This window comes from Streptococcus sp. oral taxon 431 (assembly GCF_023115445.1).
Lineage (GTDB): Bacteria > Bacillota > Bacilli > Lactobacillales > Streptococcaceae > Streptococcus.
In genome coordinates, this window is sequence record NZ_JALDUI010000006.1 from 1 (window position 1) to 57,671 (window position 57,671).

General features: G+C 40.2%; 54 protein-coding genes, 1 tRNA gene and 3 pseudogenes (1 of these 58 running past the window's edge). 45 read left to right on the plus strand and 13 right to left on the minus strand.

Annotated elements, in window-relative coordinates; all coding sequences use genetic code 11:
* Positions 1–80: 80 nt before the first annotated feature.
* From M1R56_RS04820 to nrdI, 16 genes and pseudogenes are all read left to right on the plus strand, one after another.
* A pseudogene (locus M1R56_RS04820) lies at positions 81–1,607 on the plus strand (ABC transporter ATP-binding protein); the annotation flags it as partial.
* A gap of 288 nt (positions 1,608–1,895) precedes the next feature.
* Positions 1,896–2,585, plus strand: a complete 690-nt coding sequence (locus M1R56_RS04825; RefSeq protein WP_248034794.1) for a gamma-glutamyl-gamma-aminobutyrate hydrolase family protein — start codon at positions 1,896–1,898, stop codon at positions 2,583–2,585.
* 169 nt (positions 2,586–2,754) lie between these two features.
* Positions 2,755–4,104, plus strand: coding sequence for a glucose-6-phosphate isomerase (locus tag M1R56_RS04830; RefSeq protein ID WP_248034795.1), 1,350 nt, complete (start codon positions 2,755–2,757; stop codon positions 4,102–4,104).
* Positions 4,105–4,235: 131 nt separating this feature from the next.
* Positions 4,236–5,696 (plus strand): glutamate--tRNA ligase, encoded by a 1,461-nt coding sequence (gene gltX / locus M1R56_RS04835; RefSeq protein WP_248034796.1) that lies wholly within the window; start codon positions 4,236–4,238, stop codon positions 5,694–5,696.
* A gap of 694 nt (positions 5,697–6,390) precedes the next feature.
* A complete protein-coding gene (locus M1R56_RS04840) occupies positions 6,391–7,605 on the plus strand; it encodes a pyridoxal phosphate-dependent aminotransferase (RefSeq protein ID WP_045762715.1) in 1,215 nt (404 codons plus the stop codon).
* Between the two features lie 253 nt (positions 7,606–7,858).
* Positions 7,859–8,137 carry a hypothetical protein gene (locus tag M1R56_RS04845; protein ID WP_248034797.1) on the plus strand — a complete coding sequence of 93 codons (279 nt, stop codon included), beginning with the start codon at positions 7,859–7,861 and terminating at the stop codon, positions 8,135–8,137.
* A gap of 939 nt (positions 8,138–9,076) precedes the next feature.
* The gene (locus M1R56_RS04850) at positions 9,077–9,316 is read left to right on the plus strand and encodes a GlsB/YeaQ/YmgE family stress response membrane protein (RefSeq protein ID WP_248034798.1); all 240 of its coding nucleotides are present in this window, start codon (positions 9,077–9,079) and stop codon (positions 9,314–9,316) included.
* A gap of 86 nt (positions 9,317–9,402) precedes the next feature.
* The gene (gene amaP, locus M1R56_RS04855; RefSeq protein ID WP_248034799.1) at positions 9,403–9,966 is read left to right on the plus strand and encodes an alkaline shock response membrane anchor protein AmaP; all 564 of its coding nucleotides are present in this window, start codon (positions 9,403–9,405) and stop codon (positions 9,964–9,966) included.
* 11 nt (positions 9,967–9,977) lie between these two features.
* On the plus strand, positions 9,978–10,148 hold the full coding sequence (locus tag M1R56_RS04860; protein WP_060955197.1) for a DUF2273 domain-containing protein: 171 nt from the start codon (positions 9,978–9,980) through the stop codon (positions 10,146–10,148).
* 11 nt (positions 10,149–10,159) lie between these two features.
* Entirely contained in the window at positions 10,160–10,780 is a 621-nt protein-coding gene (locus M1R56_RS04865) for an Asp23/Gls24 family envelope stress response protein (protein WP_248034800.1), read from the plus strand.
* Between the two features lie 37 nt (positions 10,781–10,817).
* A complete protein-coding gene (locus M1R56_RS04870; protein WP_248034801.1) occupies positions 10,818–11,024 on the plus strand; it encodes a CsbD family protein in 207 nt (68 codons plus the stop codon).
* Positions 11,025–11,647: 623 nt separating this feature from the next.
* Positions 11,648–12,262, plus strand: a complete 615-nt coding sequence (locus M1R56_RS04875; protein ID WP_248034802.1) for a DUF624 domain-containing protein — start codon at positions 11,648–11,650, stop codon at positions 12,260–12,262.
* Positions 12,240–13,913, plus strand: a complete 1,674-nt coding sequence (locus tag M1R56_RS04880) for a sensor histidine kinase (RefSeq protein WP_248034803.1) — start codon at positions 12,240–12,242, stop codon at positions 13,911–13,913. The genes M1R56_RS04875 and M1R56_RS04880 overlap by 23 nt, the downstream gene beginning before the upstream one ends.
* A gap of 2 nt (positions 13,914–13,915) precedes the next feature.
* On the plus strand, positions 13,916–15,202 hold the full coding sequence (locus M1R56_RS04885) for a response regulator transcription factor (protein WP_248034804.1): 1,287 nt from the start codon (positions 13,916–13,918) through the stop codon (positions 15,200–15,202).
* A gap of 62 nt (positions 15,203–15,264) precedes the next feature.
* A complete protein-coding gene (locus tag M1R56_RS04890; protein ID WP_248034805.1) occupies positions 15,265–15,798 on the plus strand; it encodes an ABC transporter permease in 534 nt (177 codons plus the stop codon).
* Positions 15,799–15,870: 72 nt separating this feature from the next.
* Complete coding sequence (nrdI, locus tag M1R56_RS04895) at positions 15,871–16,338, plus strand: class Ib ribonucleoside-diphosphate reductase assembly flavoprotein NrdI (RefSeq protein WP_075231883.1); 468 nt, start codon at positions 15,871–15,873, stop codon at positions 16,336–16,338.
* 316 nt (positions 16,339–16,654) lie between these two features.
* Here nrdI and M1R56_RS04900 read toward each other — a convergent pair whose 3' ends face one another.
* Together M1R56_RS04900 and argS are read right to left on the minus strand one after the other, a co-directional pair.
* Positions 16,655–16,903 carry a hypothetical protein gene (locus M1R56_RS04900; protein WP_006146258.1) on the minus strand — a complete coding sequence of 83 codons (249 nt, stop codon included), beginning with the start codon at positions 16,901–16,903 and terminating at the stop codon, positions 16,655–16,657.
* Positions 16,904–17,306: 403 nt separating this feature from the next.
* Positions 17,307–18,998 carry an arginine--tRNA ligase gene (gene argS, locus M1R56_RS04905; RefSeq protein ID WP_248034806.1) on the minus strand — a complete coding sequence of 564 codons (1,692 nt, stop codon included), beginning with the start codon at positions 18,996–18,998 and terminating at the stop codon, positions 17,307–17,309.
* Positions 18,999–19,141: 143 nt separating this feature from the next.
* On the opposite strand from argS, the gene argR reads away from it, so the two are divergent.
* Complete coding sequence (gene argR, locus M1R56_RS04910) at positions 19,142–19,588, plus strand: arginine repressor (protein WP_001231485.1); 447 nt, start codon at positions 19,142–19,144, stop codon at positions 19,586–19,588.
* Between the two features lie 199 nt (positions 19,589–19,787).
* The gene (gene mutS, locus M1R56_RS04915; protein WP_248034807.1) at positions 19,788–22,319 is read left to right on the plus strand and encodes a DNA mismatch repair protein MutS; all 2,532 of its coding nucleotides are present in this window, start codon (positions 19,788–19,790) and stop codon (positions 22,317–22,319) included.
* Between the two features lie 40 nt (positions 22,320–22,359).
* Here mutS and M1R56_RS04920 read toward each other — a convergent pair whose 3' ends face one another.
* Positions 22,360–22,818 (minus strand): DUF3021 domain-containing protein, encoded by a 459-nt coding sequence (locus M1R56_RS04920; protein ID WP_248034808.1) that lies wholly within the window; start codon positions 22,816–22,818, stop codon positions 22,360–22,362.
* Positions 22,815–23,255, minus strand: coding sequence for a LytTR family DNA-binding domain-containing protein (locus M1R56_RS04925; RefSeq protein ID WP_248034809.1), 441 nt, complete (start codon positions 23,253–23,255; stop codon positions 22,815–22,817). The genes M1R56_RS04920 and M1R56_RS04925 overlap by 4 nt, the downstream gene beginning before the upstream one ends.
* 343 nt (positions 23,256–23,598) lie before the next feature.
* Between M1R56_RS04925 and rpsL the strand changes: the two genes are divergently transcribed.
* From rpsL to M1R56_RS04995, 15 genes and pseudogenes are all read left to right on the plus strand, one after another.
* On the plus strand, positions 23,599–24,015 hold the full coding sequence (rpsL, locus tag M1R56_RS04930) for a 30S ribosomal protein S12 (RefSeq protein ID WP_001142333.1): 417 nt from the start codon (positions 23,599–23,601) through the stop codon (positions 24,013–24,015).
* 19 nt (positions 24,016–24,034) lie between these two features.
* Positions 24,035–24,505 (plus strand): 30S ribosomal protein S7, encoded by a 471-nt coding sequence (gene rpsG, locus M1R56_RS04935; protein ID WP_000087876.1) that lies wholly within the window; start codon positions 24,035–24,037, stop codon positions 24,503–24,505.
* Between the two features lie 303 nt (positions 24,506–24,808).
* Complete coding sequence (fusA, locus tag M1R56_RS04940) at positions 24,809–26,890, plus strand: elongation factor G (protein WP_223338321.1); 2,082 nt, start codon at positions 24,809–24,811, stop codon at positions 26,888–26,890.
* Positions 26,891–27,003: 113 nt separating this feature from the next.
* Positions 27,004–31,398 (plus strand): PolC-type DNA polymerase III, encoded by a 4,395-nt coding sequence (locus tag M1R56_RS04945; protein WP_248034810.1) that lies wholly within the window; start codon positions 27,004–27,006, stop codon positions 31,396–31,398.
* Between the two features lie 74 nt (positions 31,399–31,472).
* Entirely contained in the window at positions 31,473–31,973 is a 501-nt protein-coding gene (locus tag M1R56_RS04950) for a DnaA/Hda family protein (protein ID WP_248034811.1), read from the plus strand.
* Between the two features lie 15 nt (positions 31,974–31,988).
* Positions 31,989–32,939 (plus strand): WYL domain-containing protein, encoded by a 951-nt coding sequence (locus M1R56_RS04955; RefSeq protein ID WP_248034812.1) that lies wholly within the window; start codon positions 31,989–31,991, stop codon positions 32,937–32,939.
* A gap of 394 nt (positions 32,940–33,333) precedes the next feature.
* A complete protein-coding gene (locus M1R56_RS10055; RefSeq protein WP_257375148.1) occupies positions 33,334–33,456 on the plus strand; it encodes a hypothetical protein in 123 nt (40 codons plus the stop codon).
* A gap of 64 nt (positions 33,457–33,520) precedes the next feature.
* Positions 33,521–34,831 carry a DUF262 domain-containing protein gene (locus M1R56_RS04960; RefSeq protein WP_248034813.1) on the plus strand — a complete coding sequence of 437 codons (1,311 nt, stop codon included), beginning with the start codon at positions 33,521–33,523 and terminating at the stop codon, positions 34,829–34,831.
* The gene (locus tag M1R56_RS04965; RefSeq protein ID WP_248034814.1) at positions 34,825–36,687 is read left to right on the plus strand and encodes a DUF262 domain-containing protein; all 1,863 of its coding nucleotides are present in this window, start codon (positions 34,825–34,827) and stop codon (positions 36,685–36,687) included. Before M1R56_RS04960 ends, M1R56_RS04965 begins: the two co-directional genes overlap by 7 nt.
* Positions 36,688–36,813: 126 nt before the next feature.
* Positions 36,814–38,055 (plus strand): aminopeptidase, encoded by a 1,242-nt coding sequence (locus tag M1R56_RS04970; RefSeq protein ID WP_248034815.1) that lies wholly within the window; start codon positions 36,814–36,816, stop codon positions 38,053–38,055.
* 9 nt (positions 38,056–38,064) lie between these two features.
* Positions 38,065–38,295: a GlsB/YeaQ/YmgE family stress response membrane protein gene (locus M1R56_RS04975; RefSeq protein WP_049504434.1), complete on the plus strand. Its 231-nt coding sequence runs from the start codon at positions 38,065–38,067 to the stop codon at positions 38,293–38,295.
* Positions 38,296–38,466: 171 nt separating this feature from the next.
* The gene (locus M1R56_RS04980; RefSeq protein ID WP_248034816.1) at positions 38,467–39,375 is read left to right on the plus strand and encodes a LysR family transcriptional regulator; all 909 of its coding nucleotides are present in this window, start codon (positions 38,467–38,469) and stop codon (positions 39,373–39,375) included.
* A gap of 39 nt (positions 39,376–39,414) precedes the next feature.
* Complete coding sequence (queA, locus tag M1R56_RS04985) at positions 39,415–40,443, plus strand: tRNA preQ1(34) S-adenosylmethionine ribosyltransferase-isomerase QueA (RefSeq protein WP_248034857.1); 1,029 nt, start codon at positions 39,415–39,417, stop codon at positions 40,441–40,443.
* Positions 40,444–40,622: 179 nt separating this feature from the next.
* Positions 40,623–41,168: a DUF6287 domain-containing protein gene (locus tag M1R56_RS04990; RefSeq protein WP_248034817.1), complete on the plus strand. Its 546-nt coding sequence runs from the start codon at positions 40,623–40,625 to the stop codon at positions 41,166–41,168.
* Positions 41,169–41,289: 121 nt separating this feature from the next.
* Positions 41,290–42,580: pseudogene (locus M1R56_RS04995) on the plus strand (IS4 family transposase).
* A gap of 232 nt (positions 42,581–42,812) precedes the next feature.
* Here M1R56_RS04995 and M1R56_RS05000 read toward each other — a convergent pair.
* A tRNA-Lys gene (locus M1R56_RS05000) sits at positions 42,813–42,885 on the minus strand.
* 264 nt (positions 42,886–43,149) lie between these two features.
* Positions 43,150–44,421: a replication-associated recombination protein A gene (locus M1R56_RS05005; protein WP_248034818.1), complete on the minus strand. Its 1,272-nt coding sequence runs from the start codon at positions 44,419–44,421 to the stop codon at positions 43,150–43,152.
* A gap of 115 nt (positions 44,422–44,536) precedes the next feature.
* Between M1R56_RS05005 and M1R56_RS05010 the strand changes: the two genes are divergently transcribed.
* From M1R56_RS05010 to M1R56_RS05050, 9 genes and pseudogenes are all read left to right on the plus strand, one after another.
* Positions 44,537–45,007, plus strand: a complete 471-nt coding sequence (locus tag M1R56_RS05010) for a DUF3013 family protein (RefSeq protein WP_248034819.1) — start codon at positions 44,537–44,539, stop codon at positions 45,005–45,007.
* A gap of 18 nt (positions 45,008–45,025) precedes the next feature.
* A complete protein-coding gene (locus M1R56_RS05015) occupies positions 45,026–46,093 on the plus strand; it encodes a M50 family metallopeptidase (protein WP_248034820.1) in 1,068 nt (355 codons plus the stop codon).
* Between the two features lies 1 nt (position 46,094).
* The gene (locus tag M1R56_RS05020; RefSeq protein WP_248034821.1) at positions 46,095–46,523 is read left to right on the plus strand and encodes an NUDIX hydrolase; all 429 of its coding nucleotides are present in this window, start codon (positions 46,095–46,097) and stop codon (positions 46,521–46,523) included.
* Positions 46,520–46,994 (plus strand): annotated as a pseudogene (locus M1R56_RS05025) (GNAT family N-acetyltransferase). Before M1R56_RS05020 ends, M1R56_RS05025 begins: the two are co-directional and overlap by 4 nt.
* Positions 46,995–47,131: 137 nt before the next feature.
* Positions 47,132–48,082 carry a 50S ribosomal protein L11 methyltransferase gene (gene prmA, locus M1R56_RS05030; protein ID WP_248034822.1) on the plus strand — a complete coding sequence of 317 codons (951 nt, stop codon included), beginning with the start codon at positions 47,132–47,134 and terminating at the stop codon, positions 48,080–48,082.
* Between the two features lies 1 nt (position 48,083).
* The gene (locus M1R56_RS05035) at positions 48,084–48,827 is read left to right on the plus strand and encodes a 16S rRNA (uracil(1498)-N(3))-methyltransferase (RefSeq protein WP_248034823.1); all 744 of its coding nucleotides are present in this window, start codon (positions 48,084–48,086) and stop codon (positions 48,825–48,827) included.
* Positions 48,828–48,837: 10 nt separating this feature from the next.
* On the plus strand, positions 48,838–50,634 hold the full coding sequence (gene pepF, locus M1R56_RS05040; protein ID WP_248034824.1) for an oligoendopeptidase F: 1,797 nt from the start codon (positions 48,838–48,840) through the stop codon (positions 50,632–50,634).
* 235 nt (positions 50,635–50,869) lie between these two features.
* Positions 50,870–51,661 carry a DUF2785 domain-containing protein gene (locus M1R56_RS05045; protein WP_248034825.1) on the plus strand — a complete coding sequence of 264 codons (792 nt, stop codon included), beginning with the start codon at positions 50,870–50,872 and terminating at the stop codon, positions 51,659–51,661.
* Between the two features lie 109 nt (positions 51,662–51,770).
* Positions 51,771–52,439: an aquaporin gene (locus M1R56_RS05050; RefSeq protein ID WP_075231899.1), complete on the plus strand. Its 669-nt coding sequence runs from the start codon at positions 51,771–51,773 to the stop codon at positions 52,437–52,439.
* 217 nt (positions 52,440–52,656) lie between these two features.
* Here the strand turns inward: M1R56_RS05050 and queF are convergent, their stop codons facing one another.
* From queF to M1R56_RS05085, 7 genes are all read right to left on the minus strand, one after another.
* Positions 52,657–53,148, minus strand: coding sequence for a preQ(1) synthase (queF, locus tag M1R56_RS05055; RefSeq protein WP_248034826.1), 492 nt, complete (start codon positions 53,146–53,148; stop codon positions 52,657–52,659).
* A gap of 18 nt (positions 53,149–53,166) precedes the next feature.
* Positions 53,167–53,883 carry a 7-carboxy-7-deazaguanine synthase QueE gene (gene queE / locus M1R56_RS05060; RefSeq protein WP_248034827.1) on the minus strand — a complete coding sequence of 239 codons (717 nt, stop codon included), beginning with the start codon at positions 53,881–53,883 and terminating at the stop codon, positions 53,167–53,169.
* Positions 53,876–54,319, minus strand: coding sequence for a 6-carboxytetrahydropterin synthase QueD (queD, locus tag M1R56_RS05065; protein ID WP_125386811.1), 444 nt, complete (start codon positions 54,317–54,319; stop codon positions 53,876–53,878). The genes queE and queD overlap by 8 nt, the downstream gene beginning before the upstream one ends.
* A complete protein-coding gene (gene queC, locus M1R56_RS05070) occupies positions 54,319–54,972 on the minus strand; it encodes a 7-cyano-7-deazaguanine synthase QueC (RefSeq protein ID WP_049546548.1) in 654 nt (217 codons plus the stop codon). The genes queD and queC overlap by 1 nt, the downstream gene beginning before the upstream one ends.
* Positions 54,973–55,173: 201 nt before the next feature.
* Positions 55,174–55,488: a thioredoxin gene (gene trxA / locus M1R56_RS05075; RefSeq protein ID WP_001029581.1), complete on the minus strand. Its 315-nt coding sequence runs from the start codon at positions 55,486–55,488 to the stop codon at positions 55,174–55,176.
* A gap of 15 nt (positions 55,489–55,503) precedes the next feature.
* On the minus strand, positions 55,504–55,725 hold the full coding sequence (locus M1R56_RS05080; protein WP_000570256.1) for a DUF4649 family protein: 222 nt from the start codon (positions 55,723–55,725) through the stop codon (positions 55,504–55,506).
* 98 nt (positions 55,726–55,823) lie between these two features.
* Positions 55,824–56,204: a MarR family transcriptional regulator gene (locus M1R56_RS05085; protein WP_248034828.1), complete on the minus strand. Its 381-nt coding sequence runs from the start codon at positions 56,202–56,204 to the stop codon at positions 55,824–55,826.
* A gap of 181 nt (positions 56,205–56,385) precedes the next feature.
* Here M1R56_RS05085 and M1R56_RS05090 point away from each other — a divergent pair, with 181 nt between their 5' ends.
* The 3 genes from M1R56_RS05090 to M1R56_RS05100 form a co-directional block, all read left to right on the plus strand.
* The gene (locus M1R56_RS05090; protein WP_000781321.1) at positions 56,386–56,760 is read left to right on the plus strand and encodes a CidA/LrgA family protein; all 375 of its coding nucleotides are present in this window, start codon (positions 56,386–56,388) and stop codon (positions 56,758–56,760) included.
* A complete protein-coding gene (locus M1R56_RS05095) occupies positions 56,757–57,452 on the plus strand; it encodes an LrgB family protein (protein ID WP_248034829.1) in 696 nt (231 codons plus the stop codon). The genes M1R56_RS05090 and M1R56_RS05095 overlap by 4 nt, the downstream gene beginning before the upstream one ends.
* Positions 57,453–57,642: 190 nt before the next feature.
* Positions 57,643–57,671, plus strand: the 5' end (the start) of a protein-coding gene (locus M1R56_RS05100; protein WP_248034830.1) for a hypothetical protein. 634 nt of this gene lie beyond the right edge of the window; 29 of the gene's 663 nt are visible here — the first part of the coding sequence; it begins with the start codon at positions 57,643–57,645; its stop codon lies beyond the right edge, outside the window.

Sequence of the window (57,671 nt, forward strand, 5' to 3'; positions counted from 1 at the left end):
TAATGCTCGGTGTTTAAAATCTGTACTATATGCCATAGCTTTATTATAACATGTATTTTATAAACTAAGATACTATAGTAGTTTCTAGTCTCATCTATATGGTCTTGATGAGCCGCATTATTGCCGAATCGACAAATGAGATGCGTAAGGGACTTTTTGGCAAGCTTTCTCGCTTGACTGTTTCTTTCTTTGACCGCCATCAAGATGGAGACATCCTGTCTCGTTTTACCAGTGATTTGGATAATATTCTCCAAGCTTTTAATGAAAGTCTTGTGTCTGTCATGACCAATATCGCTCTTTATATTGGCTTGCTGATTGTCATGTTCGCAAAAAATGTGACCTTGGCTTTGATTACGATTGCTAGCACTCCGATAGCTGTTATCATGTTGTTCTTTATCCTGAAGCTAGCGCGGAAATATACCAATCTCCAACAAAAAGAAGTTGGGAAGCTCAATGCTTATATGGACGAGAATATCTCTGGACAAAAAGCCGTTATCGTTCAAGGTATTCAAGAAGATGTGATTGCTGGTTTTGTCGAGCAGAATGAACGGGTTCGAAAAGCCACTTTCAAGGGAAGAATGTTCTCAGGAATTCTTTTCCCTGTTATGAACGGAATGAGTTTGGTCAATACAGCAGTCGTTATTTTTGTAGGTTCAGCTGTCTTACTGAATGATAAGAACATCGAGACAGCAACTGCTCTGGGTTTGATTGTCATGTTTACTCAGTTTTCGCAACAGTATTACCAGCCCATTATCCAATTAGCGGCGAGCTGGGGAAGTTTGCAACTGGCCTTTACAGGTGCAGACCGTATCCAAGAAATGTTTGATGCAGAAGAAGAAATTCGCCCTCAAGATGCTCCAGTCTTTAGCGAATTAAAAGAAGGTGTGGAGATTCGTAATGTAGACTTCTCCTACCTGCCAGGAAAACCCATTTTGAAAGATGTCAGCATTTCAGCTCCAAAAGGGAAAATGATTGCGGTTGTTGGTCCGACAGGTTCAGGGAAAACGACCATTATGAACCTCATCAATCGTTTTTATGATGTGGATGCAGGTAGTATCAGCTTTGATGGAACAGATATCCGAGAATTTGATTTGGATAGTTTGCGAAGTAAGGTAGGAATTGTTTTACAGGATTCTGTTTTGTTCAGCGGAACTATTAGGGACAATATTCGATTCGGTGTCCCAGATGCCAGTCAGGAAATGGTCGAAGCAGCAGCCAAGGCTACACACATCCATGACTACATCGAAAGCTTGCCAGATAAGTATGATACTTTGATTAATGATGACCAGAGCGTCTTCTCGACTGGTCAGAAGCAGTTGATTTCTATCGCCCGTACCTTGATGACAGATCCGCAGGTCTTAATCTTGGATGAGGCAACATCAAACGTGGATACTGTAACAGAGAGCAAGATTCAAAATGCCATGGAGGCAATTGTAGCAGGAAGAACTAGTTTTGTGATTGCTCACCGCCTGAAAACCATTCTCAATGCCGATCAGATTATTGTCCTTAAGGACGGTGAGGTTATCGAACAAGGAAATCATCACGAATTACTCAAGCTTGGAGGTTTTTACTCCGAACTGTACCATAATCAATTTGTCTTTGAATAATACTCTTCGAAAATCTCTTCAAACCACGTCAGCGTCCCCTTGCCGTATATGTGTTACTGACTTCGTCAGTTCTATCCACAACCTCAAAACTGTGTTTTGAGCAACCTGCGGCTAGCTTCCTAGTTTGCTCTTTGATTTTCATTGAGTATAAGCAAAAAAGTTGTCCTAATTTTGGGCAACTTTTTCTGATAAAAAAATTTTATCACGGACTTAAAAAAAACATATTAGACAGGTGTGGGGAAGGATGGTAAGATAAGATTATCAATGGAAAACGAAAGGAAATCAGTAATGGCAAGAACGATTGTTGGAGTTGCAACAAATCTATGTCCCGTGGACGCAGAAGGAAAAAATATTCATTCATCTGTCTCTTGTAAATTCGCTGAGAGTATTCGTCAGGTTGGCGGACTTCCTTTGGTGATTCCAGTTGGTGATGAGTCGGTTGTTCGTGATTATGTAGAAATGATTGACAAGCTTATCTTGACTGGAGGACAAAATGTCCATCCTCAGTTTTATGGGGAGGAAAAAACGATTGATAGTGATGACTATAATCTAGCACGCGATGAGTTTGAGTTGGCCCTTCTACAAGAGGCTCTACGTCAGAACAAACCAATTTTAGCCATTTGCCGTGGTGTTCAACTGGTCAACGTTGCCTTTGGTGGTGCGCTCAATCAGGAGATTGAAGGTCATTGGCAAGGCCTACCTTTTGGGACTTCACATTCCATTGAGACAGTAGATGGCAGTGTAGTGTCTAAATTATTTGGTAAAGAAAGTCAAGTTAATTCAGTGCACCGTCAGAGCATTAAAGACTTAGCTCCAAATTTCCGCGTAACAGCAGTAGATCCACGTGACCAAACTGTTGAAGCAATTGAATCCATTGATGAACACCGTATTATCGGCTTGCAGTGGCATCCAGAATTCTTGGTTAATGAAGAAGATGGCAACTTAGAATTATTTGAGTATTTATTGAATGAATTGTAACGACTAGAAATTTAGTCGTTTTTTTATTCGTTGTTCACGAATATTTATAGAGTTGTATTTTTACGCAAACGTTTGAATTGTGATAAAAATTGGAAATTTTTAGTATAAAAACTTGAAAAAATTGTTAGTAAGCGTTATGATAGAAAGGAAGAAATTTTGGAGGAATACTATGTCACATATTAAATTTGATTATTCAAAAGTATTAGACAAATTTGTTGCACCACATGAAGTGGAGTACATGCAATCACAAGTTACAGCAGCAGACGAATTGATCCGTAAAGGAACTGGTGCTGGTAGCGACTTCTTGGGTTGGTTGGACCTTCCTGAGAACTACGACCGCGAAGAATTTGACCGCATCTTGAAAGCTGCTGAACAAATCAAATCAGACAGCGATGTTTTGGTCGTGATCGGTATCGGTGGATCATACCTTGGAGCGAAAGCAGCCATTGACTTCTTGAACCACCATTTTGCAAACTTGCAAACCAAAGAAGAACGCAAAGCGCCACAAATCCTTTACGCTGGAAACTCAATCTCATCTACTTACCTTGCTGACTTGGTAGAGTATGTTTCAGATAAAGACTTCTCAGTAAACGTGATTTCTAAATCTGGTACAACAACTGAACCAGCCATCGCTTTCCGTGTCTTCAAAGAACTCTTGGTCAAGAAATACGGTCAAGAAGAAGCTAACAAACGTATCTACGCAACTACTGACCGCCAAAAAGGTGCAGTTAAGGTTGAAGCAGATGCTAACGGTTGGGAAACTTTTGTAGTTCCAGATGATATCGGTGGACGTTTCTCAGTATTGACAGCAGTTGGATTGCTTCCAATCGCTGCATCAGGTGCAGACATCAAAGCCCTTATGGAAGGTGCGAATGCTGCTCGTAAAGATTACACTTCAGACAAACTTTCAGAAAACGAAGCTTACCAATATGCTGCAGTGCGTAACATCCTTTACCGTAAAGGTTATGCAACTGAAATCTTGGTAAACTACGAGCCATCACTTCAATACTTCTCAGAATGGTGGAAACAATTGGCTGGTGAGTCAGAAGGGAAAGACCAAAAAGGTATTTACCCAACTTCAGCTAACTTCTCAACAGACTTGCACTCATTGGGTCAATTTATTCAAGAAGGAACTCGTATCATGTTTGAAACCGTTGTCCGTGTTGACAAACCACGTAAGAACGTGATCATTCCTACTTTGGAAGAAGACCTTGACGGACTTGGTTACCTTCAAGGAAAAGACGTTGACTTTGTAAACAAAAAAGCGACTGATGGTGTTCTTCTTGCCCACACTGACGGTGACGTACCAAACATGTACGTAACTCTTCCTGAGCAAGATGCCTTCACTCTTGGTTACACAATCTACTTCTTCGAATTGGCTATCGCCCTTTCAGGTTACTTGAATGCCATCAACCCATTTGACCAACCAGGTGTTGAAGCTTACAAACGTAACATGTTTGCCCTTCTTGGTAAACCAGGATTTGAAGAATTGAGCAAAGAACTCAACGCTCGTCTATAATAGAGCCTGAAAAGAGTGGTTTTACCACTCTTTTTGCTTTTTCTCGAAAAGAGAAATTGGACTCTGGCACGACTTGTGATATAATATAGAGAGCAAAAAGGCAGACGCCTAGAGACTATATAGGAGAAGATATGTCAAAAGATATTCGTGTGCGTTATGCACCAAGTCCAACAGGACTACTACACATCGGAAATGCCCGTACAGCATTGTTTAACTACTTGTATGCACGCCACCATGGTGGAACTTTTATCATCCGTATCGAAGATACTGATCGTAAGCGTCACGTTGAAGACGGAGAACGTTCACAGCTTGAAAACCTTCGTTGGTTGGGCATGGATTGGGATGAAAGTCCAGAAACTCATGAAAACTACCGCCAATCAGAGCGTTTGGAACTCTATCAAAAATATATCGACCAATTGCTTGCTGAAGGGAAAGCCTACAAATCTTACGTCACTGAAGAAGAGTTGGCAGCTGAACGTGAACGCCAAGAAGCAGCTGGTGAAACACCTCGTTACATCAACGAATACCTTGGTATGAGCGAGGAAGAAAAAGTAGCTTATGTTGCAGAACGTGAAGCCGCAGGTATTATCCCAACTGTTCGTTTGGCAGTGAATGAATCTGGTATCTATAAGTGGCATGATATGGTCAAAGGTGATATCGAATTTGAAGGTGGCAATATCGGTGGGGACTGGGTTATCCAAAAGAAAGATGGCTACCCAACTTACAACTTTGCCGTTGTGATCGATGACCACGACATGCAAATCTCTCACGTCATTCGTGGAGACGACCACATTGCTAACACACCAAAACAGCTCATGGTCTATGAAGCTCTTGGTTGGGAAGCACCAGAGTTCGGTCACATGACCTTGATTATCAACTCTGAAACTGGAAAGAAGTTGTCTAAACGTGACACCAATACCCTTCAGTTCATCGAAGACTATCGTAAGAAAGGTTACCTTCCAGAAGCAGTCTTTAACTTTATCGCTCTTCTTGGTTGGAATCCTGGTGGGGAAGACGAAATCTTCTCTCGTGAAGAACTCATCAAGCTCTTTGATGAAAACCGTCTTAGCAAGTCTCCAGCAGCCTTCGACCAGAAGAAACTTGACTGGATGAGCAATGACTATATCAAGAATGCAGACCTTGAGACTATTTTTGAAATGGCAAAACCATTCCTTGAAGAAGCAGGACGTTTGACAGACAAGGCTAAAAAATTGGTAGAACTCTACAAACCACAAATGAAGTCAGTGGACGAAATCGTTCCATTGACAGACCTTTTCTTCTCAGACTTCCCAGAATTGACAGAAGCTGAGCGAAAAGTCATGGCTGGTGAAACGGTTCCGACTGTACTTGAAGCCTTCAAAGCAAAACTTGAAGCTATGTCAGACGATGAGTTTGTGGTAGAAAATATCTTCCCACAAATCAAAGCGGTCCAAAAGGAAACAGGTATCAAAGGGAAGAATCTCTTCATGCCAATCCGTATCGCTGTTTCAGGAGAAATGCATGGTCCTGAATTGCCAGATACCATCTACTTGCTTGGCCGCGAAAAATCCATCCAACATATTGAAAAAATGTTGGCAGAGATTGCAAAATAATCTGGCGAAACTAAATTTCGTTCTAGATATTTGTAGTAGTAAAATCTGAGAGAATCACCTGGTTCTCTCTTTTTTATTGCCAAAGCAGAATCATATTCAATTAATACTCTTCGAAAATCTCTTCAAACCACGTCAGCTTTATCTGCAACCTCAAAGCCATGCTTTGAGCAACCTGCGGCTAGCTTCCTAGTTTGCTCTTTGATTTTCATTGAGTATAAATTTTTAAGTGACGCTTTAAAAAGAGTTCTTTTTATATGTACTTATTTGAAAATGCAAAAGTTTTAGTGTATAATACTAAGTGACAGGGCAAGGGAAAGAAGTCAGTGATATGGTAAAATTCTTTACAAACAGACTCGAATTAGCCCAGACATCGTCTATGTTGTTTGTTGAGTCGACTTATTTTTTCTTTGCGTTTTGCTGGACACAGGAAGAAATTCATGAGTTCATGCAACTATCATCCATAACGATGCCTTCGTTTTCGATTCGAAGTTTATATGCGAGACTTTAGATTTAGATGTATGTCTTACTAGAGGTGCATATTTTTCTCTTTCTTCTCCCAAAAATAGAAAGAAATCGACCTTGCTCTGTTTACCTTGCGTTAAGCAAGGTTTTTTTGTGGAATAGTAGTGGGCGATTTACGATTTTTCTATCAAGTGGTATAATATTAACTATCCTGATGAATTGAGGAACTCAAATGAAAGAATTTAACAAATCAATCAAATTGGAGCATGTGGCTTATGATATTCGTGGACCAGTTCTTGAGGAAGCTATGCGTATGCGAGCAAATGGAGAAAAAATCCTCCGTTTGAATACAGGGAACCCAGCTGAGTTTGGTTTTACCGCACCAGATGAGGTTATCCATGATTTGATTATGAATGCGCGTGATAGTGAAGGTTATTCAGATTCAAAAGGTATCTTTTCAGCCCGCAAAGCTATTATGCAGTACTGTCAGCTCAAAAAATTCCCAAATGTAGGTATTGATGATATCTATCTTGGAAATGGTGTTAGTGAGCTGATTGTTATGTCCATGCAAGGTCTCTTGGACAATGGCGATGAAGTCTTGGTTCCAATGCCTGACTACCCGCTTTGGACAGCTGCAGTTAGCTTGGCTGGAGGAAATGCAGTTCACTACGTCTGTGATGAAGAAGCTGAATGGTATCCAGACCTAGATGACATTAAGTCTAAGATTAGTTCAAATACTAAGGCTATCGTTTTAATCAATCCAAATAATCCAACGGGAGCCCTCTATCCCAAAGAACTCTTGTTAGATATTATCGAGATTGCTCGTCAAAATGACTTGATTATCTTTGCAGATGAAATCTACGACCGTATGGTTATGGATGGCAATGTCCACACACCAGTAGCTAGTTTGGCTCCAGACCTTTTCTGTGTTAGCATGAATGGTCTGTCTAAATCGCACCGTATCGCTGGTTTCCGTGTGGGTTGGATGGTCTTGTCTGGACCTAAACATCATGTAAAGGGCTATATTGAAGGTCTCAACATGCTTTCAAACATGCGCCTTTGTTCCAACGTCTTGGCTCAACAGGTTGTTCAAACTTCACTCGGTGGTCACCAATCGGTGGACGAATTGCTCTTGCCAGGTGGTCGTATCTACGAGCAAAGAAATTTCATTTATAATGCCATTCAAGATATTCCTGGTTTGTCAGCGGTTAAACCTAAAGCGGGTCTTTATATCTTCCCTAAAATTGATCGCAATATGTATCGTATCGATGATGATGAACAGTTTGTTCTTGATTTCTTGAAGCAAGAAAAAGTACTTTTGGTTCACGGACGAGGCTTTAACTGGAAAGAGCCAGATCACTTCCGTATCGTTTATCTGCCACGTGTAGATGAGTTAGCCCAAATCCAAGAAAAGATGACCCGTTTCTTGAAGCAGTATCGTAGATAAGAACGATCTAGGTTTCGAGTACAATCAGCAAATTTTATCTCAGAGAAATCAAATGTTTTGATGATTTTAACATTGTTTCTCTGAGTTTTTTCATGTTTTTAAAAAATGTATTGATTATCTGCAATATCCTGAGAAGTTTGAATCTGTTGATTTAGATAATGAAGTATCTGCGATTGAGCTTCTTTAATGTTGTGCATATAAATAAAAATGAAGCAAGAGTGAAAAATTGAATGGGATAGGGTAGACGAATAAAATGTTAACTACGAAAAAGATTATTGCAGAATTTGATAAAAGTTCTAATGATATTAAATTCCTTGAATTTAACAAAAAACTAACGGATAGTATAGAAAGACCACAAGAACTGAAGTTTATCTTAGAACATTTTTCTTATGTAACTGTGAATGGTTATTTAAAAATCTTGGGGAATGATTCAGAGAATGGATTCAGCTACTGTAATGAATTGTTTTCAAAATGTTATAACTCGAGTCGTTGTTTGATAGCTTATGATATCTTGGGTGGTCTATTGCAATAAATATTGAAAAATTAAATGCAATAGAATATTTCGCTCCCGATACATTAGAATGGGAGGATTTGGAGATAGATTATAAGGACTTTTTATTTTGGGTGACGACAAATCAGTTAGACACATTTTATCAAGAACTGATAGTACCAGATTTGTTCACATTAGATTTATCGCTTGAATCAAATGAAGTTGTTTTGACCTATCCTTTTATTTGGTCAATGGAGTACACTCCATCAGGTGCAGATAGAAAAATAGTTCCCTTTAAAGAATTGTTAGAAATGAATGCTGATTTTTATAGACAGTTAAGGATGTGATAAATAAAGGGTACAATGCATGAAAAAGATATTTGAAATTAGTACATACAGTAAAATAGTATTAAATGGGAAATAATCATTAATGTAAACTGTTATTATTAAAGACTTCCATAGCAAAAAGCTTTTTTGTATAAATGTGTATTACGAATGTGTGACTGATAGACAAACATTAAAATATATGATAAACTAAAGTAGAAAAAAATTTAAAAGGAGAATCCTTATGTCAGCAATTTCATCAGTGGGCCTCACCTATTGCTTGACAAAAGAAGAAGGCAAATAGTGTAGATAACAAGTCTCACAATGAAATGAGGTCGGGCAAAAAGTCTTTAAAATAAAAGTATATTATCAGATGTTTAAAAACCTTGATTTAACACGATTCTTGAATTTTAAAATTTCGATGTATTGCAATAAAAATTAACTGAAAAACTACATTTTTTGTGAAATAAATTAGATGTTCGGATATATAGAAAACGCTCTAATCATATTGTCTAGAGCGTTTTTGTGTTGTTTTAAAAAATAGATAGAGATTTTATTAAAGCACATATTCGTGAGCATATAATTTGAGTGCGCTCTCATATTTTGATATACTATATTTAACCTAGGTATATTGGGCCTATGAAAGGAGGCACATATTATGTTGTGGTCCATTATTGTAGGAGGCTTTATCGGTCTTGTAGCAGGAGTAATCACTAAAAAAGGTGGCTCAATGGGAGTAATTGCTAATATTTTTGCCGGTTTAATCGGTTCATCAGTAGGTCAATCACTCCTTGGCACTTGGGGACCATCACTAGCTGGTATGGCTATCATTCCATCTATTGTTGGTGCAGTGATTGTAGTTTCTGTGGTATCGTTCTTTTTGGGTAAAAAAGGTTAACTTTTTACTCAATCATAAACTATAGATTTAAATTTAGTATTGACGGGTAAACCTATAGTTTAGTGCTTTAATTGAAAGGATTTTATATGTCAAAATCAAAGAAAATATTATTGTTTATTTTCTGTATTTTAATCTTGACAATTTTCCTTCCTATTTTGATAGATTACCACCAGGTTAGTGATTTAGGAATTCAATTGACTAGCTGGCGACAGACATCATTTGAATATTATCTCGCTAGATATGTATTTTGGGGGCTTCTAGGCCTGTCTATCTTAGTTTTATTATGGATGTTAGTAATCCTGTTTTATCCTAGACAATATCTGGAAATAAAACTTGGAACTAAAGACGATAAATTAAAACTAAAAAATTCAGCTATTGAAGGGTTTGTTCGATGTTTATTGGATGAACACAAGATGGTCAAAAATCCCAAAATTCAGGTACATACTCGGAAAAAGAAATGTTTCGTTTATGTAGAAGGTACAGCTGTTCTTTCAGATAACATTGCTAACAAATTTGAAGTAGTTCAAAATGAAATTACTCAAGGATTGAAAGAATTCTTTGGTATTGATCGAGAGGTTAAACTGGAAGTTTCAGTGAAAGAATATGACCCTCAAAAAGTAGCTAAGAAAATTGTTAGTCGTGTAAAGTAAGGAAGTAAAAAATGGAATGGTTTAAAAAATATCAATACCCAATTCTATGTGGTGTAGTAGGTATTATTCTAGCTTGCTTCATCCTATCCTTTGGTTTCTTTAAAACGATGTTTGTTTTAATTTGTGGAGCTTTAGGAATTTGGTTGGGATACTATGTACAGAAGAATTATTTAAATAAATAAAGGAGTTTCATATGTCAAACGTAGAAAAAAATGTAACTGAAAAAAAAGATGTTGTTGTTTCTAAAGATGTTCGCGGAGAATTAACTTACGAAGATAAAGTTATTCAAAAAATCATCGGTCTTTCACTAGATAGAGTTCCAGGACTATTACATGTTGACGGTGGATTCTTCTCAAATCTTACAGAAAAACTTGTTAACACTAACGATGTAACACACGGTGTTAACGTTGAAGTTGGTAAAGAACAAGTAGCAGTTGACTTGAACGTTATCGTAGAGTACAGAAAAAACGTTCCAACTCTATACAAGGAAATCAAAGACGTTATCGTATCAGAAGTTGCGAAAATGACTGATCTAGAAGTAGTTGAAGTTAACGTTAATGTTGTTGACATCAAAACTAAAGAACAACATGAAGCAGACTCAGTTAGCCTTCAAGATCGTGTAACTGACGTGGCAGAATCAACAGGCGAGTTCGCGTCAGAACAATTGTCTAGAGTGAAATCTGGTATCGGTTCAGGTGTCGCAGCAGCACAAGAAAAACTTGGCGAAGGTGCTGAATTCGTTCAAGAAAAAGTTGGCGAAGGCGTTGAAACTGTTAAAGACGCTACAGCCAAAGCAGAACCACGTGTTCACTAATTACTAATTTAGAAAAAAATAAAAGGAGGACATACTTATGTCTACAGAAGAAAAATTAACCCAAGCAGCAGGATCTGTTAAAGAAGGCGTTGGCAAATTGATCGGCGATAAAGAACTTGAAAACGAAGGAGCTGCTGAAAAAGTTGTTTCTAAAGTTAAAGAAGTTGCTGAAGATGCAAAAGATGCTGTAGAAGGTGTCGTTGAAGGTGTTAAAAACATGCTTCATAAAGATGATGCTAAATAATAAAATTTAGGTAATCTTGCTATTTTTCTCGAAAACACTCCCAGTTAGGGGGTGTTTTTGTTATTCGTTTTTATCAATGCACGTTTTATAGAGAAAAAAGAATACAGGACAAACAAATTCCTGTATTCTTAAAATAACTTAGAACAGATATGATAATGAAACGAATAATAAGATTATAGTGCAAATTATTTTTACGATTTTTACATATTGTTGTTTGAACAATTTATCAGAGAAAAGACTCAATCCAAGCACAATAAAAAACAAAGTAGTTCTTAAAATAAAAATAGTCATGGTCCATACTCCTTTCGTTATTTTGTTAATCCAGTAAATAAGTTGAATAGTAAGTATTTAATCTGCAAATATGTTTATCTTTTCCGAAAACTCCTTTGGTCATTAATCGGTATCTCTATCTATATTTATTATAGCACAAATAACATTATTAAACAATTATATTTATCCTTTATAAACTAACATTTGACCATTTGACAAGGATGGATACCTGCTCCGAACTTGCTTCTAAAAGGTAGTAAGTTCAACTCTCACCACCTTTTCTTTCCTCTTCTTTTTTGAGAGCGCTTGAAATATGTTATAATAGTTCTAGATTATTTTTTTGGAGGCAAACCGTGGGAAATTTTATTGAGCTAGTCTTTCATCGTTTCTTTTTGGGGATGATTGCAACGGCTTATTTTTGGTTATTGACACTAGCAGGAGGTGTGATTTTTGGTATAGCACCAGCTAGTGCGACTATCATGAGTTTATTTGCAGAACATGGCTATTCTTACCGTGCCTATGGTTTTAAAGAGGCTTGGACTCTTTACAAGAGTAATTTTATTAAAAGCAATCTCAGTTTCTACACCTTTATGGGACTTGACTTGATCTTGATTTATGGTTTGTATCTCATGATCCAATTGCCGCATCAGACCATTATCCATTTGGCAGCAACCTTTCTAAATATCTTTTTGGTAGCCTTGGTCTTTTTGGCTTATACAGTTTCTCTAAAATTACAAGTTTATTTTGACTTATCCTATCAAAATACCTTAAAGCTTGCCTTTATCGGAATTTTTATGAGCTTGTCAGCAGTGGCTAAAGTTCTTCTTGGTAGCGTCTTGTTAGCCATTATTGGGTTTTATATGCCAGCCCTCATTATTTTTGTAGGGATTGGTATGTGGCACTTCTTTATTAGTGATTTATTGGAGCCTATTTATGAAAGCATTCATGAAAAATTGGCGTCCAAATAGAATGAAACAATTTTGGCTTCATTCACTCCTTCGAACCTATACTTGGGTGATGATTGTCATCATTGCTAGTTTTGCCCTGTTGATTTCCTATGTGAACTGGGATAGTCGAGAAAAAGAAGCAAGACAGGTTTCCCAGCGGGTCTTGACTCGGACAGTGAGTGAGGTTGAGTATTACTATCGAGAATCAGCGCGTTCAGCCCAAAGTTTAGTAGATAATCAAGCGCGAATCGAGGGAATTTATAAGTATTTTAGCCTTACTACACCAGATTATTTCTACTGGCAACTGGAGCGTAAAGCATCGCCCTATATTTCGGTATCCATTTATGAAAATATCGATGACCTCTATGTGCGCAATGATTTTGTAACGGGTGTAGCCTTTGTCTTGCAAGACTCAACAGAAGTTTATGTATCGAAGAGGGACAATCGTAGTGGTTACAAGGTTTCTGCAGATGCCTTTAAGCCAGATGCCAATAGTTTCGCCATTCCCGTATCCGATCCAGTATCGGATCAAGCTCTTGGTGTTATTTATGTCTCTGTATCTTCCGATGTTTTTTATAAGGCTATTGACAATACCAGAGGAAATATCCCAATTGCTGTGAGCATCACCTCTCCTTTTGAAACGGATATGTTTCACCAAGGTGAAAAAAGTAATCGAGAGGAATGGTTGCAAGATGAGACAGCTCATGGTTATCAGGTTCAGGTTGCAGTTCCGAGGGATTATGTCCTTAGTGGGAGTATCTCTAGTTCGATTTTTATTCTTGCTTTGAGTCTCCTCTTTATCGTTATTTTATATGTAACCTTGAAAAAAACATTTTCGAAGTATCAAACCCAAGTTGTTGACCTAGTGGAAACAATCCATGATATTGCGGAGGGGGAACAAGGCAAAAGAATTGATCTTAAGAAGAAAGATCAGGAGTTGCTTTTAATTGCGGAAACGACAAATGATATGTTGGACCGACTGGAGAGAAATATCCACGATATTTACCAGCTGGAGCTTAGTCAAAAAGATGCCAATATGCGGGCATTACAAGCTCAAATTAATCCGCATTTTATGTACAATACCCTCGAATTTTTACGAATGTACGCAGTCATGGCAGATCAGAACGAATTGGCAGATATTATCTACGAATTCAGTAGTCTCTTGCGCAACAACATCTCTGATGAACGAGAAACGACGCTCAAGCAAGAAGTAGAGTTTTGTCGCAAATATAGCTATCTCTGTATGGTTCGCTATCCCAAGTCAATCGCCTATGGCTTTAAAATTGATCCCAAGTTAAAAGAAATGCGGATTCCAAAATTCACCCTCCAGCCCTTGGTGGAGAATTATTTTGCCCATGGAGTTGATCACAGAAGAACGGATAATGTTATCAGTATAAAGGCTTTGAAACAAGAGGGCTATGTCGAAATTTTAGTGGTGGATAATGGTCGTGGGATGTCTGCCGAAAAATTAGCAGAAATTCAAACTAAATTAGCCCAAAGAACGTTTGAACACACAGTGGATTATAGTGGAAAACGACAGTCCATTGGAATCGTCAATGTTCATGAGCGCTTTGTTCTCTATTTTGGGGATCGCTATAACATTAGTGTGGAATCAATGGAACACCAAGGTGTTCGTTATCGAATTACTATTCAGGATGAGGAGAAAGGATAAAGATGTATAAAGTACTATTAGTGGACGACGAGTACATGATTACCGAAGGTCTCAAGCGTTTGATTCCTTTTGAAAAATGGGATATGGAAGTCGTCGCTACAGCCAATCATGCCGACGACGCTCTTGACTATGTCCGAGAACATCCTGTGGATATTGTGATATCTGACGTCAACATGCCTGACAAAACAGGACTTGAAATGATTCAGGAAATGAAGGACTTGTTGCCAGATGCTTATTATATCCTACTATCGGGCTATCAAGAATTTGACTACGTCAAAAAAGCCATGAATCTCAATGTCGTTGATTATCTGGTCAAACCAGTCGATAAGGTTGAGCTTGAACGCTTGCTTGAAAAGATTGCCAGTCAGCTTGGTGAACAATCTCATGAGCCCGAAATATTGAGTCAGCAACTAGATGAAGAAGCATTCAAGGCTCATCTCAGCCAAAAAGAAAACTGGTGGATTGGGCTTTCAAAAGAAAAACAAGGGAATTTTGTCATTCCTTACTACGTTCTGGGGCAAGATTGGCAAATTGTCCTTGCTAATCAGGAATTTGAGGGCTTGTTGGTCATGCCTTTTGAGGCACCTTATCAAGCCAACTTTGAAAAATGGAAGCGTGATGTTGAAAAGACACTCTTTTATGGTTCGGTCAATTTAGATCAGTCTGAAAGTCTCTTTTCTTACTACGAACCCATTTATCGAGTGATTATCCAGGGGAATCTCCAGCAGATTATCGAGGAGTTGACCTTACTTGAGAAGATTGTTCTTGAAAATACACCGAGAGTCTCTATCACTAAGCAGCTCTTTACTCAGTTTGTTATGGATGTTTTCCATCTTTTTGAGCATTTGAAGGCAGACGACATGACAGATATTGTCAAGAACATCCATGCCATTACAACTTTTGAGGACTTAGTCGCTTATACCAAGGAAACCTTGACATCATTCTTCGGTCAATATCGAATGAATGAAAATGTGGTCAGTGTGCTCGAGGTCATTGGTAGAGACTACAAAAAAGAACTTTCCCTCAAGGATATCAGCAAGGATCTCTTTATCAATCCCGTTTATTTGGGGCAGTTGATCAAGAAGGAAACCAATTCCACCTTTGCAGAGCTTCTCAATAAGCAACGTATTAAGGCAGCTCAGCAGCTCTTGCTATCTACAAATGATAGTATTGAGGATATCTGCTATACGGTTGGATACAGTAATGTAGGTTATTTCTATAAGGTTTTTCGAAAACTGTGTGGGAAGTCTCCTAAAGCCTACCGTAAACAGGTGGAAACGAACTTGTAACAGTTGTTCTCCCTCGTAAAATATGCTATAATAATTAAAAAAATTATGAGGAGGTTACTTTTATGAAAAAGAAACCAATCTATCTTTGGGTATTGCTGATTTTATCAGCCTTACTCTCAGCAATGTCACTATTTGGAATCATATCTCCAGTACCTACTGCGGAGAGTATGAGCAATCTAGAAACATCAGCATCAGGTGTTAATGCTACTTATGCTAAGGAGCTCGTTGATTACACCATTAAGGTATCGGAGCATGGTCATTCTGTCTTCAGCATTCTCTTGGTTGTCTTATCTGTTATTCTAGTTGTTGTGGCTTTGGTTTTCCTTATTCGTAAAAACATCCAATTGGCTAACTACACTTATCTTGCTTATGTCTTCGTTGCCATCGTTGGTTCTATCTACAACTTTATCGGCGTTCAGGATGCGGTTTCACTTTTTACAGATCCTAACATCCGTATGGGAGCGGAGCTTGGTGCTAAAGGCTCTGCTATTTTGGGGGTTGTACTCAATGTTATCTTCCTAGCAATCGTCTTCTATAAGATGTGGCGTCAGCAAAAAGAATTAACAGAAACTCAAGAAGAGGAAGAACTTGCCTAAGAGTTGACAAAGGATAACTATCAAGATACAATCTTGGTAGTTATTTTTTATGATTCAAAAAAGGAGGAGAAAATGAAAAAAATTTCCTTAGTCTATATCAGTCTGAGCGGAAATACGGAGAGTTTCGTAACACGATTGAAGGCTTACCTATTAGAACAGTATGAGAACATTGAAGTAGAAAAAATTCATATTAAAGATTTGGTCAAGGAGGGGGAAGACTTTTTTGAAATGACCAACCCATATGTGGCTTTCCTACCGACTTATCTAGAAGGTGGCAATGGTGTTGACAATGGAGATGTGGAGATTTTGACTACTCCAGTAGGTGATTTTATCGCCTATGGAGACAATGCCAGTAAGTGTTTTGGTGTCGTAGGATCAGGCAATCGTAACTTTAACAACCAATACTGTTTGACGGCTAAACAATACAGCCAACGCTTTGGTTTCCCTGTATTGGCTGACTTTGAGATGCGTGGAATGCTGGGAGATATCAAAAAAATTGCAGGGATTATTGCAGAACTCTATGAATTAGAAGCTTTGTAAGAGGCCAGATTTTCTAAGGAAGAAATTTATTCTATGGATAAAGGATTTACTTCAAAAGGGAACAATCGAAATGAGTAAACTACAGAGATCATTTTTAAAGTATATAAAACGCAAACCAAGCTTCAAGGATATTATGCTATGCAGTGCCTTGCTACTCTTAGAGTTCGCTCTGTTGCAGTTCTCCAAGAAATTTCTTGATGAAAGTTTGTCAGCATACGGAACCATGGCATCACTAGGGATTGTTATACTGGTGGGAATCGTAGTTCTCAGGAAAAAATAGAAAAGGACTCGAGAAATATCATCTCGAGTCTTTTTGTTAGTTGCGAATTTCGTCAACGATTTCTTTTGAAATGGGGATCCCTAAACGGTAGCCTTTATTCACGTAATCAATGACATCGTTGATATTTTCTATCGTTTGGATCTTTTCTTTGATAGTTGCACGAAAATCTTGATCTTTCAATAGTTGGTCCTGAAGCAGTCTTTGAAGTTTCTCTTTCTCATATTTGTTGACAAGAAAGAGAAAAAGAAGACTAATAACAACTAAGATATAAGCGTATTGGCTCATAAAAATTCTCCCTAAGTGATAAAGAAATGAATAGCAAGAGAAAAGCGAAGAGTCTCCGCTTTTCAAGTCATTCTAGTGAAGTAGTTAGCTAGTCCGCTTAAAATCGGCTAGCGTATAACAATTAGGAACTTTAGTTCCTATGACTTTAAGATTATGACGTCTTTCGGTAGAACTTGATAATATTTCTATCGAAAGACTAGTGAAGCGCCTAGCCAAATCCCTTATAGGATTTGGCGTTAGTTATTTAGACTGCATTACAATAAAGTGATTAAAAGCCTACGACATGAGCCTAACCAAATCGATATTATTTGGTTAGGTGAATTAGTGAAGCGTTTAGGCAATTCGCCATATAGCGATTGCCGTCAAGAGACTAGGAACTTTAGTTCCAGTCTCTTGTAACGAATCACATCTTCTCTGGTGCCTCTACACCCAGCAGACGAAGTGCTTCTTTGAGGACAACTGCTGTTGCATAGCTAAGAGCTAGGCGACTGTCGCGTTCTGGACTTTCATCCAAAATACGAGTGTGAGCGTAGTATTTATTGAAGGCTTGAGCCAAGTTGATTGCAAATTTAGCAATGATAGAAGGTTCAAAGTTATCCGCCGCACGGTTGATAATACGTGGGAAGTCTTGGATTAGTTTGATGATTTCCCAACTTTCAGCATCATTCAAGCTATAGTTGCCAGCTGTTTCTGGTTTGAAATCCGCTTTGCGTAAGATAGATTGGATACGAGCATAGGCATATTGTACATAAGGTCCAGTTTCACCCTCGAAGGATACCATGGCCTCTAGGTCGAAGTCGTATCCATTTGTACGGTCGGTTTTGAGGTCATAGAACTTAATGGCTCCAACCCCAACAGCATGCGCTACCTGGTCTTTGTTTTCTAGTTCAGGATTTTTAGCCTCGATTTGGGCCTTGGCACGGCTAACAGCCTCTGCAACAGTAGGCTCTAGCAAGATGACATTCCCTTTACGCGTAGAGAGTTTTTTCCCTTCTTTTGTAACCAAACCAAAAGGAACATGAGTAATGTCTTCACTCCAGTCGTAGCCCATTTCTTTCAAGACAGCTTTGAGCTGTTTAAAGTGGGCAGATTGCTCTTGACCAACGACATAGATAGATTTAGCAAATTGGTATTCGTTTTTACGGTAAAGAGCTGCAGCCAAGTCACGTGTGATGTAGAGAGTTGCACCATCAGATTTTTTGATAAGGGCTGGATGTTCAATTCCATATTTCTCAAGATTCACAACTTGGGCACCTTCTGATTCAACAAGAAGGCCTTTTTCAGAAAGAATGTCTACAACTGCATCCATCTTATCGTTGTAGAAGGCTTCTCCGTTGTAGCTGTCAAATTCGACTTGCAATTCATTGTAAAGACGGTTAAATTCCACCAAACTTTCATCACGGAACCATTGCCAAAGTGCGAGAGCTTCCTCGTCTCCATTTTCCAGTTTACGGAACCATTCGCGTGCTTCTTCATCCAAACTTGGGTCATTTTCAGCTTCAGCATTGATACGAACGTAGAGTTTAAGAAGTTCATCAATTGGATGAGCTTTTACAGCCTCTTCGTCGCCCCATTTTTTGTAGGCAACAATCAGCATTCCAAACTGTTTACCCCAATCTCCCAAATGGTTGACCTTGACTGTTTGATAACCGATTTTTTGGAAAATATGTGACAAGCTATCTCCGATAACAGTTGAGCGTAGGTGGCCAATAGAAAATGGTTTAGCGATATTGGGACTAGACATGTCGATAACAACATTTTCTTGTTTGCCAATAGTTTGGTCAGCATAGTGTTCTTTTTCAGTGATAACAGCTTGCAATACTTGAGCAGAAATGGCAGATTTATCAAGGAAAAAGTTGACGTAAGGTCCTGTTGCAACAACCTTTTCAAAGGCTTGGCTGTTAATTTTTTCAGCCAGTTCAGCCGCAATCATTTGAGGTGCTTTACGTTCGACTTTTGCAAGTGAAAAAGCAGGGAAAGCAATGTCTCCCATTTCTGAGTTTTTAGGGGTTTCCAGTAAATTTAAAATAGCCTCTTGATCCAGACTGTCAATGACGCTAGCCAATTCGCTAGCGATCAATTGTTTTGTATTCATTATAAACTCCTTTGGACTTTTCTTCTATTTTATCACAATTTTGAGGAATGATAAGAATTTTTTTTGAAATATTCAGTTTTTTTGGTATAATGTTCTTATTAAATAGTTGTAAAATGTTATAAATATTCACTAGAGAGGATGTTATGAGAAAAAGAGAACGTCATCAGTTGATCAAGCAGATGATCACTGAGGAAAAATTAGGGACTCAAAAAGAGATCCAGGATCGGTTGGAAGCACGCAATGTTTTTGTGACGCAAACGACCTTGTCGCGTGACCTTCGCGAACTGGGCTTGACCAAGGTTAAGAAAAATGATAAGGTCTACTATGTACTAGCAAATGAGACAGAGAAGATTGACCTGGTTGAGTTTTTGTCCCATCATTTGGAAGGTGTAGCAAGAGCTGAGTTTACCTTAGTTTTGCACACTAAATTGGGTGAAGCCGCAGTTTTAGCCAATGTTGTCGATGCCAACAAGGATGAATGGATTTTAGGAACAGTTGCGGGTGCCAATACTCTCTTGGTAATCTGCCGAGATCAGCATGTTGCTAAACTCATGGAAGATCGTTTGTTAGATTTGATGAAGGATAGATAAGGAGGCTGGGACAAAAGTCCTAGCCTCTCAATTGCCTTTGGATTGTCGAGCAAGACGCAGTGGTTGAGTGGGTTCTACTACGCTAATTTCATCAGCTTTTACAACCCTACTCAACTGTGCGGAGGTGGGACGACGAAATCGAATTCTAACGAATTACCGATTTCTGTCCCACTCTCTATTTTTAACAAGGAGAGAATGGATGATGACAGAAAAATTATCACCTGGCATGCAACAGTATGTGGATATCAAAAAACAATATCCAGATGCTTTTTTGCTCTTTCGTATGGGTGATTTTTATGAGTTATTTTACGAAGATGCAGTCAATGCTGCCCAGATACTAGAAATATCACTAACCAGTCGCAATAAGAATGCTGACAATCCTATTCCCATGGCTGGAGTTCCTTATCACTCAGCACAACAGTATATTGATGTCCTAGTGGAGCGTGGCTACAAGGTTGCCATTGCTGAGCAGATGGAGGATCCTAAGCAGGCAGTAGGGGTTGTTAAGCGCGAGGTTGTGCAGGTGATTACCCCTGGTACGGTCGTCGATAGTAGTAAGCCAGATAGCCAAAACAACTTTTTGGTGGCTATCGACCGTGACGGTCAGCAATTTGGTTTGGCATACACGGATCTGGTGACGGGTGATTTTTATGTGACAGGCTTATTGGATTTTACCCTGGTCTGTGGTGAAATCCGGAATCTCAAGGCCAGAGAAGTTGTCATTGGCTATCCCTTAACTGAAGAGGAAGAACAGATTCTCAGCAGTCAAATGAATTTGGTGCTTTCTTATGAGCAAGAATTATTTGAAGACATACATCTGCTGGATCCACGCTTGGCGCCTATTGAACAAGCTGCCAGCAGTAAGCTTCTTAAGTATGTTCATCGGACTCAGATGAGAGAACTGAACCATTTGAAGCCAGTTATCCGTTATGAAATTAAGGATTTCTTGCAGATGGATTATGCAACCAAGGCTAGTTTAGATCTAGTAGAAAATGCTCGCTCAGGTAAGAAACAAGGGAGTCTTTTCTGGTTGTTAGATGAAACCAAGACTGCCATGGGAATGCGTCTTTTGCGCTCTTGGATCCACCGTCCCTTGATTGATAAGGATCGTATCCTTGAACGTCAGGAGGTTGTACAGGTCTTTCTGGATTATTTCTTTGAACGTAGTGATTTGACAGAAAGCCTCAAGGGAGTCTACGATATAGAGCGTCTGGCTAGTCGTGTTTCTTTTGGGAAAAGTAATCCTAAAGACCTCTTGCAATTAGCGACTACCTTGGGAAGTGTTCCACGAATTCGAGCCATTTTAGAAGGAATGGAGCAACCAGCTCTTGCCTATCTGATTGAACAATTAGATCCTATTCCTGAGTTGGAAAATCTCATTAGCGCAGCCATTGCTCCTGAGGCTCCTCACGTGATTACCGAAGGCGGTATTATTCGGACTGGCTTTGATGAGACCTTGGACAAGTATCGTCGGGTACTGAGAGAAGGAACCAGCTGGATTGCTGAGATTGAGGCTAAGGAAAGAGAAAATTCTGGCATCAGTACGCTCAAGATTGACTACAATAAAAAAGACGGTTACTATTTCCATGTCACCAACTCGCAGCTAGGTAATGTACCAGCCCACTTTTTCCGTAAGGCTACGTTGAAAAACTCTGAGCGTTTTGGAACAGAGGAGTTGGCGCGTATCGAGGGAGAAATGCTAGAGGCGCGTGAGAAGTCAGCCAGCCTTGAATATGAAATCTTTATGCGTATCCGTGAAGAAGTTGGTAAGTATATCCAACGTCTACAAGCCCTGGCCCAAGGAATCGCTACTGTCGATGTCTTACAAGGACTAGCGGTAGTAGCAGAAAATCAGCACTTGATCCGTCCAGAGTTTGGTCAGGATTCGCGAATTGACATTCAAAAAGGTCGTCACGCTGTCGTTGAGAAGGTCATGGGAGCCCAAACCTATATTCCCAATAGTATCCAAATGGGTGAAGATACTAGCATCCAGCTGATTACAGGACCTAATATGAGTGGGAAGTCAACCTATATGCGTCAGCTAGCTATGACAGCTGTCATGGCCCAGATAGGGTCTTATGTTCCGGCAGAACGCGCCCGCTTGCCAATCTTTGATGCTATTTTTACCCGTATCGGGGCGGCAGATGACTTGGTTTCAGGACAATCTACCTTTATGGTAGAGATGATGGAAGCTAATAATGCCATTTCTCATGCTACCAAGGACTCTCTCATTCTCTTTGATGAGCTAGGCCGTGGAACCGCAACTTATGATGGGATGGCTTTAGCCCAGTCTATCATCGAGTATATCCATGAGCATATTGGAGCCAAGACTCTCTTTGCGACGCACTACCATGAATTAACCAGTCTGGAAGCTAGTTTGAAACATCTGGTAAACGTTCACGTGGCTACGCTTGAGCAGAATGGCCAGGTCACTTTCCTTCATAAGATAGAACCAGGACCAGCAGACAAATCATACGGTATTCACGTTGCTAAGATTGCAGGTTTGCCAGCAGACTTACTAGCAAGGGCAGATGCGATTTTAACTCAACTAGAAAGCCAAGGTCAGGAAAGTCCAATTCCTACCAAACAAAATACTGTCAATGAGCAGATGTCTCTCTTTGATGAAAAAGAGGAAAATCCAATCCTGACAGAATTGGCGAATCTAGATGTTTACAATATAACACCTATGCAAGCTCTGAATCTCTTGTTAGAGCTGAAGCAAAAATTATAAGTCAAAACCCACTCAGTCCTGTGAGTGGGTTTCTTGTATATTAGTGTTTTTGAGCCAATAGTTGATTGATGTGTGCAACCTTTTTGGATTCTCTCTTGTAGAGAATAACCCAGATGATGAGGTAGACGATTGCAAACTCTGGGATGAGCTGAAGGATGAAAGTCCAGTGAAGCGGGAACCAGCCTGCTAGGATTGCTAGAGGGACAAAACCAAGCAACATAAGGAAGAAGTGAGTGACAGTAGCTCGAAGGAGACTCCAGTCTTGAGCAAAGAGACGACCGCCAAAACTAAAGAGGACTCCAATCGCTGCCCAGATAAGCAGACAGTAAAGTAAGACGAGTGATCCATGCACCTGATGTTGGGTCATGAATTGACCGATCAAAGAGTTGGGGCTTAGAGGTGCGTAGTTACTTGGTGAGTGGATAAACGAAAAGATAATAGATAGGATGAGGCCGATGAGGATACCAGTTGTGGCATCGTGAAATACTTGTTTTTTCATAGTTCTAATTTCTCCTTAATAGCTTTGAGGTAACGGCGAGATGAGTAGGTGAAACTGTCATTTTTTAGATAGATTTCAATCAAGCCGTTAGAGGTTAGTTTTAGATGACTAATAGCATCAATGTTGACAATTTCCGATTGGGAAATTTGGATAAAGGAAGCAGGTAGAATTTCACTTGCTTGGTAAAGACGGATGTCGAGAGCGTAGGTTCGACTATCAGTTTCAGCCAAAACTTTACGATTTTCAATGTAAATTCGCTGGATCTTGCTAATCTGAATCAAGTAGACCTGGTCTTGAAATTTTCCTTTGATGGTCTCCTTTTGATCCAGAGATTGGACAAAGTCCTGAACTTTTTGAACTCGAGTGGACAAGGTTGGCGCTTCGATTATGATTTGTTCTTCAGTATGTTGTGCATCAATGTTAAGTCTGACTTTCATAATTTCTCCTTTATAAAGTTGTAATAGAGATCTCTTGATTACAAATCTATTAAACACCATTTTGTCGACAAATACAAGAAGGTTTGTCTATGTGGTCGGTTGAAGAGCCTATCTGGTAGGTGACCGTTTTCATAGAATTTTTAGAGTAAAGAAGTCAAAAAATAAGAAGAAATATATTGACAAAAATAGAAAAAACGTGGTACAATAATAGACGGTACTTTTTACTTTTGGTCTCTCAAGAGTGTACAGGGACGTGCTGACAAATGTTGCAAAAGTACACACAGATGATAGCTGTCACCAAGTGTATCATCACCAAAAATAAAAAAAACACAGGAGAATGTAGATGCCTACAATTAACCAATTGGTTCGCAAACCGCGTAAATCAAAAGTAGAAAAATCTAAATCACCAGCTTTGAACGTTGGTTACAACAGTCATAAAAAAGTTCAAACAAACGTTTCTTCACCACAAAAACGTGGTGTTGCAACTCGTGTTGGAACAATGACACCTAAAAAACCTAACTCTGCCCTTCGTAAATTTGCTCGTGTACGTTTGAGCAACCTTATCGAAGTTACTGCCTACATCCCAGGTATCGGACACAACTTGCAAGAGCACAGCGTGGTGCTTCTTCGCGGTGGACGTGTAAAAGACCTTCCAGGGGTACGTTACCATATCGTCCGTGGTGCACTTGATACTGCAGGTGTTAACGATCGTAAACAAGGCCGTTCTAAATACGGTACTAAACGTCCGAAAAAAGCATAAGGAAAGGGGATAAAGAGAAATGAGTCGTAAAAATAGAGCTCCAAAACGTGACGTATTGCCAGATCCGCTTTACAATTCACAATTAGTTACTCGTCTTATCAACCGCGTTATGCTTGACGGTAAACGTGGTACAGCTGCTTCAATCGTTTACGGTGCTTTTGAACAAATCAAAGAAGTTACTGGTAACGATGCACTTGAAGTATTTGAAACAGCTATGGAAAACATCATGCCTGTACTTGAAGTACGTGCACGTCGTGTTGGTGGTTCTAACTACCAAGTCCCAGTTGAAGTTCGTCCAGAACGTCGTACAACACTTGGACTTCGTTGGTTGGTAACAATCGCTCGCCTTCGTGGTGAACACACAATGCAAGACCGTCTTGCAAAAGAAATCTTGGACGCTGCTAACAACACTGGTGCAGCAGTTAAGAAACGTGAAGACACTCACCGTATGGCTGAAGCTAACCGTGCCTTCGCACACTTCCGTTGGTAAAATCATGATGCTAGGAACGGCAAGGATGCAAAGTGAAAATAGGAAACTGACGCAGTATTCGACGAATACAAGGAAGTTTATCTTTTTCACACAGCATCCCGTTCCGGCTCAAATCGGCTAACTAACTTTAGCCCGGGTTCAATTTAGCTCGGTCAGCTCTTAGCTATAACTCAACTTACCATTTCGTAAGTTGAAACCAACAATAACATGAAAACATTGAGAACGGGTGGGTCCTGCCTATCCGTTTTTATTAAATCGTGTTATAATAGAATAGAAATAAAAAATATAGGAGAAACAAACCTCATGGCACGCGAATTTTCACTTGAAAAAACTCGTAATATCGGTATCATGGCTCACGTCGATGCTGGTAAAACAACTACAACTGAGCGTATCCTTTACTACACTGGTAAAATCCACAAAATCGGTGAAACTCACGAAGGTGCGTCACAAATGGACTGGATGGAGCAAGAGCAAGAACGTGGTATCACTATCACATCTGCTGCGACAACAGCTCAATGGAACAACCACCGCGTAAACATCATCGACACACCAGGACACGTGGACTTCACAATCGAAGTACAACGTTCTCTTCGTGTATTGGACGGTGCGGTTACAGTTCTTGACTCACAATCAGGTGTTGAGCCTCAAACTGAAACAGTTTGGCGTCAAGCAACTGAGTACGGAGTTCCACGTATCGTATTTGCCAACAAAATGGACAAAATCGGTGCTGACTTCCTTTACTCAGTAAGCACTCTTCATGATCGTCTTCAAGCTAACGCACACCCAATTCAATTGCCAATCGGTTCTGAAGATGACTTCCGTGGAATCATCGACTTGATCAAGATGAAAGCTGAAATCTATACTAACGACCTTGGTACAGATATCCTTGAAGAAGATATTCCAGCTGAATACCTTGACCAAGCTCAAGAGTACCGTGAAAAATTGATCGAAGCAGTTGCTGAAACTGACGAAGAATTGATGATGAAATACCTCGAAGGTGAAGAAATCACTAACGAAGAATTGAAAGCTGGTATCCGTAAAGCGACTATCAATGTTGAATTCTTCCCAGTATTGTGTGGTTCTGCCTTCAAGAACAAAGGTGTTCAATTGATGCTTGATGCGGTTATTGACTACCTTCCAAGCCCACTTGATATCCCAGCGATCAAAGGTATCAACCCAGATACAGAAGAAGAAGAAACTCGTCCAGCATCTGACGAAGAGCCATTTGCAGCTCTTGCCTTCAAGATCATGACTGACCCATTCGTAGGTCGTTTGACATTCTTCCGTGTTTACTCAGGTGTTCTTCAATCAGGTTCTTACGTCTTGAACACTTCTAAAGGTAAACGTGAACGTATCGGACGTATCCTTCAAATGCACGCTAACAGCCGTCAAGAAATCGACACTGTTTACTCAGGTGATATCGCTGCTGCCGTTGGTTTGAAAGACACTACAACTGGTGACTCATTGACAGATGAAAAAGCTAAAATCATCCTTGAGTCAATCAACGTTCCAGAACCAGTTATCCAATTGATGGTTGAGCCTAAATCTAAAGCAGACCAAGATAAGATGGGTATCGCCCTTCAAAAATTGGCTGAAGAAGATCCAACATTCCGCGTTGAAACTAACGTTGAAACTGGTGAAACAGTTATCTCTGGTATGGGTGAGCTTCACCTTGACGTCCTTGTTGACCGTATGCGTCGTGAGTTCAAAGTTGAAGCGAACGTAGGTGCTCCTCAAGTATCTTACCGTGAAACATTCCGCGCTTCTACTCAAGCACGTGGATTCTTCAAACGTCAGTCTGGTGGTAAAGGTCAGTTCGGTGATGTATGGATTGAATTTACTCCAAACGAAGAAGGAAAAGGATTCGAATTCGAAAACGCAATCGTCGGTGGTGTGGTTCCTCGTGAATTTATCCCAGCGGTTGAAAAAGGTTTGGTAGAATCTATGGCTAACGGTGTTCTTGCTGGTTACCCAATGGTTGACGTTAAAGCTAAGCTTTACGATGGTTCATACCACGATGTCGACTCATCTGAAACTGCCTTCAAGATTGCTGCATCTCTTGCACTTAAAGAAGCTGCTAAGACTGCACAACCAGCTATCCTTGAACCAATGATGCTTGTAACAATCACTGTTCCAGAAGAAAACCTTGGTGATGTTATGGGTCACGTAACTGCTCGTCGTGGACGTGTAGATGGTATGGAAGCACACGGTAACAGCCAAATCGTTCGTGCTTACGTTCCACTTGCTGAAATGTTCGGTTACGCAACAGTTCTTCGTTCTGCATCACAAGGACGTGGTACATTTATGATGGTATTTGACCACTACGAAGATGTACCTAAGTCAGTACAAGAAGAAATCATTAAGAAAAACAAAGGTGAAGACTAATTCACCGTCACTTTAAAAGAAGTCACTTTGTGGCTTCTTTTTCTGTTTGGTAGAAATAGGAAAAAGTACCTCAAATATGGTAAAATAGAAGGAGTATATTGTGAGGAAAATGGATGTCAACCACTTTTGAAATTTTAATGAATCAGTTGGGAATCCCCGCTGAAATGAGAAATCATGAGGCCTTCTCTCAGGCTGAAATAGAACAAGTTATTGTTCATAAACGAAGCAAAGTTTGGGAGTTTCGTTTTGTTTTTGAAAATATCTTACCTTTTGAACTTTTTCTAGAGTTGAAAAGAGGTTTGAAGGATGAATTCTCAAAAACTGGAAATCAGGCTAGTTTTGAGATAAAAACGCGAAATCAGGAATTTTCTAGAGAACTTTTACAAGCCTACTATCGAGAGGCTTTTTCGGATGGTCCTTGCGCTAGTCAAGGTTTTCGTTCTATATATCAGAATTTTAAGATTCGCTTTGAAAATGACCAATTAATCATTGAAGCTTCTGAAGCGGCAGATACAGAGCATTTTAGAAAAAATCATCTGCCAAATCTTAGCAAACAGCTGGAATTTTTTGGTTTTCCTAAACTTTCTTGCATCTTAGAAAAAAATGAAGAACTCACGAGGGAAGAGCAAGAGGCCTTTCAGACGGAAAATCAAATGATTATCCAAGCAGCTAATGAAGAAACTCTTCGGGCTATGGAACAGTTAGAACAGATGGCACCGCCTCCTCCAGTTGAGGACAAACCTGTCTTTGATTTTCAAGCCAAGAAGGCAGCTGCAAAACCTAAACTTGACAAGGCGGAGATTACTCCAATGATCGAGGTCGATACCGAGGAAAATCGTCTGGTTTTTGAAGGTGTTGTCTTTGATGTTGAGCAAAAGGTGACTAGAACGGGGCGTGTCTTGATTAATTTCAAGATGACGGACTATACATCTAGCTTCTCCATGCAAAAATGGGTTAAAAATGAAGAAGAAGCTCAGAAATTTGACATGATCAAGAAAAATTCTTGGCTCCGTGTTCGAGGAAATGTCGAGGTCAATAATTTTACACGAGATTTGACCATGAATGTGCAAGATGTGCAGGAAGTTGTTCACTATGAACGTAAGGACTTGATGCCAGAAGGTGAGCGTCGCGTTGAGTTTCATGCCCATACCAACATGTCGACCATGGATGCACTTCCTGAGGTCGAGGAAATCGTTGGAACAGCAGCAAAATGGGGCCACAAAGCAGTGGCAATCACAGACCACGGCAATGTGCAGTCATTCCCTCATGGTTATAAGGCAGCTAAGAAAGCTGGTATCCAGCTGATCTATGGGATGGAAGCCAATATCGTTGAAGACCGTGTCCCTATCGTCTATAACGAAGTGGAGATGGACTTGTCAGAAGCGACCTATGTGGTCTTTGACGTAGAAACGACAGGTCTATCTGCTATCTATAATGACTTGATTCAGGTGGCGGCTTCCAAGATGTATAAGGGCAATATCATCGCTGAGTTTGATGAATTTATCAATCCAGGGCATCCCTTGTCAGCTTTTACTACTGAGTTGACTGGAATTACGGATGACCATGTAAAAAATGCTAAACCCTTGGTTCAAGTTCTGAAAGAATTCCAAGAATTTTGTAAGGATACCGTTCTTGTCGCCCATAATGCAAGCTTTGACGTTGGTTTTATGAATGCCAATTATGAACGTCATGGTCTTCCAAAAATAACTCAGCCTGTCATCGATACGCTAGAGTTCGCTAGAAATCTTTATCCAGAGTACAAGCGACATGGTTTGGGACCCTTGACCAAACGTTTTGGTGTAGCTCTAGAACACCACCACATGGCCAACTATGATGCGGAAGCAACTGGCCGTCTTCTCTTTATCTTTATCAAAGAAGTAGCAGAAAAACATGGTGTGACAGATTTGGCTAGATTGAACCTTGATTTAATCAGTCCAGATTCTTATAAAAAAGCTCGAGTCAAGCATGCGACCATCTATGTGAAAAATCAGGTGGGCTTGAAAAATATCTTTAAACTGGTTTCTCTCTCAAATACCCAGTACTTTGAAGGAGTTCCACGAATTCCACGTACGGTGCTAGATGCCCATCGAGAAGGTTTAATCTTGGGATCCGCTTGTACAGAAGGAGAAGTCTTTGATGCAGTCGTGTCACAAGGGGTAGATGCGGCAGTCGAAGTTGCTAAATACTATGACTTTATCGAGGTCATGCCTCCTGCTATCTATGCACCTCTGATTGCCAAAGAGCAGGTCAAGGATATGGAGGAGCTCCACACTATCATCAAGAGCTTGATTGAGGTCGGATACCGTCTTGGTAAGCCAGTTCTTGCGACAGGAAATGTCCACTATATCGAACCTGAGGATGAAATTTATCGCGAAATCATCGTCCGCAGTCTAGGTCAGGGAGCCATGATTAACCGAACGATCGGTCATGGAGAAGCTGCCCAACCAGCTCCGCTACCCAAGGCACATTTTAGAACGACCAATGAAATGTTGGACGAATTTGCCTTTCTAGGAGAAGACTTGGCTCGTAAGATTGTCATTGAAAATACCAATGCCTTGGCAGAGATCTTTGAGCCTGTCGAGGTCGTTAAAGGAGACTTGTATACACCTTTCATTGACAAGGCTGAGGAAACGGTCGCCGAATTGACCTACAAGAAAGCTTTTGAGATTTATGGAAATCCACTGCCAGATATCGTTGATTTACGAATTGAAAAGGAATTAACTTCTATCCTGGGGAATGGATTTGCTGTGATTTATCTGGCCTCGCAGATGCTAGTGCATCGTTCAAACGAACGAGGCTACTTGGTTGGTTCCCGTGGGTCTGTCGGATCTAGTTTCGTTGCGACTATGATTGGAATTACCGAGGTCAATCCTCTCTCTCCTCACTATGTCTGTGGTCAGTGTCAGTACAGTGAATTTATCACGGATGGTTCCTACGGTTCAGGCTTTGATATGCCAGATAAAGAATGTCCAAACTGTGGCCACAAGCTCAGCAAGAATGGACAGGATATTCCTTTCGAGACCTTCCTTGGTTTTGATGGGGATAAGGTACCTGATATTGATTTGAACTTCTCAGGTGAAGACCAACCGAGCGCCCACTTGGATGTTCGTGATATCTTTGGGGAAGAGTATGCCTTCCGTGCAGGAACGGTTGGTACGGTGGCTGCTAAGACCGCCTATGGATTTGTCAAGGGTTACGAGCGTGACTATGGCAAATTCTACCGAGAAGCTGAAGTAGAGCGCCTTGCCCAAGGGGCTGCCGGTGTCAAACGGACGACTGGTCAGCACCCAGGAGGAATTGTTGTTATCCCTAATTATATGGATGTCTATGACTTTACTCCAGTACAGTATCCTGCAGATGATGTCACTGCTGAATGGCAGACTACTCACTTTAACTTCCACGATATTGATGAGAACGTCCTCAAGCTCGATGTCCTGGGTCATGATGATCCGACCATGATTCGGAAACTGCAGGACTTGTCAGGCATTGATCCAAATGATATTCCTCTGGATGATCCTGGTGTCATGGCCCTTTTCTCAGGTACAGATATCCTAGGAGTGACGGCTGAGCAAATCGGGACTTCAACTGGTATGCTTGGTATTCCAGAGTTTGGAACTAACTTTGTTCGAGGCATGGTGGATGAAACCCATCCGACGACCTTTGCGGAGTTGCTTCAGCTTTCTGGGCTGTCTCACGGTACCGACGTATGGTTGGGAAATGCCCAGGATTTGATTAAGGCTGGGATTGCGGACTTATCAACCGTTATCGGATGTCGGGATGATATCATGGTTTACCTCATGCACGCGGGTCTAGATCCTAAGATGGCCTTTACCATCATGGAGCGAGTGCGTAAGGGCTTGTGGCTCAAAATCTCAGAAGAAGAGCGCAATGGTTATATCGAAGCCATGAAGGCCAATAATGTGCCTGAGTGGTATATCGAATCTTGTGGAAAAATCAAATACATGTTCCCTAAAGCCCATGCGGCAGCCTACGTTATGATGGCCCTTCGTGTGGCCTACTTCAAGGTTCACCATCCGATTTATTATTACTGTGCTTACTTCTCAATCCGTGCTAAGGCCTTTGATATCAAGACCATGGGTGCAGGCTTGGATGCCATTAAACGCAAGATGCAAGAAATTGCTGAAAAACGTAAGAACAATGAAGCCTCTAATGTGGAAATTGATCTCTATACAACTCTTGAAATTGTCAACGAGATGTGGGAACGTGGTTTTAAATTTGGGAAACTAGACCTCTATCGCAGTGATGCGACTGAATTCATCATCGATGGAGACACCCTTATCCCGCCGTTTGTCGCTATGGATGGACTAGGAGAGAACGTTGCCAAGCAATTGGTTCGTGCCCGTCAAGAGGGAGAATTTCTCTCTAAAACTGAACTCCGCAAACGTGGTGGACTCTCATCAACCTTGGTTGAAAAAATGGATGAAATGGGAATTCTCGGCAATATGCCAGAGGATAACCAGTTGAGCTTGTTTGATGATTTGTTTTAAATAGAAATTAACAGACGGACAAATATTGTCCATCTGTTTTGTTATACTTAAACCATAAAAAGAAAGAGGTTTAAATGATGATCAATACAGGCTTAAATAATAAATATCAATTTGAAAATTTTTTTGAAAATGATGGTAATGATTCAGCAAAGAAAGTAGCCAGAGCAGTAGTAGAGGACTTAGGATTTTATAATCCCCTTTATATTTATGGACCATCAGGTTCAGGTAAAACACATCTCCTGCAAGCAATTGGAAATAAGGTTCTTGAGAACAATCCAGAAAAGCGAGTAAAATATATTTCTGCCGAAGACTTATTAGAAAATGAGCTAGAAATACAAAAAGTTAGAAGTGAGGAGTTTGATCTCTTAATAGTAGATGATATTCAGATATTGGGAGAAAAGGATATTCTTATTCAAGAAAAATTTTTAAATCTTTTTAATTCTCAACAGTACAAGAATAAGCAAATGGTTTTTTCTAGTGACTCTGAACCAGATCAATTGAAAAGTGTTCATCCTCATTTGATTGTGCGTTTTAAATGGGGGATGACAGCGTGTCTAACATCGCTTGAAAAATAATAAGAAGGACTGCAAATGAATGATCAAGAGAGACTACTAAACATTTTTTTACGTTTACAGTTAGGTACTTCATTAGGAAAAAAGCAATTAGCCCAGGAATTTGAGGTTAGTGAAAAGACGATACAGAGAGATTTTTCGCTACTCCGTGATATTTTATCTAGTAACACCAGTTATAGTGGAGACTTGCTTTATAACTGTAAAACGAATAAGTATTGCTTAGCAAGTAAATCAGTTTTTAATAAAAAGGATATTCTCGTTATTTCAAAGATTTTATTGGAAAATCGAGCACTGAATAAACCAGAAATTGATAGCTTACTAAAAAATTTACTTGCCTTAGTTCCTCGTGATGACCAGAAAGAAATTGAGCAGATCATTGGCAGTGAAAAACTTAACTATACTCCCTTAACGGATCAACAAAATAGAATAGAGAAAATTTGGAATTTATCAGAAGCTATTTTGCATGAACAGGTTCTAGACATTATCTATCAAAAACCTTATTCTGAATCTTCTAAGAGGCAGACTGTTTTGCCAGTCTCTCTTTACTATGATAGTCATTATTTCTATCTGGTTGTTTACCAGTTGAAACATGCTACTTATATTACTTTAAGAGTAGACCGTATCCAGTCATGGTCTCTTAGTGATATAGAGAAACCTTCTATTTCTTATCGAGATAAATTTAGAGATGGTGATATTCGTAATGAGAGAGTAGATGCTTTTATCGGGAAGAAAATCAGTATTGAAATCGAGTATTTGTACGATCCGACGATTGTGATGGATCAATTTCCAAATGCAAAAATAGTTGGGAAAAATGGTGACTGGACTCATTTTAAGTTTGAAAGTCAGCATACACCTGGGCTTAAAAGATGGTTACTCGGACAAGGGGAAGCAGTTACTGTTTTGTCTCCTCGGATTTTAGTAGAGGATATGAAGCAAACAATTCAAGAAATGATAGATAAATATAGATGAGGATGAAATGGAGATTCAATTTACTTCTAAAAAGGTTGGCGAACTATGGATAAATGATTTTTATTCAAACGTTATCAATCTTAAATGAACAAAAGTCATAATTACAAGATGCAGTAACTGATTGATTTAATTGTTCATTTTCTAAGTTCGGAAGAATGTTACACTATCTTTTCATGAGCAGGACAGAACGAAATTTGCTAAAAATCGTACTATTTTACTCCTGCAATTATATACTGGTATTCTCAAATATAGAAAATTTATTGTAGTTGGTCTTAAATTGAGAAAAATAATATTATGTTCTACATAGACAATATTGATTTTACAATTTTTATATGCTATACTACCTCTAATGATTGATATATAATTAATAAATAAGTAGAAAGGTGATGGAGATATGACTGAATGGATTGTTATTGATCAGTTTGGCAACATGATTGCACAAGGATTTTGGACAAAGGAAGCAGCAGAACAGTATTCAAAAAATATTCCTAATACAAGTGTTATTCAAAAGAATTAGCCACTCTTAACTACAGATTCATATGAATTTGTAGTTTTTTTAAAATACTATAAAGGCGGATAAAATGAGTATTCAATTTACTTCTAAAAAGGTTGGAGAACTATTGAAAGAAGGGGATTTGCGGATTCCTTCTTATCAAAGACCTTATAAATGGAACAGAAAACATATCCGTAATCTTTTTTATGATTTACGAGATGCTATGGGGAAAAAGGAATATCATATTGGTTCCGTTATCCTGCATGAAAATGATGGACACTTAGATATTGTCGATGGACAGCAACGGCTAATTTCAATTTCTTTGTTTCTTCATTTATTAGATAGTTTAGAGAATTATAAGGGTGCTAATCAACTCTTGAGTGCTGAATTTGGAGAGATATCTTGCTATCATGCGAGTGAAAATTATAATGAGTGGACAAATTTAACTCAATTAGTTGGCGAAAATGAGGCAAAAGATATTTGCAACTTTTTATTAGAGAATTGTGCTGTCTCTGTGATTACTATGCCCCAAGAACGATTATCAGAAGCCTTTCAGTTATTTGATTCTCAGAATAATCGTGGAAAATCTTTAGAACCTCATGATTTGCTCAAAGCTTATCATCTTCGCAAGCAAGATTCCGAAGATGAAAGAATTGTGGAAAAGTGGGAGCAATTTGTAGAAGATAAAGATTTAAGTCTCAAAGAGTTGTTTGATAAACATCTTTTTCGTATGAGACGTTGGTCTCGAGGAGAGACAGGATTGACAAACAAGCGTTATGGTTCTTATCTCCGTTTTACAGAGGATTTTATTGACGATTTTAAAGGTGTTGATTTGAATCAGAACTTTCCATACTTAGAATTGTATCGTCATATTGAAAAGCTCCCTATGTCCATTACTATGCCAATCATTGATGGAAGTAAATTTTTTGAGTATATTGAATCTGCTCATGAAACTATTAGAGTTCATAAAAAATTTTTAAATAAAAAGTTAGGATTCTCTAATGAGTCAGAGAAGGAAGAACAAAATTTGGCTTACCCAGAAGGTATGTTAAACATTTACAATAGCTCAAAAGGACGCTACCTCAAGTGTCACAATATATTCCTAAATATTTGCTCGCTTTTCGCAGATAGATTTGGAAAAGAGGAGCTATCAAAGGAGATAGTAGAGACCTTGTTTATTTGGTCTTACTACCCTCGAGTTAAATCTAAAGCCATATATGATGCGACGGTTGGGAACTATGCTGCTGGTGGAAGGTTTAGACAAAAAGAGATTCAAAAGCTATTTCAACTTTTATCTCATGCTGTCACTCCGAATGATTTTATGATCAAGATAGATAGAGAGTTATTTGAAAATTATACTGTGGATAGGATTATAGAAGAGGAAAAAGATAAATGGTAGAAACACATATAAGCTTATCAGTTAATCGTTTGTTAAATGAAGATACCTATGCTATTCCTCTTTATCAGAGAAATTTTGCTTGGACTTATGATGAAATTGAGCAGTTATTGAACGACGTAGCAGATGCTTTTCAAGAAAAAAGAGACAATTATTATATTGGAACATTAGTTGTTAATTTAGTCGTTTATAAAGAGAAAGACCTTTTCAAAATCATAGATGGGCAACAACGGACAACAGCCCTTAATTTGATTGCCTTAGCTTTGAAGCATGAGTTTGGTTTTGATAGATTGAAAGCTATCAATCTTACCTTCCCAGCTAGGAAGAAATCAAATAAGAATATTCAAGATTTATTTGCCAAGAAAAAAATTTTAGAGGGCGATGAAAATGAGTTGACTAGAGGCTACGGGCATGCTAAAGACGCATTGAAAAAAGTGTTAGAAGAGCGCCAATTGGATCCTAAGTCTTTCGTTGATTATCTTTTTGAGAAGGTCATCATTTTTCGGAGTATACTTCCTAAAGATTTAGATTTGAATCTTTATTTCGAACGTTTCAACTCTCGAGGCGAACAACTAGAAGCTCATGAAATCCTTAAGGCACAAATGATGTCTAAATTTGGTGAAGATCAAGAAATGGCGCAAAAGTTTGCAAAAATTTGGGATGCCTGTGCAGAGTTTGAAAAGCCGGTAATAAAAACTTTTCAAATCCGAAGTAGACCAAATAATACTGATGAAGAGGGGGAGAAAATTTTTGGTAAAGAATTTACTAACTTCAAATTGGAAAGTGTATTTGAGAAAATAAGAGTAAAAAAAATTGAGCAACGAAGTTTACTAGATACAATTACTCAGACAAAATATGAAAGTAGTAGCTTAGTAAATAATGGAGCAGATATTTCAAATTATACGACTGTAATTGATTTTCCAACATTTTTGCTTCAAGTTTTTTTCATCATGGAAGGAAATGATGAAACTACATTTGATGATAAAAAATTATTGAAAATTTTTGAAATTGAACGACGAGATAGAGAATGGGTCCAACAATTTGGGCAACTACTTCTGACTATGAAGCATATATTTGATACGCTTATCGTAAAAAATGTCCAATTAGAAAATGAAACCGAATGGCAAATCAAACGAGTTCAGTATGAGACATATCAACGAAATGAAAATGGAGGATGGAAATATGTTCGAATTAATTATCAAAAAAATACTTTTGACAATTTAAACAAAAACATTATCCTCCTTCAATCCATGTTTGCTGTGACATTTACTGCCAATCGTGACAGTCGTTGGTTATATGAAATCTTACAATTTCTCTTCAGACATATTGAAGAACTAAATGATCAAGAATTTGGTGCTCATTTTAAAGAATTTCTCGAAAAAATGGCAGTGACGTATGCAGAAGAAAGATTGTTTACTGAGGATAGAAGAATTAAGAAATATGGTGCAATTCCTGTTTATGCTTTTAACTTTGTAGATTATGTTTTATGGAAAAATCGTGAAGAATTAAAGAAAGCATACGATGTTAAGTTTGAAGATTTTAAATTTGCATATCGTCGTTCTATAGAGCATTGGTTTCCACAACATCCAAATAGTGATGAAAGAGTTGAAAAAATTGATGATAAATTTTTGCACTCCTTTGGGAATCTCTGTATCATTACAGATAGTCAAAATTCGAAGTTTGGAAATTTAGTTCCAAGTGCAAAATATAAACAGTGGGAAGGAATTTTCAATCGCCAGAGTTTAAAATTACAGATGATGGCAGATGTAACGGTAAAGAATGATAAATGGGGTATTTGTGAGATTCAAGTTATGGAAAAAGAAGTGGAAAGATATATACACGACTTTTGTGATAGTTAATTAAAAACAAGCTTTCTTAGGCTTGTTTTTAAATTTACATCATATGTGATATACTAGTAAGGGAAGAATTTTGAGTAAGACAAATATGCTCAAAGATTTGAAATAAAAATAGAAAAGAGAAACAACATGGTTTTACCAAATTTTAAAGAAAATCTAGAAAAATATGCTAAGCTTTTGGTTGCAAACGGAGTGAACGTGCAACCTGGTCATACCTTGGCTCTCTCTATCGATGTGGAGCAACGCGAGTTGGCTCACTTAATCGTCAAAGAAGCCTATGCACTTGGAGCGCACGAAGTTATCGTTCAATGGGCAGATGACTTTTTAAACCGTGAGAAATTCCTTCACGCGCCGATGGAGCGTTTGGACAATGTGCCAGAATACAAGATCGCTGAGATGAACTACCTTCTTGAAAACAAAGCAAGTCGTCTCGGTGTTCGTTCTTCTGACCCAGGTGCCTTGAACGGAGTGGATGCTGAAAAGCTTTCAGCTTCTGCTAAAGCTATGGGAATTGCCATGAAGCCAATGCGTATCGCAACTCAATCTAACAAGGTTAGCTGGACTGTAGCAGCCGCTGCTGGACTTGAGTGGGCTAAGAAAGTCTTTCCAAATGCTGCGAGTGACGAAGAAGCAGTGGATCTCCTTTGGGACCAAATCTTCAAGACTTGCCGTATCTACGAAGAAGATCCAGTTAAGGCTTGGGAAGAACATGCTGCTATCCTCAAGAGCAAGGCGGAAATGCTTAACAAGGAGCAATTTTCAGCTCTTCACTACACAGCACCTGGAACTGATTTGACACTTGGATTGCCTAAGAACCACGTTTGGGAATCTGCCGGAGCGATCAATGCCCAAGGTGAAGGATTCTTGCCAAATATGCCAACAGAAGAAGTCTTTACAGCTCCTGACTTCCGTCGTGCAGATGGTTATGTCACTTCTACAAAACCTCTTAGCTACAACGGAAATATCATCGAAGGGATCAAAGTGACCTTTGAAAATGGTCAAATTGTTGATATTTCGGCTGAGAAGGGTGATCAAGTAATGAAGGACCTTGTCTTTAAGAATGCTGGTGCGCGTGCCTTGGGAGAATGTGCCTTGGTACCAGATCCAAGTCCAATTTCTCAGTCAGGAATTACCTTCTTTAACACCCTTTTCGATGAAAATGCTTCTAACCACTTGGCTATTGGTGCAGCTTACGCAACTAGCCTTGTTGGTGGAGCTGAGATGAGCGAAGAAGAGCTGGAAGCTGCAGGACTTAATCGTTCAGATGTTCACGTTGACTTTATGATTGGTTCTAACCAAATGGATATCGATGGTATCCGTGAGGATGGAACACGCGTACCACTCTTCCGCAATGGAGATTGGGCAATTTAAGGAGAAACTATGATTGGAAGTATGTTTGTCGGGCTTTTAATCGGACTATTAGCAGGAGCTATCACCAATCGTGGCGAACGCATGGGCTGCTTCGGGAAAATGTTTCTCGGCTGGATTGGTGCCTTTTTAGGACAATTAATCTTTGGTTCTTGGGGACCAAGCCTAAGCGGTACAGCCATTATCCCATCAGTTCTCGGGGCTATGATTTTGCTAGCCATTTTTTGGGAAAGAGGAAGCTAAGTTTCGATTAAAAAGCTTGTATAATAATAAAGATTAAAGGAGGTTGGAATTGTTTCAACCTCTTTTTAAAGTGCTAGATAAAGTCATTTGAAAGCACTCATCTAAGCTTAGCTACAGAGCTTTCAGTGACTGGTTCTTTTTATATTGCGTCAAGTATGGTACAATAAAAGCATGAGAATTCAACAATTACACTATATTATCAAAATTGTAGAGACAGGTTCGATGAATGAAGCTGCCAAGCAACTCTTCATTACGCAGCCCAGTCTATCAAATGCAGTTCGTGACCTAGAAAATGAGATGGGGATTGAGATTTTTATCCGAAATCCTAAGGGAATCACCCTCACACGTGATGGGATGGAGTTTTTGTCCTATGCCCGTCAAGTTGTCGAGCAAACCCAACTCCTAGAAGAACGTTATAAGAATCCAATCGCTCATCGCGAGCTTTTTAGTGTGTCTTCGCAGCACTATGCCTTTGTAGTTAATGCCTTTGTTTCCTTGCTTAAGAAAAGCGATATGGAAAAGTACGAGCTTTTTTTGCGTGAAACCAGAACCTGGGAAATCATTGACGACGTCAAGAACTTCCGCAGTGAAGTCGGAGTCCTCTTTTTAAATAGCTATAACCGAGATGTTCTTTCGAAGATGTTGGATGACAATCATCTGGTTGCCCATCACCTCTTTACAGCCCAACCCCATATCTTTGTCAGCAAGTCCAACCCACTTGCCCAAAAAGAAAAGGTGCAGTTGGCAGACCTAGAAGACTTCCCATACTTGAGCTATGACCAAGGAACCCATAATTCCTTCTATTTCTCAGAAGAGATTTTGTCACAGGAACACCACAAGAAATCCATCGTGGTTAGTGACCGTGCGACCTTGTTCAATCTCTTGATTGGTTTGGACGGTTATACCATCGCGACAGGTATCCTCAATAGTAATCTCAACGGAGACAATATCGTCTCTATTCCACTTGATATTGATGATCCCATTGAGCTGGTTTATATCCAGCATGAAAAGACAAGCTTATCTAAGATGGGTGAACGCTTCATCGAGTATTTGCTTGAAGAAGTTCGTTTTGATAGCTAATCATAAGTACATTAGAAAAGAAAAGGAAATATGACACCAATGAATACCAATGATTTTGATTTTCACTTGCCAGAGGAGCTAATTGCTCAAACTCCTTTGGAAAAGCGCGATGCATCTAAACTCTTGATGGTCAATCGCAAAACAGGGGAATTTCAAGATCGCCATTTTCACTCCATTATTGAAATGCTAGAGCCAGGTGATGCCCTGGTTATGAATGATACCCGCGTTTTGCCAGCTCGACTTCATGGTCAAAAAGAAGAAACAGGGGGCCATGTTGAACTCTTGCTTTTGAAAAATACAGCAGGAGACGAATGGGAAGTCTTGGCAAAACCTGCCAAACGTCTCAAGGTCGGCACTCGTGTCATCTTTGGTGATGGTCGACTTAGCGCAGTCGTGACTGAGGAATTAACCCATGGCGGTCGTATTGTCCGTTTTGAGTATGAAGGGATTTTCCTAGAAGTGCTTGAAAGCCTGGGAGAAATGCCGCTTCCTCCTTATATCCACGAAAAGTTGGATGACCGAGAACGTTACCAGACAGTCTATGCCAAGGAAAGTGGCTCAGCCGCTGCTCCGACTGCAGGTCTGCATTTTACCAAAGAATTACTAGAAGAAATCCAGCAAAAAGGAGTTCACCTAGTTTACTTGACCTTGCACGTTGGGCTTGGAACCTTTAGGCCTGTTTCGGTAGATAACCTGGATGAACACGAGATGCACTCAGAGTTTTATCAATTGTCTGAGGAAGCTGCAGCGACCTTGCGTCAGGTCAAAGAAAATGGTGGCCGCGTGATTGCTGTGGGGACAACCTCTATCCGTACGCTCGAAACCATCGGAAGCAAGTTTGATGGTCAAATCCAAGCCGACTCTGGCTGGACCAATATCTTTATCAAGCCAGGTTATGACTGGAAGGTTGTGGATGCTTTTTCTACTAATTTCCATTTGCCTAAGTCTACCTTGGTCATGCTTGTTTCTGCCTTTGCAGGGCGTGAATTGGTCCTCGAAGCCTACCAGCATGCTATCGACCAAAAGTACCGTTTCTTTAGCTTTGGCGATGCCATGTTTATCTACTAAAAATAGAAGAGCTAATTCCTGATTGGATTAGCCTTTTTTGATGTCAAATAACTATTGAATTATATGGAAATAAATGATACACTGAAAACTACAGGTTAGCCGTCAAAAATATATGTAATTTCAGGCTAGCTATTTTAGATGCAGATGAAACTGTATCATCATTTTAAAAGGAGATTATCATGAAAAAAACATTGCGCTACACCAGTCTTTCAGCTCTTGCTTTGCTGGCGGTCTTAACATTAGCTGCTTGTGGAGGAAATACTGAAAAAACTACAGCATCTTTAAGCAAAGAGGCTTCTTCTAAAGTAACTAAGGAGTCATCAAGTAAAACAGAAGCTAGTCAAAAAGAGGAGCAGAAGTCTGAGACAAGTTCTTCAAGCGCTACAGGTAGTCAAACTGAGACAAAGGCGGAAAATCAAAAAGATTATTCTAAATTCCTTGGAACTTGGGAGAATTATGCAGGAACAACAGCTACAATTACAGCTGACGGCATTGTGACGATTCAAAGCTCAAAGGGAACTTTTAAATATGAGATGGATCAAGTAGAGGAGAAGGACGGTTACTATCTGACAGGAATTCATCTTGTTGGTGGTGGAGAAGGAGCACGCCTTATCTTTACCCCAGCAGGCGTAGCAAATGAATTGACTGGTACGGATGGCAGCCAAGACGTCTTGGCAATCGGCCAATCACCAAGCGACAAAGATAGTCATTTTTACCGTAATTAAGAATGAAAAAAGAAAAAGTGAGCCAAACTGACAATGTCATTAAGTTAAGAAATTCAAATACAATTCTGTATTTGGGTTTCTTTTTTTATGTGCTAAACTGATAGTTAAGGAGGTACTTCCCATGATAAAACAGATAAAAGCCCACTTGAATAAGAGTATTCAGAGTATCCTTAGTCAAAAAGTTGAGCTCGTCAAACAAGATGAACAGGCCTTTACTCGTAAAAGAAGGTTATCACTAGAAACCATGATTCGTACCATTCTGGGAATGGGAGGAAAATCACTGTCAAAAGAATTACTAGATGCTAGACTGACAGTTTCAAATTCAGCCTTTGTTCAAAGACGCTATCAGATAAAATCTGAGGCTTTCTATACCTTATTTAAAGAATTTACAGCACCTATTCCACTTAACACCAATCTTCCGATATTAGCTGCAGATGGAAGTGATACCTGTATTCCTCGAACTCCCATGGATACAGAAACCTCTATCCAAACCCAAACGGATGTTAAATCCTATAATCTCATACACATAAATGCCCTATACGACTTGAAGACTGGAGTGTATAGAGATGTTTCTATTCAAGACAAACATAGGCAACATGAGTGCTTAGCTCTGATTCAGATGATGGAGGCTTCTCCCTTTCGAGAAAGCTCTTGTTATCATGGATAGAGGCTATGAAAGTTACAATCTTATGGCTCATTTTCAAGAAAAAGGATGGCTTTATATCATCCGAATTCGAGATGGAAAACAATCCATGCGTTCCTCCTTCAACTTGCCAAATACAGAGTGTTTTGATCAAAACTTTTCTCTAAAATTATCACGAAAGCAAACCAATCAGCTCAAAAAACTTTATCGTGATTTCCCCAATGACTATCATTTTATTCCACACAATTCTACTTTTGATTTTCTTCCAGAAACAAGTCAAAAACATGACCCTGTTGAACTATACCAACTTCCTTTTCGTATGGTGCGTTTAGAAGTGGAAGAAGGAAAATACGAAACTTTAGTGACAAATACAGATTATTCAGTCCAACAATTAAAAAATCTCTACGCCAGCAGATGGGGCATAGAGACTAGTTTTCGTGACCTGAAATACAGTATTGGCTTGGTCAATTTTCATGCCAAAAAGAAGGAAGGGATTCTCCAAGAAATCTTTGCCCGATTTACAAATTTTAACTTTTGTCGTTGGTTAACCTCGCAAGTTGCCATCGACAGTAGTCACAAAAAACAAAGATATAAAGTGTGTTTCTCAGATGCGACTTATGCCTGCCGTTTGTTTTTTAACGGTTCCCTTTCTTCTCTCCAGTTGAAAAACTACCTCAAGAAACAGTTATCTATTATTCGACCGAATCGAAAATATCCAAGAAAAATAAAGGCCCAATCGGTAGTTGATTTCATCTATAGAGTAACATAAATCTCAAAAAATAGGGTGAAAAAACCTTTATTTGTTATGCAAAAAAATAGAAGATAGGATAGAGAATCACTTTGATGATCTCAATCCTATCTCCTATTCAAATAGTTAGATTACTAACTTAATGACATTGGCCAAACTGATGGCTCACTTTTTGAGTGGTGAAAAGTATGGATGAGATTGATTTGATAAGTAAAAAAGCCTTGATTTCAAGGCTTTTTCCTGTTGATTTAGATGCCCCCTACAGGGATCGAACCTGTGACCCACGGATTAAGAGTCCGCTGCTCTGCCAGCTGAGCTAAGGAGGCAAACAAAAAAGCTGTATTGGTGCCGAAACTTCACGGTTTGTATTGAACCCGCGCAATTAAGCAGGTGGGCAACTCGCTCTAACTGAAGCTGTTTCCGTGTGAGACGGCCTACATGCTGTTAGAAGACTTTTGTTTCCCTAATAATACAAAAAATAGTCGGTCAACACTTAAGTGTGAGGTCGTACACCACAGCGTTTCTATGTTTATATAATACCACTTTTTCAAAAAAAATCAAGGGGTAAATGTAATTATTTGGATAGGATTTCACAAATTTCGTAATTTATCTATGGTTTCCTTGCGTTGAGCTAGGGCACGTTCATATTTACCAGTATCTTCTGCTTGGAAATAGTGATGATTGCGGATTTTTTCTGGCAGATAGTCTTGCTTGACCCAATTTCCAGGATAGTTGTGTGGATAGAGATAGTCTTGGGCATTCCCTAGTTCCTTGCTTCCGCTGTAGTGTCCATCACGCAGGTGTCGCGGAATAGGCAAGTGCCCTGATGTTTTGAGGTCGGCAAGTGCCTTATCCATAGCTACATAGGCTGAGTTGGATTTTGGAGAAAGGGCCAAATCAATGACGACATTGGCAATGAGAATGCGGGCTTCTGGGAAACCAATCCTTTGTGCAGCACCCAGAGCAGTCACGGTGTGAATCTGGGCTTCAGGATTGGCCAAACCGATATCTTCATAAGCGATAACAGTCAAACGACGAGCGAGACTTGGCAAATCACCAGCCTCAATCAAGCGGGCAGCATAGTGAAGACTGGCATCAACATCTGAGCCACGGATAGACTTTTGCAGGGCTGAGAGAACATCATAGTGGCCATCTCCATCCTTATCCATAGTAATGTAGCTTCTCTGAAGACTATTTTCCATGATGTCTAGAGTAATATGGCGAATGCCCTCATCATTCTCAGGGGTAGAAAGAACAGCCAAGTCCAGTGAGTTGAAGGCAGAACGCAGGTCTCCGTTTGTAGAAGTTGCGATGAAATCCAGCGCATCCTCATCTAGTTCTACTGGGAAATCAAAACCACGCTCAGGGTTACTTAGAGCTATCTGCAGGGCCTCTTTGACGTCTTGGTTAGACAGAGGTTCTAACTCAAAAATTTGAACTCGGCTACGGATGGCAGGAGTGACAGAAAAGAAGGGATTTTCAGTCGTAGCGCCAATCATGATGATCAGACCACTTTCCAAGAGAGGCAAGAGGAAGTCTTGCTTGGTTTTATCTAGTCTATGAATCTCGTCTAGTAATAGGACGAGACCACCAGAGAATTTCGCCTCTTCCGCAATTTCTTGCAGTCGCTTTTTACTATCAACTGTCGCATTGAAAGTTCGAAAGGCATACTTGGTCGTCCCTGCGATGGCAGAGGCAATACTGGTCTTGCCGATTCCCGGAGGTCCATATAGAATCATGGAAGACAAGCGGTTGGCTTCCACCATGCGACGGATGATTTTTCCTTGTCCGACCAGATGCTCCTGGCCGATGACCTGGTCGATGGTTTTAGGGCGCATGCGAAGCGCGAGATTGTCTGGCATAGCAGTCCTTTCTAACGTGGATTTTCTGATGTATATGTGGTAAGATGGTAGTATCTATTTTAGCACATTTCCGAGTAATCGGGGCGATTAAAGAGTCGCATAGAAAGAGGACAAAATGGCAACATATGGATTTTTAGATGTTTTAGAGGAAGAGTTGGAGAAGAATTTTCCCTTTGACTTTGAGATTAGTTGGGACAAGCGCAACCACGCGGTTGAAGTGAGTTTTCTGTTGGAAGCGCAAAATGCTGCAGGTGTGGAGATGGTGGGTGAAGATGGAGAGGTTTCATCAGATGACATTCTCTTTGAAGAAGCAGTGCTTTTTTACAATCCAGCCAAATCAACAGTCAATGAGGAAGACTATTTGACTGTCATCCCTTACCTGCCTAAAAAGGGATTTTCCCGTGAATTTTTAGCTTATTTTGCCCTATTTCTTAAGGATACTGCCGAGGTCGGACTAGATGCCCTTATGGACTTTTTGGAAGACCCAGAAGCAGAAGAATTCGTCATGGAATGGAACCAAGAAGTCTTTGAAGAAGGAAAAGCAGGCTTGGAAGAGGGAGAATTTTATCCTTATCCGAGATATTAGGAGTTGGTTGGAGATTTTATGAAGAAAATTGGGATTTATTTGGTTTATGTGCTAGCTGTTGTCTTTATTATGCTAGCTTTTGCTTGTGGAACAATCGCATTTGCAGAGTTGGGGTATTCCGCAGTTTTAGTCTTTACTTTTGGTTATGCTTTCGCCTTTCTAAGCATGTATTTAATCTTTATTCTTCATGAGCTGGGACATGCTTTTTGTGGCTACTTGACAGGCTATCGGCTGGTGGCTTTTGGATTAGGAAACTTTCTTTTGACTAAAAAGTCAGGCAGGTTTTATCTTAGCAGAACAGCCGTTCTCAAAAATGTTGGCGCTCAATACATTGGTTTAAAAGAGGATGAAAACGATCAAAGAATCATCCTGATGCTTTCAGGAGGCTTGATGGTTCATCTCAGCTTGATATTATTGGCGATAGTGTTTGGATTTTTGACAAGAAGCTGGTATTTTGCAGGGACTTGGATTTTTCTTAATTTGTCTTTCTTCCTAAATAACATTTTGCCAGTCGGCATCACCGATGGAGCAAAAATAGTAGAAATGATGCGGCATCCTGAGAATGTGACTTATGCTTATGTGATGTTGAGGCATTCTGCTCAAACTTTGCTGGCTCCTCAAGAATATGATTTGAAAGATTTTGTTCAACCAGTTCCTGAGGATGCAAAAGGGAGCTTTGTTGGTAGTGTATCAGCACTACAGGGATTAGTTTTTATCATGGAGGATAAGCTTGAGTCAGCTAAAAAGCACTTGCAAACTTTACTTGAAAATACAGATAACTCAATGATTAGAACAATTTCTCAGTTATACCTTCTTCAAGTAACCTTGCTAGAAGGAGGTAATAAGAAAGCGGAAGAATATGCAAGCATTCGAGGAGTCAAATCCTTTTTATCTCTAAAAACAGCAGATATGCAGGTCATTCAAGCTTGGTATCAATTTAAGGTAAAGAAAGATGTAGTTCAAACTCACAAGGCTATGAAGATTGCTAGACAGAAAATGAATAGCAGCCGAATGCTGCGGGATGAGAAAGCCTACTACCAGCAGTGGTTAGATGAGTTGGAAAAGGAATTAGCCGAAGGAGTCTAATATGGGAATAGAAATTTCTGATTTTACAGGCTCTAAGATTGCCTTGATTTGTGGGGATAGGGTCTTGACTATCTTACGTGATGACAAGGACGATATCCCTTGTCCCAACATGTGGGAGTTGCCAGGTGGTGGTCGTGAAGGAAACGAAAGCCCTTTCGAGTGCGCAGCGCGTGAAGTTTATGAGGAATTGGGAATTCATTTAGATGAAGACTGTCTGCTTTGGAGCAAGATTTATCCTAGCGTAATCTTTAAAGACAAGCAATCGGTCTTTATGGTTGGTCAGCTAAGACAAGAACAATTTGACAATATTACCTTTGGGAATGAAGGACAGGCCTATAAACTGATGCCTATTGAGGAATTTTTGAAGTCTAAACAGGCAGTGCCTCAGCTACAGGGGAGATTGAGGGATTATTTGGAGGAAGGTTTATGATAACACTTGTTCGAGCGGGAGCAGAGGATTTAGAAACTATTATTGCAATTCAGAGAGCTAGCTTTAAGGCTGTTTATGAAAAATACCATGATGAATATGACCCTTATCTCGAGGACCGTGAACGAATCAAATGGAAACTAGTCGAACGTCCCAATAGCTATTACTACTTTGTAAAAGAAAACGAAGATAAAATCGGATTTCTACGAATTCAGACTAATGAAGAGTTAACGAAAGCTTGGTTGGGAACAGCAGCGATTTTGCCTCCGTATCAGGGAAAAGGGTATGGATCTGAAGGATTGCGCTTGCTAGAAGAGAAATTTTCAACCGTTAGACAATGGGATTTGTGTACGGTATTACAGGATGCAGGCATGGTCGCCTTCTACGAGAAGAATGGCTACCAACAAACCCATATCGAACCTGAAAAAGAAGGCATGGATAATGGTCTACATGAAAAAATTGATAGAGAAATAGAAAGGATGGTTCGGTTAAATTTCTAAACTGAACCCGCCCTAAACACGGTGCTAAAAAGATAAACTTCTCATAGACACAAGCGTCTTCAGAGAGTTTCCTATTTTGGCTTTGTGTTTTAAGGGCTTGGTATCTTAATAATGGAAACATGGCAAGAGTTAAAAGTTACAGTGAAGCGTGAGGGAGAGGAGTTGGTTTCCAACCTCTTGATTGAGTTAGGTGCCCAAGGGGTAGCAATTGAAGATAGCATGGACTATGTGGGAAATGTCGACCGCTTCGGTGAAATTTTCCCAGAGGTCGAGCAGCAAGAAGAAATCGTAGTGACAGCCTACTATCCTGATACGGTTGATGTGGCAGTGGTTGAGGCAGACTTGCAGGCTCGCCTAGCAGAATTGACAGATTTTATGGATTTGGGTGAGGTCAAGATGGGGACGACTGCCTTGGCTGAGGAAGACTGGGCAGACAACTGGAAGAAATATTATGAACCAGCTCGTATCACTCATGATTTGACCATTGTTCCCTCTTGGACAGACTATGAGGCGACTGCTGGGGAAAAGATTATCAAGCTGGATCCAGGTATGGCTTTTGGGACAGGAACCCATCCGACGACCAAGATGAGCCTTTTTGCTTTGGAACAGGTTCTTCGTGGTGGGGAAACAGTGCTGGATGTGGGTACTGGATCAGGTGTCCTCTCCATTGCTAGCTCGCTACTTGGTGCTAAGGAAATTTTCGCCTATGACCTAGATGATGTGGCGGTTCGTGTCGCTCAGGAAAATATTGAGCTCAATCCTGGCATGGAAAACATCCATGTAGCCTCAGGTGATTTGCTTAAAGGAGTGGAAATTGAGGCAGATGTTATCGTGGCTAATATCTTGGCGGATATCCTCATTCATCTGACGGAGGATGCTTATCGCTTGGTCAAGGATGAAGGCTACCTCATCATGAGTGGAATTATCAAGGACAAGTGGGACATGGTGCGCGAGTCGGCTGAGTCAGCTGGATTTTTCCTTGAAACCCACATGGTTCAAGGGGAATGGAATGCCTGTGTCTTTAAGAAGACCAAGGATATCTCCGGTGTGATTGGAGGCTAGTATGCAGCAGTATTTTGTCAAGGGGAGTGCAATCTCACCTGTCACTATTGAGGACAAGGAAACCAGCAAGCACATGTTTCAGGTCATGCGCTTGAAAGAAGATGACCAGGTGACCCTAGTCTTTGATGATGGGATCAAGCGTTTGGCGCGCGTGGTCAATGTGGAGGCGCGTCAGTTGGAACTGATCGAAGAATTAGCTGACAATGTGGAACTGCCAGTCCAAGTGACCATCGCATCTGGTTTTCCCAAGGGAGATAAGTTGGAGTTTATCACTCAAAAGGTGACGGAACTAGGTGCCAGTCAGATTTGGGCCTTCCCTGCAGACTGGTCAGTTGCTAAATGGGACGGTAAAAAACTAGAGAAAAAAGTCGAGAAACTAGAAAAAATCACCCTTGGAGCAGCCGAGCAAAGCAAGCGCAACTTTGTCCCAAGTATTACGCTTTTTGAGAAAAAGGCAGACTTTCTAGCACAACTGAGCCAGTTTGACCGCATAGTGGTGGCTTATGAAGAGTCGGCTAAAGAAGGCGAATCAGCCGCACTTATACAAGCAGTTGCTGGACTGGAAAAAGGAGCTAAAGTGCTCTTTATCTTTGGTCCAGAAGGTGGTCTCTCACCTGCAGAAATCGAGAGTTTTGAAGCTAAAGGAGCAGTCTTGGCAGGTCTTGGTCCTCGTATTTTGCGAGCAGAAACAGCACCGCTTTATGCCCTGTCAGCCCTTAGTGTTTTATTAGAATTAGAGAAATAAGAGGAAAAAGATGGAACAAAAACACCGTTCAGAATTTCCTGAAAAGGAACTTTGGGACTTAACAGCCCTATATCAAGACCGCGAGGATTTCTTGCGTGCGATTGAGAAGGCGCGTGAAGACATCAACCAATTTAGTCGTGACTATAAGGGCAATCTTCACACTTTTGAAGATTTCGAGAAAGCTTTTGCAGAATTGGAACAAATCTACATCCAGATGAGTCATATCGGCAATTACGCCTTTATGCCTCAGACGACAGACTATGCTAATGAAGATTTTGCCAATATCGCCCAAGCTGGCATGGAATTTGAAACAGACGCCAGCGTAGCCTTGACCTTCTTTGACGATGCCTTGGTGGAAGCTGATGATGAAGTCTTGGACCGTTTGGGTAAATTGCCTCATTTAACAGCTGCCATTCGTCAGGCCAAAATCAAAAAAGCCCACTATCTTGGGGCAGATGTGGAGAAGGCCTTGACTAATCTCGGCGAAGTTTTCTACAGTCCACAGGACATTTACACAAAGATGCGAGCTGGGGATTTCGAAATGGCGGACTTTGAAGCTCATGGCAAGACCTACAAAAACAGCTTTGTGACTTATGAGAATTTCTACCAAAACCAAGAGGATGCTGAGGTTCGTGAGAAATCCTTCCGTTCCTTCTCAGAGGGACTTCGTAAGCACCAAAATACGGCCGCTGCAGCCTATCTAGCCCAAGTCAAGTCTGAAAAACTACTAGCAGATATGAAGGGTTACGACTCAGTCTTTGATTATCTCCTGGCTGAGCAAGAAGTGAACCGTGCCATGTTTGATCGCCAGATTGACCTCATCATGAAGGATTTTGCGCCCGTTGCTCAGAGATACCTCAAGCATGTTGCCAAGGTGAATGGTCTTGAAAAGATGACCTTTGCAGACTGGAAATTGGACTTGGACAGCGCCCTCAATCCTGAAGTGACTATTGACGATGCCTATGACTTGATCATGAAGTCGGTAGAACCTTTGGGACAAGAATATTGTCAGGAAGTTGCTCGTTACCAAGAAGAACGTTGGGTGGATTTTGCTGCCAATAGTGGCAAGGATTCTGGTGGTTATGCAGCGGATCCATATCGCGTACACCCTTATGTCCTCATGAGTTGGACAGGTCGTTTGAGCGATGTCTATACCTTGATTCATGAAATCGGGCATTCTGGTCAATTTATCTTTTCTGACAACCACCAAAGCTACTTCAATGCCCACATGTCGACCTATTATGTCGAAGCACCGTCAACTTTCAATGAATTGCTTCTCAGTGATTACTTGGAACACCAGTCTGACGACCCTCGTCAAAAACGCTTCGCTCTTGCTCACCGCTTGACAGACACCTACTTCCATAACTTTATCACTCACCTTTTGGAAGCAGCCTTCCAGCGTAAGGTGTATACATTGATTGAAGAAGGAGAAACTTTCGGAGCAAGCAAACTCAACAGCATTATGAAGGAAGTCTTGACGGAGTTCTGGGGGGATGCCATTGAGATTGATGATGATGCAGCTCTGACTTGGATGCGCCAAGCTCACTACTACATGGGCTTGTATAGCTACACCTACTCAGCGGGACTAGTCATCTCGACAGCAGGTTATCTTCATCTGAAACATTCTGAGAACGGAGCTGAAGATTGGCTCAATCTCCTCAAGTCTGGAGGTAGCAAGACACCACTTGAGTCAGCTATGATTATCGGAGCCGATATTTCAACAGACAAACCACTCCGTGATACTATTCAGTTCTTGTCTGACACAGTTGACCAAATTATTGCCTATAGTGCCCAGTTGGGGGAGTAAAGGAATAGAAAGGTTGTTCTAGAATAATGCTCCTGGGTTTGTATTGGACTAGCTGTAGCTATTTTCAAAAACGCCGTTGAAGGTCGTGATGTTAAATTTGAACTTGCTGTAGAGCTGCTACTGATAGTTATTTACTTCATTTTAGACCAGTTATCCCAGATTCTATTTCCTTAAGAATTTAATATAAAGTCATCTGCGGATGATTTTTTGACAACTCATAAAAAGAGGTAGGCAGATGTATCCAGAATTGAAAAGAAAAGTAGTAGAAGAAAAACCGAGTTATCGTCAAGAAGAACTCCTGTGGCTACTTGAGCACATAGGGGATACTAGTCCAGAGATTCGCGATGAATTGGTTTTTACCAGTTTGGCTAGGGGGATTCAAGAAGAGTTATTTATCAAGGAGCAATTTCAGTTGATTGCTGCTGAGATTGTCTCTGATGGTGGGCTAGATAAAGAGATTGATAAGACAGGAGCTTCAACGCTTGAACGTTCTTTTAGGGCCCTTATTTATGCCAATCTCTTATCTGCTGATGGTAATGAACAGTCTCTTTTTTATCGAGAGCTAAAAACTGATATCAGAAATACGATGCTCGATCAAGGTTTGCATTACCTTGAAAAAGAAGAGGATACGACAGGTTTTTCAAGTCAGTATGGTTGGGTGCATGCTTTTGCTCATGGGGCTGATCTTTTGACTGAAGTTGTTTGTCATCCAGACTTTTCTAAAAATAGAGTTCATGAAGTATTTGACATACTTGGCCAACTATTTAAAAGAATTTCGGTTCGATTTATAGATGATGAGGACTGGCGCTTGGCCAGAGTCCTTTACGAACCTATTTTGCAAGGAAAGGTGGAGCAAGCGACACTGGCTTCTTGGATAAAGTCACTTGATTTCCAGATAGAAGAGAGGGAAGATTTTTATCAATTTTCCAATTTCAGATCCTGTCTCTTAGAAGTCTATGTTCAACTCGACCAGAGAAATAATTTACAAGATGACTTGAAAAAAGCTATTCAATCTTTCCAATATTAGATTTTGATTATCAAATGTGAAAATTTGCACAAAATTTCCAAGCACATTTCTTGAAACCCTTTCCTTCTTCTGATAGACTAATACATAGTTTGAAAAAAGGAGATTTAACATGAAAAAATTTGTTGCTGAATTAATCGGTACTTTTATGCTTGTGTTCATCGGAACAGGAGCTGTTGTTTTTGGAAATGGTATTGAAGGACTTGGACACCTTGGAATTGCTCTTGCTTTTGGTTTGGCAATCGTAGTCGCAGCTTTCTCAGTTGGAACTGTTTCAGGTGCTCACTTGAACCCAGCTGTTTCTATCGCTATGTTTGTTAACAAACGTTTGTCATCTTCAGAGCTTGTAAACTACATCCTCGGTCAAGTGGTTGGTGCTTTCCTTGCATCAGGATCTGTCTTCTTCCTCTTGGCAAATTCAGGTATGTCAACTGCAAGTCTTGGTGAAAATGCCTTGGCAAATGGTGTAACTGTTTTTGGTGGTTTCTTGTTTGAAACAATTGCAACTTTCTTATTTGTTTTGGTCATCATGACTGTAACTTCAGCAAGCAAAGGTAATGGCGCAATCGCTGGTTTGGTGATTGGTTTGTCATTGACAGCTTTGATTCTAGCTGGCTTGAACATCACTGGACTTTCAGTAAACCCAGCTCGTAGCTTGGCTCCAGCTGTCTTGGTGGGTGGCGCAGCTCTTCAACAAGTTTGGATTTTCATCCTTGCACCAATCGTTGGTGGAGTTCTTGCAGCTCTTGTTGCTAAAAACTTCCTTGGAACTGAAGAATAATTGAAACTCAAAAAGCCTTGCTCCTCAGCTTGAGGAACAGGGCTTTTTCGTATGATACTCTTCGAAAATCTCTTCAAACTACGTCAGCGTCCATCTGCAACCTCAAAACAGTGTTTTGAGCTGACTTCGTCAGTTTTATCTACAACCTCAGAGCAGTGCTTTGAGCAACCTGCGGCTAGCTTCCTAGTTTGCTATTTGATTTTCATTGAGTATGAGTTTAGCGGTTGTCAATTTTCTCTGGATAAAGGTCGTGTTGGAAGAGGCGTTGTTCTGCCAATCCTTCATACTTGGTTCTAGGTCTACCGTAGTTGTAGTAAGGGTCGATTGAAATGCCACCGCGTGGAGTGAATTTTCCCCAGACCTCTAAATAGCGAGGGTCTAGCAAGTTGACCAAGTCTTTCCCGATGGTATTGATACAGTTTTCGTGAAAATCCCCATGATTTCGGTAACTAAAGAGGTAGAGTTTGAGGGATTTTGACTCGACGCAGAGCTTGTCAGGAATGTAGGAAATATAAATAGTTGCAAAATCTGGCTGAGCAGTGATAGGGCACAGGGAGGTAAATTCAGGACAGTTGAATTTGATGAAATAGTCATTTTCCACATGACGATTGTCAAAAGATTCGAGGACTTCTGGTTGATAGTCGAAAATGTAGTTGGTTTCTTTATTGCCTAGTAGGCTAAGGTTTTTCATTTCTTCTTGTTGTGACATGATTTTTTCTTTCTAATCTTAAACACCACGTTGGTTGTCGTAGAGGAGGGTATGGAGTTGAGGAAGGACGCGGACATTGCCCCAGCTATCGTCGGCAGCGATGCGTTCCCAGAGTTCTTTGAGGCGGTCTAGTTGATCTTGGATAATATTGCCTGTGGCCTTGGGCTCAGGATTTCCAGCCGATAAAAAGAGAACATCTGGTTGGTAGCGTTCTTGTATTCCTTTAGCAAAGGCTAAATCTGCATCATCAAAGACAGGGATTTTAAAGGTGACTTTGGCTGGATCCAATTGGGAAACGATAAAGTCCAAGGTTTCAAAGTTGACTTCCATCTTGGATGAAGGAGGTTTGGGGCTGAGAGTGACCTGGTCGATATCTTTTAACCAGTTTTGCCAGCGAGAACCTTGAGTCTCAACAGCCAGAGTGACACCACGTTCCTTGAGTTTAGTGACGAGTTCAGCCATGTTGGCTGCTAGGATAGCAGGATTTCCCCCAGATAGGGTGACATAGTCGTAGCTCCCCAATTTATCCAAGGCAGCAATGACCTCGTCAGCTGTCATGCGAGTTGGTTTTTCAGAGCCATCCCAAGTAAAGGCAGAATCGCACCAGTCGCAGTGGTAGTCGCAACCTGCAGTGCGGACAAACATGGTTTTCTGGCCAATAGCACGGCCTTCGCCTTGAAAGGTTGGGCCAAAAATTTCCAGAACTGGTAGTTTGAGGACACGTTCCCTAGTCATCTAACCACTCCCGTCTAAACTCCGCAAAGGCAGTCGGAGTTTCATAGAGGCGAATGTATTCCAAACGGAGACCGCGTTCATCTGGCAACTCTTGACTCATGGTTTGGAAAATCCAGTAAACCATATTTTCAGCAGTCGTGTTCATATAGGGAAGAGTTTCATTGAGATAGCGATGATCCAAGTGGGGTTCTAAGTAGTTCTTGTAGATGGCTTTGATATCTCCAAAATCGTAGGCCATGCCACGTTCATCTAAAAATCCACTGACAGCAATCTGCAGACGATAGGTGTGGCCATGAAGGGATTTGCATTTTCCCTCATAGTGAAAGAGGTGGTGGGCAGCATCAAAGGTAAACTCTTTTGATACCAAGGTTCTGTGAGGATTGTAGACAAGAGACTCCCCGGTTTCCTGTTTGATTTCTTTGGGTGCAAAAAACATTAGGCCTCTCCTTTCTGTGAGAGATAAACATCAAGACCATGTTGACGTAGGTGGCAGGCTGGGCAATCTCCACAGCCACTTCCGATAATCCCGTTGTAGCAGGTTAAGGTCTTTTCACGAACATAGTCAAAGGCACCGAGTTGGTCGGATAATTCCCAAGTTTCAGCCTTATCTAGCCACATGAGAGGTGTTTGGATAACAAAGTCGTAATCCATGGCAAGGTTGAGGGTAACATTAAGGGATTTGACAAAGACATCTCGACAATCGGGGTAGCCTGAGAAGTCTGTCTCGCAGACACCTGTCACGATATCTTTAATGCCTCGTTGCTTAGCAAGAACTGCCGCAAAGGATAGAAAGAGGTGGTTGCGACCGTCAACAAAAGTATTGGGAACCTCTCCCTCTTTTTGCTCAATCTCTAGATCAGAAGTCAAGGCGTTTTCAGTGATTTGCCCCAGCAGAGACATATCTAGGATATGATGACGAATCCCCTGTTCCTTGGCGATTTCTCTAGCAACTTGAATTTCGAGATGATGGCGTTGGCCGTAGGCAAAGGTAACGGCTTCGACCGTTTCATAGTGTTCTTTAGCCCAAAAGAGGCAGGTTGTAGAATCTTGACCGCCACTAAAGACGACCAAGGCTGATTGACGTTTCATAATACTCCTTCCAAAATGGGGAATGTTCAGAGCACGCAAAAAGCTCCCTTGAGGGAGCTAAAAAATACCAAGTAGAGGTTTTTTTTAGCGATGGCATGTCCCAAACATCGTAATATTCTATCTACAGTCTAGCATATTTTTTGAAAAATGGCAAAGGGCAAGAAAAAAGAGACCAAAGAAAGTACTTGGTCTCTAATATGATTAGCTCAATTCAGCAACGATGGCCTTGATTTGTTCTGCTGTATGAACACCTGCAACTTGTTTCACTACTTGGCCGTCTTTTTTGAAGAGAAGAGTTGGGATAGACATGATTCCAAAAGCACGAGCTGTGTTTGGATTTTCATCAACATCCATTTTAACGATTTTCAAGACATCTTCTGAAAGTTCTTCAGACAATTTATCCAAGATTGGACCTTGCATGCGACATGGACCACACCAAGTTGCCCAGAAGTCTACCAAGACCAAACCGTCTTTTGTTTCTTGTTCGAATGTTGCATCTGTAATTGCTTTTGCCATTGTATTTCTCCTTTTTTAGTTATATTGGCTTAAATCTTGTTTCATGAGATAGAAGAAGACATCTCCATAAGTCCCATGGTAGTCCAAATCATGACCGTTGTAAGTTAATTTTTGGACAGGGTAGTAGTCTGCGACGCCGATAAGGCAAGCTTGTTGTGAACGATCAAAGTCTTCATAAGACTCGAAAGTTACAGTTCTTTCGTTCTTGCTGGCATCTAGATAGGTAATTTCAATCATTTTAAAAACTCCTTTGTTTAATGATGACTTTATTTTACTCTTTGTAAAAGAGAATGTCAAGAAAAATGATTGCGCACGCAAGTTTTTTTAAAAATATTTTAGGCTAACCAGTTTGATTTTCTTGCTAAGCTTTCTTCAACAGCTGTTTGTAAATAAGCCAGGGTAGTCTGTCCTTCTCTCGTCAGGCAGATAAAACTAGCTCGCTTGTCCTGGTCGCAGCATCTCCGACTAAGTAAACCGCAGTTCTTGGCTTCTAAGCGAGCCACCATCCGTGAAACAGCACTAGGGCTCAGATGGAGTTTATCTGGCAAGTCGATTTGTCTTAGGGATTTGCTTTCAGCCTGATTTAGAAAGTGCAAGAGGTAAAATTCCTTGAGTGTCAAGGTTTGTTCACTCTGCTCAGCGATGGTCTCTTCTAAAATAGCTTCTAGCTCTACTTGCCTACGGTTGAAGTCAAACCATTTTTCTAAGTAAGTCATGTCCATCTCCTTTCCCTCTATAATAGTGTAATCATACTAGTGCATCTATGATGCTTGCGCACGCAATTAGTATACACCTTTTTGGCTTGGATAGCAAGAAGGATGTTTCTTATATATTTCCTTGAAATTTTCTGAAAAAAGAGTAAACTGGTATGCAGAAAGTCTATTTGTGGAGTTTACAATGAAGTTATATGTTCAGTTAATGATTCTCTTTGTGATTTCTCTAATCGGAGAGGGGATTTCCAGTTTCTTTCATTTGCCCATTCCAGGCAGTATTATCGGCTTGATTATTCTTTTTCTAGCCTTGCAGTTCAAGTGGCTGCGTATCCGCCATGTCAATATGGTGGGGAACTTTTTGCTGGCCAACATGACCATCCTCTTTCTACCTCCTGCGGTTGGAATTATGGAAAAGTTTGATGTGATTGCTCCCTATCTCCTACCTATTGTCTTGATTGTCTTTTTTGCGGCAGTAATCAATATCATCTTGATTGCGCTTGTGGTTCAATTTATCAAAAAACGCTATGAAGGTGACTACGAAGAAAGAGGTGCTAAATGAGCGAATTTGTATCCAATCCCCTTTTTGGGATCGCCCTGTCCATCTTAGCCTATCTTGGGGGAATGATGATTTTCAGACGCTATCCTCATCCCTTAACGACTCCCTTGTTGCTGTCAGCTATTTTTATTATCATCTTTCTAAAGGTAACTGGCATTTCCTACCAAGATTACTACCAAGGTGGGGTTTATCTTAACAACTTGATTGTTCCTTCAACAGTGGCTCTAGGAATTCCCCTTTATAAGAGTTTCCACTTGATGAAGCATCATGCTCGCAGTATTCTCTTTGGTAGTTTGCTGGCGGTAGTGGTCAATACCTCTTTCACAGCCCTTGTGGCCAAAATCTTTGGTATGGACTTTTTCCTAGCTATTTCCCTCTTTCCTAAGTCAGTAACGACTGCTATGGCAGTGGGAATCACAGAAAAGTTGCAGGGCTTGACTACTGTGACTCTAGTAGTTGTCGTAGCGACTGGTATTTTGACCAGTGTAATCGGACCAACACTTCTAAAATGGCTAAAAATAGACGATCCAGTAGCTGTTGGACTAGCCCTGGGTGGAACAGGACACGCTGTTGGAACTGGAACGGCCTTTCGCTATGGACCAGTTGCAGGTGCTATGGGAGGATTAGCTATTGGTGTTACAGGTGTTCTCTATGTATTTATCAGTCCTATTGTAGCTAATTTGATCTTGAGTTAAAAAGCAAGGGTTAAGAATTTGGAGAACATCGGTTTTATTTTAGGGTGAGGATGAAAAAGATTGTCCTGTGACCCGAAACTATATCTATCTATCTAGGACTTAAGAGTTGAAGAAAAGTGGCGTCAAGGGGATTTTACAGAAATGAATAGAGATAGTTTATGAATGAAAAATTAAATTTTTAAAGAAATATGTGATATCTGGAGAGCTGGTCGAGATTTT

Coding starts and splice junctions, on each gene's coding strand:
- M1R56_RS05045 (WP_248034825.1), top strand. CDS start 50,870: ATGTATCCAGAATTGAAAAGAAAAGTAGTAGAAGAAAAACCGAGTTAT.
- M1R56_RS04900 (WP_006146258.1), bottom strand. CDS start 16,903: ATGAGCCAATACGCTTATATCTTAGTTGTTATTAGTCTTCTTTTTCTC.
- M1R56_RS04950 (WP_248034811.1), top strand. CDS start 31,473: ATGATGATCAATACAGGCTTAAATAATAAATATCAATTTGAAAATTTT.
- M1R56_RS05035 (WP_248034823.1), top strand. CDS start 48,084: ATGCAGCAGTATTTTGTCAAGGGGAGTGCAATCTCACCTGTCACTATT.
- argR (WP_001231485.1), top strand. CDS start 19,142: ATGAGAAAAAGAGAACGTCATCAGTTGATCAAGCAGATGATCACTGAG.
- M1R56_RS04860 (WP_060955197.1), top strand. CDS start 9,978: ATGGAATGGTTTAAAAAATATCAATACCCAATTCTATGTGGTGTAGTA.
- M1R56_RS04845 (WP_248034797.1), top strand. CDS start 7,859: ATGTTAACTACGAAAAAGATTATTGCAGAATTTGATAAAAGTTCTAAT.
- M1R56_RS05085 (WP_248034828.1), bottom strand. CDS start 56,204: ATGACTTACTTAGAAAAATGGTTTGACTTCAACCGTAGGCAAGTAGAG.
- M1R56_RS04990 (WP_248034817.1), top strand. CDS start 40,623: ATGAAAAAAACATTGCGCTACACCAGTCTTTCAGCTCTTGCTTTGCTG.
- prmA (WP_248034822.1), top strand. CDS start 47,132: ATGGAAACATGGCAAGAGTTAAAAGTTACAGTGAAGCGTGAGGGAGAG.
- M1R56_RS04880 (WP_248034803.1), top strand. CDS start 12,240: ATGAAAAATTGGCGTCCAAATAGAATGAAACAATTTTGGCTTCATTCA.
- rpsG (WP_000087876.1), top strand. CDS start 24,035: ATGAGTCGTAAAAATAGAGCTCCAAAACGTGACGTATTGCCAGATCCG.
- M1R56_RS05005 (WP_248034818.1), bottom strand. CDS start 44,421: ATGCCAGACAATCTCGCGCTTCGCATGCGCCCTAAAACCATCGACCAG.
- gltX (WP_248034796.1), top strand. CDS start 4,236: ATGTCAAAAGATATTCGTGTGCGTTATGCACCAAGTCCAACAGGACTA.
- mutS (WP_248034807.1), top strand. CDS start 19,788: ATGATGACAGAAAAATTATCACCTGGCATGCAACAGTATGTGGATATC.
- M1R56_RS05020 (WP_248034821.1), top strand. CDS start 46,095: ATGGGAATAGAAATTTCTGATTTTACAGGCTCTAAGATTGCCTTGATT.
- M1R56_RS04945 (WP_248034810.1), top strand. CDS start 27,004: ATGTCAACCACTTTTGAAATTTTAATGAATCAGTTGGGAATCCCCGCT.
- rpsL (WP_001142333.1), top strand. CDS start 23,599: ATGCCTACAATTAACCAATTGGTTCGCAAACCGCGTAAATCAAAAGTA.
- M1R56_RS04865 (WP_248034800.1), top strand. CDS start 10,160: ATGTCAAACGTAGAAAAAAATGTAACTGAAAAAAAAGATGTTGTTGTT.
- M1R56_RS04960 (WP_248034813.1), top strand. CDS start 33,521: ATGAGTATTCAATTTACTTCTAAAAAGGTTGGAGAACTATTGAAAGAA.
- amaP (WP_248034799.1), top strand. CDS start 9,403: ATGTCAAAATCAAAGAAAATATTATTGTTTATTTTCTGTATTTTAATC.
- M1R56_RS04870 (WP_248034801.1), top strand. CDS start 10,818: ATGTCTACAGAAGAAAAATTAACCCAAGCAGCAGGATCTGTTAAAGAA.
- pepF (WP_248034824.1), top strand. CDS start 48,838: ATGGAACAAAAACACCGTTCAGAATTTCCTGAAAAGGAACTTTGGGAC.
- M1R56_RS04965 (WP_248034814.1), top strand. CDS start 34,825: ATGGTAGAAACACATATAAGCTTATCAGTTAATCGTTTGTTAAATGAA.
- M1R56_RS04955 (WP_248034812.1), top strand. CDS start 31,989: ATGAATGATCAAGAGAGACTACTAAACATTTTTTTACGTTTACAGTTA.
- M1R56_RS05015 (WP_248034820.1), top strand. CDS start 45,026: ATGAAGAAAATTGGGATTTATTTGGTTTATGTGCTAGCTGTTGTCTTT.
- queC (WP_049546548.1), bottom strand. CDS start 54,972: ATGAAACGTCAATCAGCCTTGGTCGTCTTTAGTGGCGGTCAAGATTCT.
- M1R56_RS04925 (WP_248034809.1), bottom strand. CDS start 23,255: ATGAAAGTCAGACTTAACATTGATGCACAACATACTGAAGAACAAATC.
- M1R56_RS04970 (WP_248034815.1), top strand. CDS start 36,814: ATGGTTTTACCAAATTTTAAAGAAAATCTAGAAAAATATGCTAAGCTT.
- M1R56_RS05010 (WP_248034819.1), top strand. CDS start 44,537: ATGGCAACATATGGATTTTTAGATGTTTTAGAGGAAGAGTTGGAGAAG.
- M1R56_RS04975 (WP_049504434.1), top strand. CDS start 38,065: ATGATTGGAAGTATGTTTGTCGGGCTTTTAATCGGACTATTAGCAGGA.
- M1R56_RS05050 (WP_075231899.1), top strand. CDS start 51,771: ATGAAAAAATTTGTTGCTGAATTAATCGGTACTTTTATGCTTGTGTTC.
- M1R56_RS04890 (WP_248034805.1), top strand. CDS start 15,265: ATGAAAAAGAAACCAATCTATCTTTGGGTATTGCTGATTTTATCAGCC.
- argS (WP_248034806.1), bottom strand. CDS start 18,998: ATGAATACAAAACAATTGATCGCTAGCGAATTGGCTAGCGTCATTGAC.
- queD (WP_125386811.1), bottom strand. CDS start 54,319: ATGTTTTTTGCACCCAAAGAAATCAAACAGGAAACCGGGGAGTCTCTT.
- M1R56_RS04850 (WP_248034798.1), top strand. CDS start 9,077: ATGTTGTGGTCCATTATTGTAGGAGGCTTTATCGGTCTTGTAGCAGGA.
- M1R56_RS04920 (WP_248034808.1), bottom strand. CDS start 22,818: ATGAAAAAACAAGTATTTCACGATGCCACAACTGGTATCCTCATCGGC.
- M1R56_RS04885 (WP_248034804.1), top strand. CDS start 13,916: ATGTATAAAGTACTATTAGTGGACGACGAGTACATGATTACCGAAGGT.
- queA (WP_248034857.1), top strand. CDS start 39,415: ATGAATACCAATGATTTTGATTTTCACTTGCCAGAGGAGCTAATTGCT.
- M1R56_RS05080 (WP_000570256.1), bottom strand. CDS start 55,725: ATGATTGAAATTACCTATCTAGATGCCAGCAAGAACGAAAGAACTGTA.
- trxA (WP_001029581.1), bottom strand. CDS start 55,488: ATGGCAAAAGCAATTACAGATGCAACATTCGAACAAGAAACAAAAGAC.
- M1R56_RS05090 (WP_000781321.1), top strand. CDS start 56,386: ATGAAGTTATATGTTCAGTTAATGATTCTCTTTGTGATTTCTCTAATC.
- queF (WP_248034826.1), bottom strand. CDS start 53,148: ATGTCACAACAAGAAGAAATGAAAAACCTTAGCCTACTAGGCAATAAA.
- M1R56_RS04980 (WP_248034816.1), top strand. CDS start 38,467: ATGAGAATTCAACAATTACACTATATTATCAAAATTGTAGAGACAGGT.
- M1R56_RS05095 (WP_248034829.1), top strand. CDS start 56,757: ATGAGCGAATTTGTATCCAATCCCCTTTTTGGGATCGCCCTGTCCATC.
- M1R56_RS10055 (WP_257375148.1), top strand. CDS start 33,334: ATGACTGAATGGATTGTTATTGATCAGTTTGGCAACATGATTGCACAA.
- M1R56_RS04830 (WP_248034795.1), top strand. CDS start 2,755: ATGTCACATATTAAATTTGATTATTCAAAAGTATTAGACAAATTTGTT.
- M1R56_RS04825 (WP_248034794.1), top strand. CDS start 1,896: ATGGCAAGAACGATTGTTGGAGTTGCAACAAATCTATGTCCCGTGGAC.
- queE (WP_248034827.1), bottom strand. CDS start 53,883: ATGACTAGGGAACGTGTCCTCAAACTACCAGTTCTGGAAATTTTTGGC.
- M1R56_RS04840 (WP_045762715.1), top strand. CDS start 6,391: ATGAAAGAATTTAACAAATCAATCAAATTGGAGCATGTGGCTTATGAT.
- fusA (WP_223338321.1), top strand. CDS start 24,809: ATGGCACGCGAATTTTCACTTGAAAAAACTCGTAATATCGGTATCATG.
- nrdI (WP_075231883.1), top strand. CDS start 15,871: ATGAAAAAAATTTCCTTAGTCTATATCAGTCTGAGCGGAAATACGGAG.